This is a genomic window from Streptomonospora sp. PA3 (assembly GCF_009728995.1).
Lineage (GTDB): Bacteria > Actinomycetota > Actinomycetes > Streptosporangiales > Streptosporangiaceae > Streptomonospora.
The window spans coordinates 1-57,243 of the sequence record NZ_VTZW01000015.1; the positions used below are offsets into that span (position 1 = coordinate 1).

General features: G+C 73.6%; 49 protein-coding genes (1 of these 49 only partly in view). 24 read left to right on the plus strand and 25 right to left on the minus strand.

The genetic code is table 11. The features are described 5' to 3' along the window. Positions 1–624 (plus strand): polysaccharide lyase family 1 protein (locus tag FZ103_RS15005; protein WP_186356344.1); only part of this gene is annotated, 624 nt, incomplete at its 5' end. 124 nt (positions 625–748) lie between these two features. On the opposite strand, the gene FZ103_RS15010 is transcribed toward FZ103_RS15005, so the two are convergent. Continuing rightward, positions 749–1,330 carry an Lrp/AsnC family transcriptional regulator gene (locus tag FZ103_RS15010; protein WP_255430032.1) on the minus strand — a complete coding sequence of 194 codons (582 nt, stop codon included), beginning with the start codon at positions 1,328–1,330 and terminating at the stop codon, positions 749–751. A gap of 198 nt (positions 1,331–1,528) precedes the next feature. Here FZ103_RS15010 and FZ103_RS15015 point away from each other — a divergent pair, with 198 nt between their 5' ends. The 11 genes from FZ103_RS15015 to FZ103_RS15065 all read left to right on the plus strand — a co-directional run bounded on the left by FZ103_RS15015 (position 1,529) and on the right by FZ103_RS15065 (position 13,489). Continuing rightward, entirely contained in the window at positions 1,529–1,888 is a 360-nt protein-coding gene (locus FZ103_RS15015) for a hypothetical protein (protein ID WP_156001909.1), read from the plus strand. A 290-nt stretch (positions 1,889–2,178) separates the two neighbouring features. Further along, positions 2,179–3,213 (plus strand): thiamine pyrophosphate-dependent enzyme, encoded by a 1,035-nt coding sequence (locus tag FZ103_RS15020; protein ID WP_156002358.1) that lies wholly within the window; start codon positions 2,179–2,181, stop codon positions 3,211–3,213. 53 nt (positions 3,214–3,266) lie between these two features. Continuing rightward, complete coding sequence (locus FZ103_RS15025) at positions 3,267–4,250, plus strand: alpha-ketoacid dehydrogenase subunit beta (protein WP_394350111.1); 984 nt, start codon at positions 3,267–3,269, stop codon at positions 4,248–4,250. A gap of 21 nt (positions 4,251–4,271) precedes the next feature. Then, on the plus strand, positions 4,272–4,610 hold the full coding sequence (locus FZ103_RS15030) for a biotin/lipoyl-containing protein (protein WP_156001913.1): 339 nt from the start codon (positions 4,272–4,274) through the stop codon (positions 4,608–4,610). Positions 4,611–4,677: 67 nt separating this feature from the next. After that, positions 4,678–5,421, plus strand: a complete 744-nt coding sequence (locus tag FZ103_RS15035) for an alpha/beta fold hydrolase (protein ID WP_156001915.1) — start codon at positions 4,678–4,680, stop codon at positions 5,419–5,421. A 267-nt stretch (positions 5,422–5,688) separates the two neighbouring features. Then, on the plus strand, positions 5,689–6,753 hold the full coding sequence (locus FZ103_RS15040) for a BMP family protein (protein WP_156002359.1): 1,065 nt from the start codon (positions 5,689–5,691) through the stop codon (positions 6,751–6,753). Between the two features lie 192 nt (positions 6,754–6,945). Continuing rightward, positions 6,946–8,517, plus strand: coding sequence for an ABC transporter ATP-binding protein (locus FZ103_RS15045; RefSeq protein WP_156001917.1), 1,572 nt, complete (start codon positions 6,946–6,948; stop codon positions 8,515–8,517). After that, positions 8,514–9,950, plus strand: coding sequence for an ABC transporter permease (locus FZ103_RS15050; protein WP_156001919.1), 1,437 nt, complete (start codon positions 8,514–8,516; stop codon positions 9,948–9,950). Before FZ103_RS15045 ends, FZ103_RS15050 begins: the two co-directional genes overlap by 4 nt. Then, a complete protein-coding gene (locus FZ103_RS15055; RefSeq protein ID WP_156001921.1) occupies positions 9,947–11,422 on the plus strand; it encodes an ABC transporter permease in 1,476 nt (491 codons plus the stop codon). Before FZ103_RS15050 ends, FZ103_RS15055 begins: the two co-directional genes overlap by 4 nt. Beyond that, on the plus strand, positions 11,419–11,844 hold the full coding sequence (locus FZ103_RS15060) for a cytidine deaminase (protein ID WP_186356345.1): 426 nt from the start codon (positions 11,419–11,421) through the stop codon (positions 11,842–11,844). The genes FZ103_RS15055 and FZ103_RS15060 overlap by 4 nt, the downstream gene beginning before the upstream one ends. A gap of 373 nt (positions 11,845–12,217) precedes the next feature. Next, a complete protein-coding gene (locus tag FZ103_RS15065) occupies positions 12,218–13,489 on the plus strand; it encodes a thymidine phosphorylase (protein ID WP_156001923.1) in 1,272 nt (423 codons plus the stop codon). A 112-nt stretch (positions 13,490–13,601) separates the two neighbouring features. On the opposite strand, the gene FZ103_RS15070 is transcribed toward FZ103_RS15065, so the two are convergent. The 8 genes from FZ103_RS15070 to deoC all read right to left on the minus strand — a co-directional run bounded on the left by FZ103_RS15070 (position 13,602) and on the right by deoC (position 21,993). Next, positions 13,602–14,015 (minus strand): spore-associated protein A, encoded by a 414-nt coding sequence (locus tag FZ103_RS15070; RefSeq protein WP_156001925.1) that lies wholly within the window; start codon positions 14,013–14,015, stop codon positions 13,602–13,604. A gap of 152 nt (positions 14,016–14,167) precedes the next feature. Then, a complete protein-coding gene (locus FZ103_RS15075) occupies positions 14,168–14,587 on the minus strand; it encodes a spore-associated protein A (protein ID WP_156001927.1) in 420 nt (139 codons plus the stop codon). A gap of 431 nt (positions 14,588–15,018) precedes the next feature. Continuing rightward, a complete protein-coding gene (locus FZ103_RS15080; protein ID WP_156001929.1) occupies positions 15,019–16,680 on the minus strand; it encodes a phospho-sugar mutase in 1,662 nt (553 codons plus the stop codon). Positions 16,681–16,804: 124 nt separating this feature from the next. After that, complete coding sequence (locus tag FZ103_RS15085; protein ID WP_186356346.1) at positions 16,805–17,629, minus strand: purine-nucleoside phosphorylase; 825 nt, start codon at positions 17,627–17,629, stop codon at positions 16,805–16,807. Between the two features lie 142 nt (positions 17,630–17,771). Next, entirely contained in the window at positions 17,772–18,308 is a 537-nt protein-coding gene (locus tag FZ103_RS15090; RefSeq protein WP_343233543.1) for a GNAT family N-acetyltransferase, read from the minus strand. 217 nt (positions 18,309–18,525) lie between these two features. Next, positions 18,526–19,407, minus strand: a complete 882-nt coding sequence (locus tag FZ103_RS15095; RefSeq protein WP_343233564.1) for an aldehyde dehydrogenase family protein — start codon at positions 19,405–19,407, stop codon at positions 18,526–18,528. 166 nt (positions 19,408–19,573) lie between these two features. After that, positions 19,574–21,031, minus strand: coding sequence for an aldehyde dehydrogenase family protein (locus FZ103_RS15100; RefSeq protein ID WP_343233544.1), 1,458 nt, complete (start codon positions 21,029–21,031; stop codon positions 19,574–19,576). An 11-nt stretch (positions 21,032–21,042) separates the two neighbouring features. Further along, positions 21,043–21,993: a deoxyribose-phosphate aldolase gene (deoC, locus tag FZ103_RS15105; RefSeq protein ID WP_186356347.1), complete on the minus strand. Its 951-nt coding sequence runs from the start codon at positions 21,991–21,993 to the stop codon at positions 21,043–21,045. A 226-nt stretch (positions 21,994–22,219) separates the two neighbouring features. On the opposite strand from deoC, the gene FZ103_RS15110 reads away from it, so the two are divergent. Then, entirely contained in the window at positions 22,220–22,906 is a 687-nt protein-coding gene (locus FZ103_RS15110) for a hypothetical protein (RefSeq protein ID WP_186356348.1), read from the plus strand. A gap of 1,610 nt (positions 22,907–24,516) precedes the next feature. On the opposite strand, the gene FZ103_RS15115 is transcribed toward FZ103_RS15110, so the two are convergent. After that, a complete protein-coding gene (locus tag FZ103_RS15115; RefSeq protein WP_156001937.1) occupies positions 24,517–25,209 on the minus strand; it encodes an HAD family hydrolase in 693 nt (230 codons plus the stop codon). Between the two features lie 203 nt (positions 25,210–25,412). On the opposite strand from FZ103_RS15115, the gene FZ103_RS15120 reads away from it, so the two are divergent. From FZ103_RS15120 to FZ103_RS15130, 3 genes are all read left to right on the plus strand, one after another. Further along, positions 25,413–25,883 carry a PTS sugar transporter subunit IIA gene (locus tag FZ103_RS15120; RefSeq protein ID WP_156001939.1) on the plus strand — a complete coding sequence of 157 codons (471 nt, stop codon included), beginning with the start codon at positions 25,413–25,415 and terminating at the stop codon, positions 25,881–25,883. Continuing rightward, positions 25,880–26,161, plus strand: a complete 282-nt coding sequence (locus FZ103_RS15125) for a PTS sugar transporter subunit IIB (RefSeq protein ID WP_156001941.1) — start codon at positions 25,880–25,882, stop codon at positions 26,159–26,161. The genes FZ103_RS15120 and FZ103_RS15125 overlap by 4 nt, the downstream gene beginning before the upstream one ends. 137 nt (positions 26,162–26,298) lie before the next feature. Next, complete coding sequence (locus tag FZ103_RS15130) at positions 26,299–27,852, plus strand: PTS ascorbate transporter subunit IIC (RefSeq protein ID WP_156001943.1); 1,554 nt, start codon at positions 26,299–26,301, stop codon at positions 27,850–27,852. Positions 27,853–27,923: 71 nt separating this feature from the next. Here the strand turns inward: FZ103_RS15130 and FZ103_RS15135 are convergent, their stop codons facing one another. The 5 genes from FZ103_RS15135 to FZ103_RS15155 form a co-directional block, all read right to left on the minus strand. Then, positions 27,924–28,112, minus strand: a complete 189-nt coding sequence (locus FZ103_RS15135; RefSeq protein ID WP_156001945.1) for a hypothetical protein — start codon at positions 28,110–28,112, stop codon at positions 27,924–27,926. 209 nt (positions 28,113–28,321) lie between these two features. Beyond that, the gene (gene yjfF / locus FZ103_RS15140) at positions 28,322–29,341 is read right to left on the minus strand and encodes a galactofuranose ABC transporter, permease protein YjfF (protein WP_156001947.1); all 1,020 of its coding nucleotides are present in this window, start codon (positions 29,339–29,341) and stop codon (positions 28,322–28,324) included. Next, positions 29,338–30,450 (minus strand): ABC transporter permease, encoded by a 1,113-nt coding sequence (locus FZ103_RS15145; protein WP_156001949.1) that lies wholly within the window; start codon positions 30,448–30,450, stop codon positions 29,338–29,340. The genes yjfF and FZ103_RS15145 overlap by 4 nt, the downstream gene beginning before the upstream one ends. Next, on the minus strand, positions 30,447–31,973 hold the full coding sequence (locus FZ103_RS15150; RefSeq protein WP_343233545.1) for a sugar ABC transporter ATP-binding protein: 1,527 nt from the start codon (positions 31,971–31,973) through the stop codon (positions 30,447–30,449). The genes FZ103_RS15145 and FZ103_RS15150 overlap by 4 nt, the downstream gene beginning before the upstream one ends. A 30-nt stretch (positions 31,974–32,003) precedes the next feature. Next, positions 32,004–32,981: an ABC transporter substrate-binding protein gene (locus FZ103_RS15155; protein ID WP_156001951.1), complete on the minus strand. Its 978-nt coding sequence runs from the start codon at positions 32,979–32,981 to the stop codon at positions 32,004–32,006. Positions 32,982–33,309: 328 nt separating this feature from the next. On the opposite strand from FZ103_RS15155, the gene FZ103_RS15160 reads away from it, so the two are divergent. Continuing rightward, positions 33,310–34,080, plus strand: a complete 771-nt coding sequence (locus FZ103_RS15160; protein ID WP_156001954.1) for an enoyl-CoA hydratase-related protein — start codon at positions 33,310–33,312, stop codon at positions 34,078–34,080. A 32-nt stretch (positions 34,081–34,112) separates the two neighbouring features. Here FZ103_RS15160 and FZ103_RS15165 read toward each other — a convergent pair whose 3' ends face one another. Next, positions 34,113–35,390, minus strand: a complete 1,278-nt coding sequence (locus FZ103_RS15165; protein ID WP_343233546.1) for a heparan-alpha-glucosaminide N-acetyltransferase domain-containing protein — start codon at positions 35,388–35,390, stop codon at positions 34,113–34,115. 134 nt (positions 35,391–35,524) lie between these two features. Continuing rightward, a complete protein-coding gene (locus FZ103_RS15170) occupies positions 35,525–37,495 on the minus strand; it encodes an acetoacetate--CoA ligase (RefSeq protein ID WP_186356349.1) in 1,971 nt (656 codons plus the stop codon). 319 nt (positions 37,496–37,814) lie between these two features. On the opposite strand from FZ103_RS15170, the gene FZ103_RS15175 reads away from it, so the two are divergent. Beyond that, a complete protein-coding gene (locus tag FZ103_RS15175) occupies positions 37,815–38,891 on the plus strand; it encodes an SGNH/GDSL hydrolase family protein (protein WP_156001957.1) in 1,077 nt (358 codons plus the stop codon). Positions 38,892–39,123: 232 nt separating this feature from the next. Here the strand turns inward: FZ103_RS15175 and rocD are convergent, their stop codons facing one another. After that, positions 39,124–40,401 (minus strand): ornithine--oxo-acid transaminase, encoded by a 1,278-nt coding sequence (gene rocD, locus FZ103_RS15180; protein ID WP_156001959.1) that lies wholly within the window; start codon positions 40,399–40,401, stop codon positions 39,124–39,126. A gap of 238 nt (positions 40,402–40,639) precedes the next feature. On the opposite strand from rocD, the gene FZ103_RS15185 reads away from it, so the two are divergent. Together FZ103_RS15185 and thiD are read left to right on the plus strand one after the other, a co-directional pair. Further along, complete coding sequence (locus FZ103_RS15185; RefSeq protein ID WP_255430034.1) at positions 40,640–42,403, plus strand: AMP-binding protein; 1,764 nt, start codon at positions 40,640–40,642, stop codon at positions 42,401–42,403. Positions 42,404–42,615: 212 nt separating this feature from the next. Further along, the gene (thiD, locus tag FZ103_RS15190; RefSeq protein WP_186356351.1) at positions 42,616–43,437 is read left to right on the plus strand and encodes a bifunctional hydroxymethylpyrimidine kinase/phosphomethylpyrimidine kinase; all 822 of its coding nucleotides are present in this window, start codon (positions 42,616–42,618) and stop codon (positions 43,435–43,437) included. Positions 43,438–43,560: 123 nt separating this feature from the next. On the opposite strand, the gene FZ103_RS15195 is transcribed toward thiD, so the two are convergent. Beyond that, complete coding sequence (locus FZ103_RS15195) at positions 43,561–44,979, minus strand: sodium:alanine symporter family protein (protein WP_156001965.1); 1,419 nt, start codon at positions 44,977–44,979, stop codon at positions 43,561–43,563. Positions 44,980–45,193: 214 nt separating this feature from the next. After that, on the minus strand, positions 45,194–45,445 hold the full coding sequence (locus FZ103_RS15200) for a DUF6457 domain-containing protein (RefSeq protein WP_156001968.1): 252 nt from the start codon (positions 45,443–45,445) through the stop codon (positions 45,194–45,196). A 280-nt stretch (positions 45,446–45,725) separates the two neighbouring features. Between FZ103_RS15200 and FZ103_RS15205 the strand changes: the two genes are divergently transcribed. After that, entirely contained in the window at positions 45,726–46,844 is a 1,119-nt protein-coding gene (locus tag FZ103_RS15205; protein ID WP_343233547.1) for a glycosyltransferase family 1 protein, read from the plus strand. A 134-nt stretch (positions 46,845–46,978) separates the two neighbouring features. Here the strand turns inward: FZ103_RS15205 and FZ103_RS15210 are convergent, their stop codons facing one another. Further along, positions 46,979–48,283, minus strand: a complete 1,305-nt coding sequence (locus tag FZ103_RS15210; protein WP_156001974.1) for a pyridoxal phosphate-dependent aminotransferase — start codon at positions 48,281–48,283, stop codon at positions 46,979–46,981. 137 nt (positions 48,284–48,420) lie between these two features. Here FZ103_RS15210 and FZ103_RS15215 point away from each other — a divergent pair, with 137 nt between their 5' ends. After that, positions 48,421–49,368 carry a LysR family transcriptional regulator gene (locus FZ103_RS15215; RefSeq protein WP_156001977.1) on the plus strand — a complete coding sequence of 316 codons (948 nt, stop codon included), beginning with the start codon at positions 48,421–48,423 and terminating at the stop codon, positions 49,366–49,368. 21 nt (positions 49,369–49,389) lie between these two features. Here FZ103_RS15215 and FZ103_RS15220 read toward each other — a convergent pair whose 3' ends face one another. The 3 genes from FZ103_RS15220 to FZ103_RS15230 form a co-directional block, all read right to left on the minus strand. Continuing rightward, the gene (locus tag FZ103_RS15220; protein WP_222936767.1) at positions 49,390–49,665 is read right to left on the minus strand and encodes a hypothetical protein; all 276 of its coding nucleotides are present in this window, start codon (positions 49,663–49,665) and stop codon (positions 49,390–49,392) included. Between the two features lie 285 nt (positions 49,666–49,950). After that, on the minus strand, positions 49,951–51,270 hold the full coding sequence (locus FZ103_RS15225; protein WP_156001980.1) for a glycosyltransferase: 1,320 nt from the start codon (positions 51,268–51,270) through the stop codon (positions 49,951–49,953). Continuing rightward, positions 51,267–52,214, minus strand: a complete 948-nt coding sequence (locus FZ103_RS15230) for a DMT family transporter (protein ID WP_394350112.1) — start codon at positions 52,212–52,214, stop codon at positions 51,267–51,269. Before FZ103_RS15230 ends, FZ103_RS15225 begins: the two co-directional genes overlap by 4 nt. 804 nt (positions 52,215–53,018) lie before the next feature. Between FZ103_RS15230 and FZ103_RS15235 the strand changes: the two genes are divergently transcribed. Further along, positions 53,019–54,872 carry an asparagine synthase-related protein gene (locus FZ103_RS15235; protein ID WP_156001983.1) on the plus strand — a complete coding sequence of 618 codons (1,854 nt, stop codon included), beginning with the start codon at positions 53,019–53,021 and terminating at the stop codon, positions 54,870–54,872. Positions 54,873–54,972: 100 nt separating this feature from the next. Continuing rightward, on the plus strand, positions 54,973–56,595 hold the full coding sequence (locus FZ103_RS15240; protein ID WP_156001986.1) for a beta-N-acetylhexosaminidase: 1,623 nt from the start codon (positions 54,973–54,975) through the stop codon (positions 56,593–56,595). A gap of 72 nt (positions 56,596–56,667) precedes the next feature. Here FZ103_RS15240 and FZ103_RS15245 read toward each other — a convergent pair whose 3' ends face one another. Next, a protein-coding gene (locus tag FZ103_RS15245; RefSeq protein ID WP_156001989.1) for a glycerophosphodiester phosphodiesterase family protein crosses the window boundary here: on the minus strand, positions 56,668–57,243 show its 3' portion. 369 nt of this gene lie beyond the right edge of the window; 576 of the gene's 945 nt are visible here — the last part of the coding sequence; its start codon lies off the right edge, out of view — the gene reads right to left on this strand; the stop codon is at positions 56,668–56,670.

Below are 57,243 nucleotides of genomic sequence, written 5' to 3' on the forward strand. Positions count from 1 at the left end.
GTCGACGTCGACGAGGCCCACAACGTCGTCATCCGCAACCTGGCCTTCGCGAACTGGGACGACGACGCCATCAACGTCCAGGACGGCTCCACCAACGTCTGGATCGACCACAACAGCTTCACCAACGGCTCCGACGGCGCGGTGGACATCAAGCGCGAGTCCGACTTCGTCACCGTCTCCTGGAACCACGTCTTCGACCACGGCAAGTCGATGCTGCTGGGCCACTCCGACGGCCACACCGCCGATGACGGCCACCTGCGGGTGACCTACCACCACAACTACTTCGACGGCTCCCAGAGCCGGCATCCGCGGGTGCGCTTCGGCGAGACCGTCCACGTCTACAACAACTACTACCGCGGCAACAGCGGCTACGGGGTGGCCTCGACCATGGACGCCGGGGTGCTGGTGGAGGACAACTACTTCGAGAACGTCGAGAACCCCACCCACGTGGGCTACGCCGACTCCGATCCGGGCCGGCTGGTGGCCCGCGGCAACGTCTTCGACGACTCCGGGCGGCCCGAGACCGCCGGCAGCGTGGCCGAGGTGCCCTACGCCTACAGCCCCGACGCGGCCCAGGACGTGCCCGCCGTCGTCACCGCCGGCGCCGGACCCGGCAACATCTGACCCCTCCCCCGCCGGTGGGCGCGCGGCCTGACCCAGGTAAGCGCTTACCGTTGTTGCGCGACTCCGCGCCCGCCGGAGCCTCCCGGCGGGCGCGGCCGTGCGTGCGGACGGCGGCGGGGACCGGTCAGTCGGCGGGCCGCACGACGGGCCGGTGCACCACCTCGTCGATGACGGTGAGGGTCTGGGTCGAGGTGACGCCGGGCAGCGCCTGCAGGCGGGTGAGGATGAGGTCGCGCAGCTGGTCGGTGTCGGCGACGCGCACCAGCAGCACGATGTCGGCCGATCCCACCACGTACCAGCAGTACTCGATCTCGGGATAGGAGGAGAGCACCTCGCGGTTGGCCCGCCAGTCCGGCTGGCTGCCCGAGATGAGCACCAGCGCGGTGACCCCCAGCCCCATCCGGGCGTGGTCGGCGACCACGGAGTAGCCGCGGATGACGCCGTCGTCGGTGAGCCGCTTGATGCGGTTGTAGGCGGTGGCCCGGGAGACGTTGGCCATGGCCGCGATCTCGGTGATGCCGGTGCGCGCGTCGTCGGCGAGCGCACCGATGATGATCTCGTCCGTGGCGTCGGGCAGCCGCGCGTCGCGCCGCCGGGGCCGGTCGCCGTCCCCCTCCACCGCGGTGGAGCGGAGGGGCCTTCTGCGTTCGGATTCCGCGTGCGTCCGCGAGTGCCCGCGCTCCTGCCACTGCTGGCCGTCGGCCATTCCCTTACTCCTGGGGTTTCGGTCGAGCGACGGCCGGGCGGGCGACCATCGGCGTGGGGACGTTTCGGTCATTATCAAGAGCAGGGCGGCGGTTTGGCCACCCGCGCTGCGGAATCGGTACTCGGCGGCCGGGGGTGACCGACCTAACATGTTGCCAGGACGCGCGGCGTACGCGTGCGGTGACCGCAAGGAGGCGCCATGCCCATTCCCCCCGACGTCCGCGAGCGAGCGCGGGGCTTCCTGCCGGCCGGAGCCGAGATCCGCTACATCTTCCCCGCATCGTGGAACGAGTCGCAGTTCTTCGTCTTCGCGGTGACCGAGGCCACCGTCACCGTGCTCGTGAACCGCCTGTGGAGCCGTACGCGCCCCAAGGGGGTCTGGCACGTCTTCCCGCGCGGCGTGCGCATCGGCCCCGTCGACACCCACCTCATCCCCACCTTCCACCTCGGCGGCCGCACCTTCGAGGTCGACGACGAGTACGTATCGGTGATCAACGCCTGCGACGCCGAACTTCAGGGCGCGGCCTCGCTGCCCCCGGATCCACTGCCCGACCTCTAGGCGGTCCCGACCGCCCCGAGCCGAGCGGGTGCGCCCGTGTCTCGGCGGGGCCCCACCATGATCGACGCGATTAGACGATTGCGGACCGTTCAACCACTTTCGTTCGCTGTTGTATGCAGTTTTCCTGAATCACTAGCGAAAGTGTCAAACTTCGGCGCACAATCGGGATCATCGGACACCCCAGGGCGGCGCTGCCGCTCCCCCGATCCGCAACCGAGGAGGCGCCGCACATGCTGACCCGCAAGCCGCCGGACGCCCGCAGCGACGACAGCGGCGCGAAGGAGCCTGCGATGAGCGCGGAGGGCGAAGGCGGGCCGGACCCGCGGTCCCGGCCGCGGCTGCCCGCAGACCTGCACCGCCGGCTGTACCGCACGATGCTCACCGCGCGGCTGCTGGACACCGAGGCGGTGGCACTGCAGCGCCAAGGGGTCTTCCCCGCCTACGTCTCGCTGCGCGGCCAGGAGGCCGCCCAGGTCGGCAGCGCCGCCGCCATGGACCCGCAGCGGGACTTCGCCTTCCCCACCTACCGCGAGATGGCCGTGGCGCTGACGCTCGGGGTGGACATGGTCGGCTACATGGCCAGCCACCGGGCCCTGTGGCACGGCGGCCTGTACGACCCGATGGCCTCGCGCTTCGCGCCGATCAACGCCGTGGTCGGCGGCCCCGTCCCGCACGCCGTGGGGTGGGCGCTGGGCGAGAAGCTGGCCGGGCGGACCGGCTGCGCGGTGTCCTACTTCGGTGACGGCGCCAGCTCCGAGGGCGACGTGCACGAGGCGATGAACCTCGCCGGGGTGATGGGCGCGCCCGTGGTGTTCGTGTGCCAGAACAACCGGTGGGCGCTGTCGGTGCCCAACGAGGGACAGATCGCGGGCGGATCGGTCGCCGCGCGCGCCGCCGGGTACGGAATGCCGGGCACCGCCGTCGACGGCAACGACCTCGCCGCCGTCTACACCGCCGTGCGCGAGGCGCTGGAGCGCGCCCGCTCCGGCGGCGGCCCCAGCCTGGTCGAAGCACTGACCTACCGCGCCGCGCCCCACTCCACCTCCGACGACACCTCCCGCTACCGCGACCCGCGCGAGGAGCGGGAGTGGGCCGAGCGCGATCCGCTGCCGCGGGCGCGCGCCGCGCTGGAGGCGGCCGGCCGCGCCGACGCCGCGTTCTTCGACCGGGCCGAGGCCGAGTGCCGCGCGGAGGCCGAGCGCATCCGCGACGGGGTCAGCACCGCTCCCGAGCCGCCCGGCTCGGACCTGTTCACCCACGTCTTCCGCGAACCCACCGCGGAGCTGGCCCGCCAGCGGCGGATCTGGCAGGAGGAGGTCGCATGAGCCCGGCAGCCACCGGACGGACCGGCGCCGAGGCGCCCGCGCCCCCCGCCACCATGCGCGAGGCGTTGAACCGCGCGCTGGACGAGGCGCTGGCCGAGGACCCGGCGACCCTGGTCTTCGGCGAGGACGTGGGCCGGCTGGGCGGAGTGTTCCGGGTGACCGACGGTCTGCAGCAGCGCTACGGCGAGCACCGGGTCTTCGACACCCCGCTGGCCGAGGCCGCGATCGCGGGGATGGCCGTCGGCCTGGCGATGAACGGCTGGCGCCCGGTGCCCGAGCTGCAGTTCGACGGGTTCGCCTACCCCGCCCTCGACCAGATCGTCAACCAGATCGCGCGGATGAACTACCGCTCGCGCGGCCGCGCGCCCATGCCCGTCACGGTGCGGGTGCCCAGCTTCGGCGGCATCCGGGCCCCCGAGCACCACGGTGAGAGCCTGGAGGCCGTCTTCGCCCACGTGCCGGGGTTGAAGGTGGCCGCGCCCTCCGACGCGCCCGACGCCTACCGCATGCTGCTGCAGTCGATCCGCTCCGACGACCCCGTCGTGTTCCTGGAGCCCAAGGCGCGCTACTGGGACCGCGGCCCCGGACCCTCCGGCCCGGAGGCGCCCGGCCCGGAGGCTCCCGGCGAGCTGCCGGTGGGCGCCAGCCGCGTGGTGCGCTCCGGTCGCCACGCCACCCTGGTGGCCTGGGGCGCGATGGTGCACCGCTGCCTGCGGGCGGCCGAACTGGCCGCCGAGGACGGCGTGGACCTGGAGGTTGTCGACCTGCGCTGGCTCAAGCCCATCGACGCCGCCGGGCTGGCGGAGTCGGTGCGGCGCACCCGGCGCGCGGTGGTGGTCCACGAGGCACCGCTGACGGCCGGGCTCGGCGGCGAGGTCAGCGCACTGATCACCGAGGGGGCGTTCTCCCGGCTCGCGGCCCCGGTGCAGCGGGTCGCGGGCTTCGACGTGCCCTATCCGGCGGGCCCGCTGGAACCGCAGTACCTGCCCACGCTCGACCGCATCCTCTCCGCGGTGCAGCGGACCTTCGGCGCCTAGCGGCTGGAAGAGAGCGACGTGATGACACACCCCGAGGAGACCACGTTCCACCTGCCCGACCTGGGCGAAGGACTGGTGGAGGCGACGGTGCTGGAGTGGCTGGTGCGCCCGGGAGACCGCGTCGAGCGCAACGGGCCGCTGGTCGAGGTGGAGACCACCAAGTCCGCCGCGGAGATCCCCTCCCCGCACGCCGGCGTGGTCGCCCGGCTGCACGCCGAGGAGGGCGAGACGGTGGCGGTGGGCGCGCCCCTGGTCACCTTCGAGGTCGCCGCGCAGGACGCGGCGGGCATCGTGGGCACCGTCCCGACCGAGGAGGCGCCGCGCCGCCGGGTGCGGCTCCGGCCGCCCGAGGACGAGTAGGCGCCCCCGGCGCATCTCCGTACACCTCCCGGGCGGCGCCGCCCGGCTTCGACCCGATGGGACACCGATGACCACGGACACGCTGCAGGCCGCGGTGCCGCTGCGCTACACCGCCCCCGATCCCGGCGCCGAGGGCGTGCCGGTGCTGCTGGTGCACGGGTTCGGCTCCGACTTCGAGCTGAACTGGGTGCGCACGGGATGGACGCGGGCGCTCGCGGACCTGCCGGTGGCGGGCTGCGACCTGCGGGGCCACGGCGGCAGCGGCAAGCCGCACGACGCCGCGTCCTACACCCCCGGGGCCCTCGTCGGCGACCTGGTGGCCCTGCTGGATGCGCTGGGGACCGAGCAGTGCGACGTCGTGGGCTATTCGCTGGGCGCACGGCTGGCCTGGGAACTGGCGCTGGCCCACCCGGCCCGGGTGCGCCGCGCGGTGCTGGCCGGGTTCGGGCCCCGCGACGCGTTCGCGGGCGCGGACCTGGACGACCTGGAGTCCGACGACTCCGCGTTCGGGCAGGTGTACCGGGCCGCCTCCCGGTTGCCCGGCGCGGATCCCGCCGCCCTGGCGGCCTGCGCGCGCGGCCAGGCCGCCCACCCCTTCCGGTCCGCTCCCGCACCGGAGTCGGTCCCGATGCTGCTGATGGCCGGAGAGCGCGACGACCTGGCCACCGGCATGGAGGACCTCGCGCGTGAGACCGGCGCGGCGGCGCTGCGGGCGCCGGGCCGCGACCACCGCACGGCCGTCGCGGCCCAGGGCCTCAAGAAGGCCGCCGCGGAGTTCCTCACCGCGCAGGCGGCGGTTCCGAGGGGTTGACCGGTCACGCTCCGCTACCGGTCGGCGGCTGCGGAACCCGGCGGCGGCCGGTGCCCGGCACCGGCCGCCGATCCGGTGCGGCGCACACGTGTGAACAGCGGTACAGCGAACAGGTAACGTCCGTTTCGCTCCGCTCTCGCCTTCATAACAACCACCTCGCGGTGATTGGTGACATTTCACGGAACGTATATCGTCCGGCAGCAGAACCCGGCGAGCCCACCCACAAGCGTGGGCCGCTTCAGGGCTGAAGGGGAGTGAAGAGTGAACATGCGTGCCGCCAAGCTCGCCGCCGCCACCGCGGCCGGCGTGCTGACCCTGGCCTTGACGGCCTGTGACAACCCTCAGAGCGGGGGCGCCGAGGGCGACGGCGGAGGCGGAGGCGACGACGAGATCCGCGTCGGCCTCGCCTATGACGTCGGCGGCCGGGGGGACAAGTCGTTCAACGACTCGGCCTACCGCGGGCTCCAGCGCGTCCAGGAGGAACTGGGGATCCCCGCGGAGAACATCCAGGACTTCGAGCCCAGCGAGGGCGAGTCGGATGTGGACAAGGAAGAGCGGCTGAAGAACATGGCCGACCAGGGCTTCGACGTGGTCATCGGGGTGGGCTTCGCCTACACCCAGCCGATGGTCAACGTCGCGAGCCAGGAGGAGTACTCCGACGTCCACTTCGCCATCGTCGACTCCGAGATCACCGACCAGGACAACGTCACCAGCCTGGTCTTCACCGAGGAGCAGGCCTCCTACCTGGTCGGCGCGGCCGCCGCGCTGAAGACCGAGGAGGACCACATCGGCTTCATCGGGGGCGTCGAGACGCCGCTGATCCACAAGTTCGAGGCGGGCTATGTGGCCGGGGCCAAGAAGATCAACCCCGACATCGAGATCGAGACCGCCTATCTCACCCAGCCGCCGGACATGAGCGGCTTCTCCGACCCGGCGACGGGCCGCTCGACCGCCCAGGGCCAGCTCGACAAGGGTGCCGACGTGATCTACCACGCGGCCGGCGCGTCGGGCAACGGCGTGCTGGAGGCCGTGGCCGACGCCGAGAAGATGTTCATCGGCGTCGACAGCGACCAGTACAAGAGCGCGCCCGAGGACCAGAAGCAGTACGTCATCACCTCGGCGATGAAGCGCGTGGACACCGCGGTCTTCGAGTTCGTGCAGTCGGTGCAGGAGGGCGAGGTGCAGACGGGCATCCAGCGCTTCGACCTCGCCAGCGGAGGCGTGGGCTACGCCAAGTCCAACGAAGAGGCGATCTCGGGGATCCAGGACCGGCTCGACGAGCTCAAGCAGCAGATCATCGACGGCGAGATCGAGGTCCCGACGAAGCCTTAGCGGCCTTCAGGCCCTAGGCTGGGCCGGGCCCGCGCGCGGGCCCGCCCGGACTCACGCCCCGGCACCGGGGCCGGGGAGCGTGCCCCGGCCCCGGTGCCGCGGTCAGTCCTCCCCCAGCTTCGCCGCCGGCGGCACCCCGCGCCTTCGCGCACCGGCCGCCGGCGGCCCCGAGTCGTTTCCTGAAGGAGTCGGATGAGCAGCGCACCATCCGGCGGCGGGGAGGCACCTCCCGCCGTCGAGCTGCGCGGGATCACCAAGAGGTTCCCGGGGGTCGTGGCCAACCACGACATCGACATCGCCGTGGAGGCCGGCACGGTCCACGCCATCGTGGGCGAGAACGGGGCCGGCAAGTCCACTCTGATGAAAACCCTCTACGGCATGCACCGGCCGGACGAGGGCACCATCGCCGTCAAGGGCGAGACGGTGCGGCTCGGCTCCCCCTCCGACGCCATCAAGCACGGGATCGGCATGGTGCACCAGCACTTCATGCTCGCCGACAACCTCACCGTGCTGGAGAACATCGTCCTGGGCGCCGAGCGCCGCGGCGGCATCGGCCGGGGCGCGCGGGCGCGCATCACCTCCCTTTCCGAGCAGTACGGCCTGGGCATCGAGCCCGACCGGCTGATGGAGGAGCTGGGCGTGGGCCAGCGCCAGCGTGTGGAGATCCTCAAGGTCCTCTACCGCGGCGCCGACATCGTGATCCTCGACGAGCCCACCGCGGTGCTGGTGCCCCAGGAGGTCGACGAGCTGTTCGAGAACCTGCGCGAGCTCAAGCGGGAGGGCCTGACGGTCATCTTCATCTCGCACAAGCTCGACGAGGTGCTCTCGGTGGCCGACACCATCACCGTCATCCGCCGCGGCACCACCGTGGCCACCGTCGACCCGGGCCGCACCAGCGCCCGCGAACTGGCCACGCTGATGGTCGGGGGCGAGCTGCCGGTTCCCGAACTGCGCGAGTCGACGGTCACCGAGCGCCCCATGCTGGAGGTCGGCAACCTGGAGGTCGGCGAGCCCGGCGGCCGGCGGGTGGTCGACGACGTTTCGCTGACCATCCGCGAGGGCGAGATCGTGGGCATCGCCGGCGTGGAGGGCAACGGCCAGTCGGAGCTGATCGAGGCCATCATGGGGATGCGCCCGGTCGAGCGCGGCACCGTGCGGCTGGACGGGCGCGACATCACCGGCTGGGGCACCCTGGGCATCCGCGAGGCCGGGGTCGGCTACATCCCCGAGGACCGGCACCGCCACGGCGTGCTGCTGGAGTCGCCGCTGTGGGAGAACCGCATCCTCGGCCACCAGGGTGAGGCGCCCAACGCCCGCGGCATCTGGATCGACCGGGCCGGCGCCCGCGCCGACACCGAGCGGATCGTCGCCGACTACGACGTGCGCACGCCCGGCATCGACGTCATCGCCGAGGCGCTCAGCGGCGGCAACCAGCAGAAGCTGATCGTGGGGCGGGAGATGAGCGGGCGCCCCAAGGTACTGGTGGCCGCCCACCCCACCCGCGGCGTGGACGTCGGCGCCCAGGCCGCGATCTGGGACCATCTGCGCCGGGCGCGCAGCGAAGGGCTCGCGGTGCTGCTGGTCTCGGCGGACCTGGACGAGCTGATCGGCATGTCCGACACGCTGCACGTCATCCTGCGCGGTCGGCTGGTGGCGCAGGCCGACCCGATGACGGTGACCCCCGAGGAGCTCGGCGCCGCCATGACCGGCGCCGGCCTGAAGGATGCGGCCGGCAGCGGCGGCGAAGGCGAGGACGGCGCATGAGAGTCTCCATTCCCAACCCGGCAGCGGCCGGCCTGGCGGTCGTCGTCGGCGCCGGAACGACCGCAGGCGCCGACATGGGCCTGCTCGCCCCCGCCGCGGCGGCGCTGGGGGTCGCGCTGGCCTTCGCGGTGGTCCTCCTGCTCACCCGCCCCACCACCGACGACGCCGACACCCGCGTGCACCGGATGGTGGTGGCGCCGGTCGCGCTCGTGCTGGCGGTGGCCGCGGGGGTGCTGGGCGGCGCGGTCGTCGACTGGTGGCTCATCGAGCCCGTGGCCTACCCGCTGGGCGCCCTGATCGGATCGGTCGCCGCGTTCCTGCTGTACCGGCGCCTGGCCACCACGCTGGCGCTGTCCGTCGCCGCTGTGGTGGCGGCGGGGGTGCTCGCGCTCGCGGTGACGGCGCTGGTGCTGTGGATCAGCGGGGTGGCGCCCTTCCACGCCTTCGGGCGGATGCTGGAGTTCGGGCTGCAGCCCGACAGCCTGGTCATCATGGTCAACTCCGGGACCACCTTCTACCTCTCGGCGGTGGCGGTGGCGATCGGCTTCAAGATGAAGCTGTTCAACATCGGTGTGGACGGCCAGTACCGGCTGGCGGCGCTGATGGCCGCGGCCGTGGGCGGCGCCTGGGTGCTGCCGCCGGTCGTCCACCAGGTCGTCGTGATCACGGTGGCGGTGGCCGTCGGCGGTTTCTGGGCGGGGATCGCGGGCTATCTGAAGGTGACCCGCGGGGTCTCCGAGGTGATCTCCACGATCATGCTCAACTCCGTGGCCACCGGGATCACCGCCTACCTGCTCAACACCGACCGGCTGGCCGTGCAGATCAGCACCAACAACATCGGCACCCGCGAGATCGCCGAGACCGGGTGGGTGCCCGGCATCCCCGCCGGCTTCATGGGCGCCGACCGGGAGATCTTCGGGCTGGTGGTGCTGGCGGTCGCGGTGGGCGTGGGCTACTGGCTGATGCTCAACCGCACCCGGTTCGGGTTCGACCTGCGCGCCACCGGCCAGTCGCCCACGGCGGCGCGGGCCAGCGGCATCGACATCAAGCGCATGGTGCTGCTGTCGATGGTCATCTCCGGGATGGTCGCCGGCCTGGTCGGGATGCCGCAGCTGCTCGGCCAGTCGCACTATTACGCGCTGGACTTCCCCACCGGCCTCGGGTTCACCGGCATCGCGATCGCGCTGCTGGGGCGCAACCACCCCGTGGGCATCGGCTTCGCCGCCCTGTTCTGGGCGTTTTTGGATCAGTCGAGCCAGATCCTGGACTTCGAAGGCATTCCCAAGGAGATCGCCGTGGTCACCCAGGCCACCATCGTGCTGACCGTGGTCGTGGTGTACGAGGTCGTGCACCGCTGGGGTCTGCGCTACCAGCAGCAGCAGGTCGGCCGGGAGCTCGCCCGCGGAGACCGTGAGGAGGCGGCGGCGTCATGAGCCAGGATCTGACGGTCACCGAGACGCCGGCGCCTTCGGCCGGGGCGCGGCGCGGCTCCCGCTCGCGGTGGCGGTTCGCCAGCATCGCGATCGCGGCGTTCGTGGCGCTGGCCGGCGTGCGCGCCATCACCGGCGAGCCGATGCTGACGAGCGCGGGCACGATCCAGGCGACGCTGGCGTTCGCGGTGCCCATCGGGCTCGCGGGCCTGGGCGGCGTGTGGGCCGAGCGCGCCGGGATCATCAACATCGGCCTCGAAGGCATGATGGTGCTGGGCACCTGGTTCGGCGCCTATTTCGCCTGGAGCACGGACAACCCGTGGGCGGGCCTGGTCGCCGGAGTGCTGGGCGGCATGGCCGGCGGGCTCATCCACGCGGTGGCGACGGTGACCTTCGCCGTCGACCACATCGTCTCCGGCGTGGCGATCAACATCCTGGCGCTGGGCGCGATGCGCTACCTGTCGCTGCTGTTCTTCGCCGACGCGCCCGGAGGCGGCGCCGCCCAGTCGCCGCAGCTTCCGGAGTTCCCGCGGGTGGGGCTGCCGTTCGTGGCCGAGGCGCTCGCGCCCGTGCGCGAATCGGGGGTGTTCCTGGTCTCCGACGTCGCGGCGCTGGTCACAGGGCTGGCCACGGGTATGTCGGTGGTAACGCTGCTGGCGGTCCTGCTGGCGCCGCTGACCTACCTGGTGCTGTGGCACACGCCCTTCGGGCTGCGGCTGCGCTCGTGCGGGGAGAACCCCGATGCGGCCGAGTCGCTGGGCGTGCCGGTCTACGCCTACAAGTTCACCGCCGTGGTGTTCTCCGGCGGGTTCGCCGGGATGGGCGGGGTGTTCCTGGCGATGGTGGCCTCCTCGGTGTACCAGGAGGGCCAGACCGGCGGGCGCGGCTACATCGGTCTGGCCGCGATGATCTTCGGCAACTGGCGGCCCGGCGGGCTGGCCATGGGCGCCGGGCTGTTCGGCTACACCGACGCGCTGCAGGTGCGCGGCGGCGGGAGTGCGGTGCACTCGCTGCTGCTGCTGATCGCGGTGGCGCTGCTGGTCGCGGCGGCGGGCATGCTGACCGCCGCTGTGTTGCGGGCCCGGACCACGGCGGAGCCGGGTGCCGTGACCGCTGTCTGCGGCGTCTTCGCCGCGGGCGCGGCGGTCGCGGCGGTCGCCGCCCCGCTGGCGGTCGCGGGCGGGCCCGCCTGGTGGTGGGCGGTGGCCGCGGTGGGAGCGGGCGTCGCCGCGGTCGCGGCCCTACGCGCGGTGCGCTCGTGGCCGGCGGCGGCCGGCGGGCCGCCGATTCCGGCGCTCGTCGCGGCGCCTGCGGGTGTGCTCGTGCTGGTGTGGTTCTTCGGCACGGACTCCCTGCCGGGCCAGCTGGTCACCTACAGCCCGCACATCGCCACACTGCTGGTGCTGGCGTTGGCCTCCCAGCGGCTGCGCCCGCCGGCGAACGTGGGCCGGCAGTGGCGGCGGGGGAACACGTGAGCGCCGGGCGGCCGGCGGCTCCGGAAGGGCGCGCCGGCGTCGACTGGCCGGCACTGCGCCAGGCGGCCGCGCGCGCCCGGGACCGCGCCTACGCGCCCTACTCGGGTTTTCCCGTGGGGGCGGCGGCGCTGGCGGACGACGGGCGCACGGTGTCGGGGTGCAACGTCGAGAACGCCTCCTACGGGCTGGGCCTGTGCGCGGAGTGCGGGCTGGTGTCGGCCCTGCACGCCACCGGCGGCGGCCGGCTGCGCGCGTTCGCCTGCGTCGACCGCGCCGGTGCGCCGCTGATGCCCTGCGGCCGCTGCCGCCAACTCCTCTACGAGCACGGAGGGCCGGATCTGCTGGTGGACACGCCGGAGGGGGTGCTCCCCCTCGGCGAGTTGCTGCCGCAGGCCTTCGGCCCGGACGACCTGGCGCGCTGAGCGGCCGCGGTCCGCTGGGGGCCGCGGTCCGTGGGGGCCGCGACCGCGCCGAACGCCGGGCGGGCGGGCGGCGTGGCTGACCGACCGCGGCAGTCTGAATGGGCGCGTGCGGCCCGCCGGGGGCGGCGTGGCTGTGATCGACCGCGGCACCCGTGCAGGCCCGCAGCGCGGGCGGCGCGCCGCTGCGCTCTGGAGTGCCGACCGGCCGCAGTCTGGACCAGGGATTCGCCGGGCGGCGATGATGGGGCCCGCTACTGTCGGGGATCCCCCGATCTCCATCATCGCCGCAGCAGGCCCGGCTCCGCCAGCGGAGTTCGGCGGGTTGTGGACGAAGGACACGCGCACACACGATCACCGCCCATGGAGGTTCCTGTTGGAGGCCATCGACGTCATCACCGCCAAGCGGGACGGCAAGGAGCTCACCGGTGAGCAGATCAGGTGGGTGATCGACGCATATACCCGCGGCGCGGTGGCCGAGGAGCAGATGGCGGCGCTGAACATGGCCGTCGTGTGGCGCGGCATGACGCGCGCCGAGACCGGCGCCTGGACCCGGGCGATGCTGGACTCCGGCGAGCGGCTGGACTTCACCGGCCTGGCCCGGCCCACCACCGACAAGCACTCCACCGGCGGTGTCGGCGACAAGATCACGCTGCCGCTGACACCGGCCGTCGCCGCCTGCGGCGCGGCCGTGCCGCAGCTGTCGGGGCGGGGCCTGGGCCACACCGGCGGCACGCTGGACAAGCTGGAGTCGGTTCCGGGCTGGCGCGCCGACCTCACCCCCGAGCAGATGCTGCGCCAGCTCGTCGAGGTCGGCTGCGCGGTGTGCGCCGCGGGCTCCGGGCTGGCGCCGGCCGACCGCAAGCTCTATGCGCTGCGCGACGTCACGGGCACCGTGGAGTCGATCCCGCTCATCGCGGCCTCGATCATGTCCAAGAAGCTCGCGGAGGGCACGGCCTCGCTGGTGCTGGACGTCAAGGTCGGCTCGGGCGCGTTCATGAAGGACACCGCTTCGGCGCGGGAGCTCGCCGAGACCATGGTGGCGATCGGCACCGACCACGGGGTACGCACCCGCGCGCTGCTCACCGCGATGGACACTCCGCTGGGCCGCCGGGTGGGCAACGCGCTGGAGGTCGCCGAGGCGGTCGAGGTGCTCTCCGGCGGCGGGCCGCGCGACGTGGTGGACCTGACGGTGGAGCTGGCGCGGGAGATGCTGCTGGCCGCGGGGCTGGAGGGCGCGCCCGACCCGGCGGAGGCGCTGCGCGACGGGTCGGCCATGGACGCCTGGCGGCGGATGATCGCGGCGCAGGGCGGCGACCCCGCCGCGCCGCTGCCGGTCGCCGCGGAGCAGCGCGACATCCTCGCCCCCTCCACCGGGACGCTGACCCGGCTGGATGCCTACGGGGTCGGGGTGGCGGCCTGGCGGTTGGGCGCGGGCCGGGCCCGCAAGGAGGATGCGGTGTCGGCCGGCGCCGGGGTCGAGCTGCACGCCAAGCCGGGCGAGCAGGTCCGCGCCGGCCGCCCGCTGTTCACCCTGCACACCGACGACCCCGCCCGCTTCGACCGCGCCGCCGAAGCGCTCGCCGACTCCTTCACGATCGACGGCCCGAGTGGGGGCCTGCCGCTGGTGATCGACAGGGTCGGGTGAGGCGGCCGCGGCAGCAGGCGCCGGGCGGCGCGGCGCTGGGCCCGCGGTCAGGTGCGTGGGCGTCCCCCGCCCGGCGCGGCCGGGGGACGCTTCGTTCGGCCCTGCGCCGGTGTCAGCCGCAGTTGGTACCGCGCTTGCCGCCTTCGACGCCGGAGATGCGGCCCATCCAGTCCACGCAGCGGTCCGCGGCGTGCAGGTAGATCGGCCCGGCGTAGGTGGTGTAGCGGCCGCCGTCGTAGACGTCCCAGTGGTTGCCGGCCGGGCTGACCGACAGGCCCGCCTCGATGATCACCCGGGAGCCGGGGTTGTTCCGCTTGGCGACGACGCAGTTGTAGCCGTTGCCGGAGTTGTAGGTCAGGAACACGGTTCCGCGGCTGCCGATGTTGTCGCTGTTCACGACTTGGTAGCCGGAGCCGCATTCGCCCCCGTAGGTGGCGGCGGCGGCCGGGGAGGCCGCGGCCACTGCACCGGCGGCCATCGCGAGTGTGGCGCCGATCACGGCCGCCGTCTTCTGCAGCGGAGTCATGGATCTGCCTTTCGTTTCGTTCGAATGCTCAGATCGTCGATGCGGGGAGCAGGTGGCCGGGGTTTCGGACCTGCTTCAGGCCGATTCCGGGTCGCGGTGGACGGCCTGCCAGGGCACCGCCTCCTCGGGAAGCCGGGGCGGCGGAGGGGCGGTCAGCCGCAGTTGGTGTTGTTTCCCCCGTTGTAGTCGCCCTCGATGGCGCCGCCCCAGGTGACGCACTCGCCGGGGGCGTGGCGGTAGACCGGACCGGCGTAGGTGGTGTATTCACCCTGGTCGACGTCGTACCAGGCCGAGTCGGACTGGCGGGAGATGCCGGCGAACATCGTCAGCCGCGTGCCCGGGTTGTCGCGGACCGTCACGACGCAGTTGTAGCCGTTGCCGGAGTTGTAGGTCAGATAGACGGTGCCCCGGTCGAGGTCGCGCTGGTTGACGACGACGTAGCCGTCGCCGCAGGCGCCGTTGTAGGAGGCGGCCGCGGCCGGCGCGGCTCCGGCGACGAGCCCTGCGGCGGAAACCGCGGTGGCAGCGCCGACAAGCGCGATTTTCCGAACCCAGGACGCACCCGAATGCATTTTCACTCTTCTCCAAAGAAATAAATTTTCATATGCGGTCCGGACCGCGAAGAATATTTACAGAAAACGCATCGCGAGTCAACGGAGAATCCGTGGTTGGCCGGATACGGACTTCGGTCCGAGGGTGCGCGCGATCGACGATTATCGGTCCGCCCGATTCCTGGAAGCCGGTTCGGAATCGGCGAATCGGATGGGGCCGAATTTCCTCACCAGGGAGAACAGGACGCCGTTCAGATCCAGGCGCTGTTGCGGGCGACCGCCATGGCGCGGGCCGGGGGTGGGCGCCGGCAGGCATCGACCCGTGCACCCGACCGCCGCCCGCAGCGCCGACGGGCTCGGCCTCGGGGCGCCACCGGCGCGGGGAGTGCTCCGCGCCGACCTGCCCGCGCCGGGCCCGGCGCCGCGGAGCCCGCGGACCGCCGCGGCCTCCCCTACTCCTCCTCGTGGGGGAAGAGCCGGCGCACCGCGTCGGCGAGGCCGGTGAGGTGGGCCTCGGCCTCGCTCCGGGTTGCGGCGACGTCGCCGTCGACCGGGAGCACGACCTCCAGGTAAGCCTTGAGCTTGGGTTCGGTCCCCGACGGGCGCAGGACGACGCGGCCGCGTACGGGGCCGCCGAGGCGGTAGCGCAGGGCGTCGGTGGCGGGCAGACCGCCCAGGCCGGCGGAGAAGTCCTCCACCGCCTCCACCTCCAGCTTCCCGAACGCCCGGGGCGGCTCGGCGCGCAGCCGGCGCATGGCCTCCTGGATCCGGGACAGGTCGGTGACCCGCACCGACACCTGCCGGGTGGCGTGCAGTCCGTAGCGGCGCGCCTGGTCGTCGAGGAGGTCGAGCAGGGTGCGGCCCGCGCGCTTGGCCTCGGCCGCCAGCGCGGCCAGGGCCAGGGCCGCGCCGATGCCGTCCTTGTCGGCCACGGGGCGGCCCCGGTCGCCGGCCAGGCAGTAGCCCAGCGCCTCTTCGTAGGCGAAGACGCACCGCTCCACGGGGCCGGCGGCGCGCGCCAGCCACTTGAACCCGGTGAGCGTCTCGGCGCAGCGCACCCCGTGCGCGGCGGCGATCTTGGGCAGCAGCCCGGCGGAGACGATGGTGGTCGCCACCATCCGGTCGCCGCCGCGGGTGCGGCCCAGCACGTACTCGGCCAGCAGCCCGCCCACCTCGTCTCCGGTGAGCAGCCCGTACCCGGGTAGGGCCACCGCCAGCCGGTCGGCGTCGGGGTCGTTGGCAAGGACCAGATCGGTGCCCTCGTCGCGGCCCGCGGCCAGGGCCAGGTCCATGGCGCCGGGCTCCTCGGGGTTGGGGAAGCGCACCGTGGGGAAGTCGGGGTCGGGCCGCTGCTGCTCGGTCACCGTGCGCGGCTGCGGGAAGCCCGCCCGGGAGAAGGCGGTGGCAAGGGTTTCGGCGCCGACCCCGTGCAGCGGGGTGTAGACGGTGCTGATCCGCCTGTCGGTGCCCAGCGGAAGCGCGCAGACGGCGGCGACGTAGCGCTCCACGGCCTCCTCGCCCAGCACCCGCCAGTCCTGCGAGACGGGAAGCCTGTCGACAGGTCCGGCCGCGTCGATGGCCGCCGAGATCTCGGTGTCGGCCGGAGGGATGATCTGGCTGCCGGCGTCCTCGCCCGCGCCGCCCGCATAGACCTTGTAGCCGTTGTCCTCGGGCGGGTTGTGGCTGGCGGTGACCATGATCCCGGCGTCGGCGCGCAGGTCGCGAACTGTGAAGGCGAGCACCGGCGTGGGCAGCGGGCGCGGCAGCAGCAGTGCGGTGCAGCCGGCGCCGGCCAGCACGGCGGCGGAGTCGCGGGCGAAGTCGGCCGAGCGGTGGCGGGCGTCGTAGCCGATCACCACGGTGCTGCCGCTGCCCGCCCAGTGCGCCACGCCCGCGGCCGCGCGCATGACCGTCACCCGGTTCATCCGGTTGGGTCCGGCGCCGAGCCTGCCGCGCAGGCCCGCGGTGCCGAACTCCAGCCGGGCCCCGAAGCGGTCGGCCAAACCGGCCTCGTCGTCGGCGTCGAGGAGCCCGGCGAGCTCCTCGCGGGTCACCGGGTCGGGGTCCTGGTCCAGCCAGGACCGCGCCAGCGAACGGTAGGAGTCCTCGCCCATGGTCCGCGCGTGCCTTTCGTGTCGTCTCGTCCCCGCGGGCGGCCGCGGGTCGGGTGGCTCGGGTCCGCCCGCGCCGCGGGCGCGGACGCCCGCGGGCGCCGGTGCCGCTCCCGGGCGGCCCCGGTCAGGCGCCCGGCTCCCGCTCCGCGCCGTCCAGCCGCTCGACGACCGAGGCCAGCAGCGCGCCCACGTCGGGCGCGGACTCCCGGCCGGTGGCCAGCACCTCCTCGTGGTCCAGCGGCTGCCCCGTCAGGCCGGCCGCGACGTTGGTGACCAGCGACACCGCCAGCACCGACGCGCCGGCCTCGCGCGCGGCGATGGCCTCCAGGGCGGTGGACATGCCCACCAGGTCGGCGCCCATGGCCCGCAGCATACGGATCTCGGCGGGCGTCTCGAAGTGGGGGCCGGGCATGGCGGCGTAGACGCCCTCGGCCAGGGAGGGGTCGACCTCCTTGGCGAGGGTGCGCAGCTTCGCCGAGTAGGTGTCGGTGAGGTCGACGAAGGTCGCGCCGCGCAGCGGCGAGCGGCCGGTGAGGTTGATGTGGTCGGTGATGAGGACGGGCGCACCCACGCGCAGGTCGGAATTGAGCGACCCGGCGGCGTTGGTGAGGATGACCGTGGACGCGCCGGCGGCGATGGCCGTGCGCACGCCGTGGGCGACGGCCTGGGCGCCGTGGCCTTCGTAGAGGTGGGTGCGGCCGAGGAAGACCAGCAGGTCGCGGTCGCCGCAGCGCATGCTGCGGACGGTGCCCCGGTGGCCCTCGACGGCCGGGGGCACGAACCCGGTGAGCTCGCTGGTGGGCAGTTCGGTCCCGGAGGTGCCGAGCGTGGCCGCGGCCGGCGCCCAGCCCGAGCCCATCACGAGGGCGACGTCGTAGGAGTCGACGCCGGTGCGGGAGCGCAGCTCCTCGGCTGCCTTCGCGGCTGCGGTATGCGAATCGGTCGTCACGGGGACTTACCTCCAGGGTCGGAACTGTCGCGGTCGGGCCCGCGCTGTGATCTTGGCGCGCTGGGCACCGCGCTGGCAACGGCGAACCGCCATGAGGGGGCGAACGGACGGCCGCGCCGCAGGCCGCAGGCGTGCCGGGCGGTCATGCCACTGCCTTGCGCAGCACCGTCTGGACCCCGGCGGGGTCGGTGAGGCGCAGGCCCGCGGGAGCGAACCCCGCGGCGGCGTAGGCGCGCTCCGCGGCGCGGTTGCCCTCGTTGACGAAGACGTAGACCTCGGTGGCGCCGGGGTGGATGTCGCGCACCAGCGGGTCGAGCCCGGCGCAGACGCGCCGCCCGATGCCGCGGCCCTGCCACTCGGGGGCGAGGTAGAAGGCGCGCAGCAGTACCGCGGAGGCGGGGTCGGCGACGCCGGAGAGCCGGGCGAGGCCGCCACCGCGGTCGATGATGCCGAACCCCGCGGGTTCGCGTTCGCACAGCACGGCGAAGGGGGTGCGGGCGGGGTCGGCGTCGGCGCGCGGGAGGGTTTCGACCGCCTCGGTGACCAGGCTGCGCTGGCCGGGTGCCACGCGCAGGCGCAGGACGGCTTCGCGCAGCCGCTGGATCCCGGGACCGGGTCCGTCCAGGCGCACCAGGTCGAGGGCGACCCGTGTGCCCGGGGCGCCGGTGTCCTCGGCCACATCGATCACCTCCTGCATGCGCCTGGCGGCGTCGGCCCGCCGACCGCGCGGGGCGGGGCCGGCTCCCCTCACTGTGGCACGGCGGGTCGCGCCGGGCCGCGGGCGGGCATGCGCCGGGATCCGCCGCGCCGCGCGGGCCCGGTGTGCGGTGCATCCGGCAGGCGGACCGCGCGGCACCCCGCCCCGGCACGGCCAGGGCGGCCGTGCCGGGGCGCCCTCAGGCGCCGATGGGGTGCCAGACGGTCTTGGTCTCCAGGAACGGGGTCATGCGGGAGGTTCCCGGGTCGGCGAGCCAGTCCTCGCCTCCGCCGGGGCGCAGCACGCGCTTGAGGGTCTGGGCGGCGCTGCGTTCGAGTTCGGCGGCGGTGCCGGGGTCGGCACCGGTGAGGTCGAGGCCGTCGACGTCGGCGTGCGAGGCGAGGTGCGGTGCGAGCTCGCCGGCGCGGCCGGTGAGGATGTTGACGACGCCGCCGGGGAGGTCGGAGGTGGCCAGCACCTCGGCCAGGGTGACGGCGGGCAGCGGCGCGCGTTCGCTCGCCACGACCACGGCGGTGTTGCCGGTGGCGATCACGGGGGCCACGACCGATACCAGGCCCAGCAGCGGCGCCATGGGCGGCGCGAGGATCGCCACCACGCCGGTGGGCTCGGGTCGGGACAGGTTGAAGTAGGGCCCCGAGACCGGGTTGGCGGCGCCGAGGACCTGGGCGATCTTGTCGGGCCATCCGGCGTAGTACACCCACCGGTCGATGGCCGCGGAGACCAGCGCATCGGCGCGCCGGGCGTCGACGCCGTCGGCGTCGGTGACCTCGGCGGCGAACTGGGCGCGGCGGCCCTCCATCATCTCGGCCGCGCGGTAGAGGATCTGGCCGCGGTTGTAGGCGGTGCGGCCGGCCCAGCCCGAGAAGGCGGAGCGCGCCGCCACCACGGCGTCGCGGGCGTCCTTGCGTGATGCGAGCGCGGCGTTGGCGAGGTGGGCGCCGCCGGATCCGGTCACGGGGTAGCACCTGCCTGACTCGGAGCGGGGGAAGGCCCCGCCGACGTAGAGCTTGTAGGTCTTGCGCACCGGAATGCGCTCTGCGGCGGGCGCATCGGCGGGCACGGCGGAGGTGTCGGGGCGACCGGGGCGGTCCGGCCGGGCGGCCCCGCCTGCGCCGAGCGGTTCGGCGAGTTCGGCCGCTTCGGCGTGCAGCTCGGGTGCGGAGTGCTGCCGGTCGTCGGTGGCCGCCGAGTCGCCGCCGGCGGCGGCGCGGGCGGGCTCGGGGTGCTCAGGCGGCGTGGACAAGGTATGCCTCCAGTCCGTGGCGCCCGCCCTCGCGGCCGTAGCCGGATTCCTTGTATCCGCCGAAAGGGCTGGCCGGGTCGAACTTGTTGAACGTGTTGGACCAGATCACGCCCGCGCGCAGCCGTTCGGCGGTCCAGAGCATGCGCGAGCCCTTCTCGGTCCACACCCCCGCCGAGAGGCCGTAGGGGGTGTTGTTGGCCTTGGCCACGGCTTCCTCGGGGGTGCGGAAGGTCAGCACCGACAGCACCGGGCCGAAGATCTCCTCTCGGGCGATGCGGTGGGCCTGGGTGACGCCGGTGAACACGGTCGGGGGGAACCAGTGGCCGCGCTCGGGCAGCGGGCAGTCCGGCGACCAGCTCTCGGCGCCCTCCTCGGCCCCGGCCCGGGCGAGTTCGCGGATGCGTTCGAGCTGCTCGGCGGAGTTGATGGCGCCGATGTCGGTGTTCTTGTCCAGCGGGTCGCCCAGGCGGAGCCGCTCGATGCGGGCACGCAGCCGCGCAAGCAGTTCCTCGGCCGCCGACTCCTGGACCAGCAGCCGCGACCCGGCGCAGCAGACGTGCCCCTGGTTGAAGAAGATGCCCGAGACGATGCCTTCGACGGCCTGGTCGAGGGCGGCGTCGTCGTAGACGATGTTGGCGCCCTTGCCGCCGAGTTCCAGGGTGAGGCGCTTTCCGGTGCCGGCGACCGTGCGCGCGATCTCGCGGCCGACCGCGGTGGAGCCGGTGAAGGCGACCTTGTCGGCGCCGGGGTGGCCGACCAGGGCCCGCCCGGTCTCGCCGGCTCCCGTGACGATGTTGACGACGCCGGGCGGGAGTTCGGCCTCCTGGCAGATCTCGGCGAAGACCAGCGCCGAGAGGGGTGTGGTCTCGGCGGGTTTGAGCACGACCGTGTTGCCCGCGGCCAGGGCGGGCGCGATCTTCCACGCCAGCATGAGCAGCGGGAAGTTCCACGGAATGACCTGGGCGGCCACGCCGACGGGGCGCGGCGCGGGGCCCATGCCAGCGTGGTCGAGCTTGTCGGCCCAGCCGGCGTGGTAGAAGAAGTGCGCGGCGACCAGGGGGAGGTCGACGTCGCGGGTCTCCTTGATGGGTTTGCCGTTGTCGAGGGTCTCCAGTACGGCGAGCTCGCGGGCGCGCTCCTGGAGGATCCGGGCGATCCGGAACAGGTACTTGCCGCGCTCCGCGCCCGACATGGCCCCCCACACGCCCTCGAATGCGCGCCGGGCGGCGGTGACGGCGCGGTCGACGTCGGTCTCGCCGGCGACCGAGACCTGGGCCAGGGGCTCCTCGTCGGCGGGGTTGGCCGTGGTCATGTGCTCGCCCGACTTGGCGGGCACGAACTCGCCGTCGATGAACAGCTCGTAGGCGGGGCGCAGCCGCACCACGGCGCGCGACTCGGGCGCGGGCGCGTACTCGAAGATCCCGTCTGCCTGTCGTTCCACTGGTCGGCCTCTCAGTCCAGGGTGTAGTAGTCGGGGCCGGGGTAGGTGCCGGTGGACAGCCGGGTGCGCTGCATCAGCAGGTCGTTGAGCAGGCTGGAGGCGCCCAGGCGGAAGTGGTCGGGATCCAGCCAGCCGTCGCCGGCGACCTCGTTCACCAGGACCAGGTACTTCAGGGCGTCCTTGGCGGTGCGGATGCCGCCGGCGGGTTTGACGCCGACCCGGCGGCCGGTGGCGGCGTAGTGGTCGCGCACCGCTTCGAGCATGATGAGGGTGACGGGCAGCGTGGCGGCGGGGGCGACCTTGCCGGTGGAGGTCTTGATGAAGTCGGCGCCGGCGAGGATGGCCAGCCAGGAGGCGCGGCGGACGTTGTCGTAGGTGGCGAGCTCGCCCGTCTCCAGGATGACCTTGAGGTGGGCGTCGCCGCAGGCCTCCTTGACCGCGGTGATCTCGTCGCGGACGGCAAGGTAGTCGCCGGCGAGGAACGCGCCGCGGTCGATGACCATGTCGATCTCGGCGGCGCCGTCGGCGACCGCGCGGCGGGTGTCGGCGAGCTTGGCCTCCAGCGGGGCGCGCCCCGAGGGGAAGGCGGTGGCCACCGAGGCGACCTTGACCCCGGAGCCGGCCAGCGCCTCGGCGGCCGTGGCCACGAGGTCGGAGTAGACGCACACGGCGGCGGCGGAGGGCACCGCGGGGTCGGCGGGGTCGGGCCGCACCGCCTTGGCCGAGAGCGCGCGCACTTTGCCTCGGGTGTCGGCGCCCTCGAGGGTGGTGAGGTCGATCATGCTGATCGCGAGGTCGATGGCCCGCGCCTTGGCGGAGGTCTTGATGGAGCGGGTGGACAGGTCGGCGGCGCGCGCCCGCGCGCCGACCTCGTCCACTCCGGGCAGGCCGTGCAGCAGTGCCCGCAGTGACGTGTTCGACGCCGCCGGGTCGGGTGGAAGGACGGTTTCGGGCACGGGCACCTCACGGGGTCGCGGGTCACGGACGTCCCGCAGGCTGCTTGTGGCACCGGCGGGCAACGCCCCCATAGTGCCACGTCACCACCGCCGGGCGGCGACGGGCAAGGGGACCTGTGGACAACCGGGAGGCGGTGGCCGCATGCGCCGGTCGTGCATCATGGGGAGGAAGGGTCCACCGGGCGCGGGCGGCCGCGCGCGGTGGACGGCGGCCTTGGGAAAGGCGGCGAGTGTGGCCGAGTTTCGCATCACCTCCGACAGCGGTGCGCTGGATCTGCGGCGGCTGGCGGCCGACCTGGTGGAGTCCCAGGGGTGGCCGCGCGACCAGGTGAGCATCTGGCAGAACCGGGGTGGCGGCGACGTGGTCGTGACCGTCGACCCGGCGCTGCTGGAGGAGCGGTCGCCCGACCCGCTGGCGGTCTCCGTGCACACCCGCAGCGAGGTCCACCGGGCCTGCGAGACGCTGCGCCGCAGCGACCCTTCGCTGCGCGGGGTCGACTTCGCCGAGCTGCGCGACGAGGCCGCCCGCTTCTTCGCGGCGGGCTGGACGCTGGGCGACCTCCTGCACGCCCTGGGCCACCGCCACGACGGGGCGCCGTGGCCGCAGGGGCCGGGCTATGAGGGCATCGAGTGGCTGCAGCACCGGTTGCGCAACTGGAAGTCGGAGACCGGCGACATCCGCCCCTCGGTGTCGCAGGAGGGCGCCCAGATGCGCATCGTCGGCCGGATCGGGCTTCCCAGCGGGCTCGGTGCACCCGATGAAGGCGCCGACGCGCCGCGGCGTGCCGCCTCGCCGGAGACGGCGCGCGCGGCGGCCGACGACGCGCGCCGCCTGATGCGCGCCCAGTCGCGCACCACCAGCGACTCCCTGGAGCACCGCGAGCGCACGGCCTCCCACATCACCCGCCGGCGCCGCTGAACCCGCCGGCACCGGCCCGCGGGCGGAGGGGCGGTGAGCGGCGGGGCGGTAACTGGGAGGCGGTGGGGGCCGGTGGGGGTTGGGGGGCGGCGACCACCGGCTGAGGTCGGCGGATGGTTGGTCGCCCGGCGGGGCGGCGAGGACGGCGGTGGGCTGGGCCCGCACGAATCGGTCCGGGTGCCCGCCGGTGGCGGTGGGCGACGGGGGCGGCGAGGACGCCGGAATTTCGAGGCAGCGGCCACCGGCTGATGTGCACGGATGGCCGATCACCCGACGAAGCGGCGACGGCGGCGCAGGGCTCAGCCCGCGCGAATCGGTCCGGGTGCCCGCCGGTGACGGTGAACAACGGGGGCGGCGAGGACGCCGGAATTTCGAGGCAGCGGCCACCGGCTGATGTGCACGGATGGCCGATCACCCGACGAAGCGGCGACGGCGGCGCAGGGCTCAGCCCGCGCGAATCGGTCCGGGTGCCCGCCGGTGACGGTGAACAACGGGGGCGGCGCGCCGGGGCGTGTTCCGGCGGGCCTCGCCGCCTGCGCATCCTCACCCGAAACCCCGAAGGCCCGATTTAATTTAACTCGCTCTGCCCCCGGTCGCGCCGAGAGTGGCCCCACGGACACCCGCGACGCGGGAACCGGACGCAGAAAGCCGGACATTCGGCGCCTTCGGGGCGGCGGCGGGGCGACGAAACGCGCCCCGCGACCACCCTGGCGGGCTCCGGCCACGCGGAGGATCGTTCGTGGCGCCGAATTGTCCTGCAATGTCCGGTATGCGGGGGCGCCGGAGCGGCCCGCACGACCCGGATCGGCGATGATCATGGCGTTTGGACCGGGGATCCGCGCCCAAAGCGATCCAAACGCGCACCTCGTGGCACCCCGGCCGCCTTCACCGCCGCCACAGGCGGGCATTCCGGTCAAACCACCCTGGTTTCCTTTCGCATCCCAGAAGATTCGGGGCTCCGGTGGACCGCTCCGCCCCGCCGCGCGCCATCGGCGGGCATCGTCGACCCAACGCGAGGCGAAATGCCCGAAACGCCCCCGACCAGACCGTCTGCAAGAACGGGAGGGGCCGCTTCCAGGAACCCACCGGGCACCACCCGGGGCGGCCACCACCGAGGCTGCGGCAATGGGTGCGCCTCGCGAAGCGCGGTCACAGCTTGCCGCCGAGCGCACGCAGTCCTTCTCAGATGGAGCCGCACCACCGGTGGCGGGCCTCCGGCGCAAAGGTACGCCGTGCGCTCGGCGGCAAGCTGGCGCACCGCGCTTCGCGCATCACAGCCCCATTGCCGCAACCTCCTGTGGTGACCGACTCCTTGAACACGACGTAGGCGGCCCACACCACCGCCCTCGCCGGGCGGCCCGCCACCCACCTTCGGCAACCGGCGACCGCCCGGCCCAACCCCCCCCCACCGGCCGTCGCCGCCTCGTCGCGTGCGCAACCACCGCGCTCCCGAACCGGTGATCGCCGAGCCGAACCCCCGGCGGCCTCGCCGCCCCCGTCACCTGCCGCACCGGCGGGCACCCGAACCGATCCGAGCAGGCCCGAGCCCACCGCCGACCTCGCCGCCCCGGCGCGGGCGGCCGCGCCGCCGCGCCGTCCCGCAACCGCGTTCAGAAGATGTCGACGAGCCGGCCGATTGGGGTGACCTCGCGGAACCGGTCGTGGGGCTCGGGGGGTTCGGCGTGTTCGAGAACCCAGGTGGCGGGGTGGGGCACGAGGACGGCGCCCATGCCCGCCTCCAGCGCCGGGAGCACGTCGGAGCGCACCGAGTTGCCGATCATCCAGGTGTCCTGGGGGTCGAGGGCGTGCGTACGGCTGAAGGCGCGGTAGGCGTCGGGGTCCTTCTCGCGGACGATCCCGACGCCGGCGAACAGCGGGGCCAGGCCCGACCCGTCGATCTTGTACTGCTGGTCCTCGCGGTGTCCCTTGGTGAGCAGGTAGAGGGTGTGGCGCCGCCGCAGCGCGTGCAGCGTCTCCAGCACGCCTTCGAGCAGGACGGTCTCGCCGCGGACGATCCGGGCGCACAGCCGGTTGAGGTAGGCGCGGTCGGCGTCGCTCACCGGGCCGTCGGGGCGCAGCCGGGCCAGGCAGTCGCCCAGGCTGCGTTCGAAGACCCGGGCGCCGTAGCCGTAGGCGGCGCTGTTCTCGCGTTCGATCTCGGTCAGCACCGCGCGGACCTCGGCGCGGGAGAGCTCGGGATGGCCGACGTAGTCGATGAACTCCTCGATCGCCTGCTCGAAGAGGATGTTGCACTCCCAGAGCGTGTCGTCGGCGTCGAAGATCAGGTTCATCCCGCGCGCCATCTCGCCTCCCTTCGCCCGGCCGGAGCGGATCGCGGCAACAGTCCTTCGCCCCCGGGAGGCTACCGGGACCCGCCGAGGCGGGACACAGCCGCCCGCTGTGGGTTAGATTCGTGCGACCAGGGCCGGTGTGCATGGGCGGCCCCCGGTGCGGGCATATCCCGACAGCGCACACGGCCGACCGGGTCCGCCTCCGGGAGGAAGCCATGCAGGAACCGGCACTTTCGCGGCTGCTGCCGCTGGACGCGATCGCCACCGGCGCCGAGGCCGAGGACTGGCGCGCGGCGATCCGGGCGGCCGGCGAGCTCCTGGTCGCCACGGGCGCCACCACCGACGACTACATCGGCGAGATGCAGCAGGCGGTGGAGGAGTACGGGCCCTACATCGTGATCGCTCCGGGACTCGCGCTCGCCCACTCCCGGCCCTCCCCCGCCGTGCTCCGCACCGGGTTGTCCTGGGCGGGGCTGAAGACGCCCGTCGAGTTCGGGCACGCCGCCAACGACCCGGTCCGGCTGGTGATCGGGCTCGCCGCCGTCGACCACGACGGCCACTCCTCGGCGCTGTCGCGGCTGGCGCGGATGCTGGCCGACCCCGACCGGCTCAAGCGGCTGACCGAGGCCACCGGCGCCGCGGAGATCCACGGCACCATCAGCGACTACGAATCGAGCGCAGAATGAAGATCCTCGCGGTTTGCGGAATGGGCATCGGCACCAGCGTCCTACTCAAGACCAACGCCGAGAAGGCCGCCCAGGACCTGGGGCTGGACGCCGACGTGGAGATAGCCGACATCGGCACGGCGCGCGGCGCCGCGGTCACCGCCGACGTGGTGCTGACCTCCGGCGAGCTCGCGGCCGAACTCGGCGACGTCGGCATCCCCGTGGTCGTGGTGGACAACTTCGTCGACGGCACCGAGATCCGCGAGAAGCTGGGCGCCGCGGTCGGCCGCCAGGCGTGAACGCGGGTCCGGGCGGCCCGCGCGCCCCACTCCGCCCGGGCTTTCGAGGCCGCGCGAGGCGCGGCACCGCGGCCGGCTCCCCCGAAGCGCCGGCCGCCGCATTGGTCCAATGATTCCATGATGCCAGGAGCGGCCCTATGGATTGGCTCGTCGCCGTCGCGCAGTTCATCGTCAACGAGATCCTGAGCATCCCGGCCTACATGGTCGGCCTGATCACCGCCGTGGGCCTGATCGCCCTGCGCCGGTCCACCGGCCAAGTGGTCGGCGGCGGGCTCAAGGCGGTACTCGGCTTCCTGCTCATCGGGGCGGGCGCCGAGATCGTGGTGGCCGCGCTGGACCCGCTGGGCCGGATGATCCAGGGGGCCGCCGGCGCCCAGGGGGTCGTGCCGACCAACGAGGCGATCGTGGCCATCGCCCAGGACCGCTTCGGCGCCCAGGTCGCCTGGATCATGATCGCGGGTTTCGCGCTGAGCCTGGTGCTGGCCCGTTTCACGCCGCTGCGGTACGTCTTCCTCACCGGCCACCACATCCTGTTCATGGCGACGCTGCTGACCATGGTGCTGGCCACCACGGCGCTGCCCACCGCGCTGTCGGTGGCCCTCGGCGCGGTGCTGCTGGCGGTGGTGATGGTGTCGCTGCCGGCGCTGGCCCAGCCCTGGACGCGCCGGGTGGGCGGCGACGGCAAGATCGCCATCGGGCACTTCGGCACGCTCGGCTATGTGGCCGCGGGTGCCACGGGCCAGCTGGTCGGGCGCACCAGCCGCAGCACCGAGGATCTGAAGCTGCCAGAGGGGCTGCGGTTCCTGCGCGACTCGATGGTGGCCACGGCCCTGTCGATGGTGCTCATCTACGTGGCGGTGGCGCTGGTGTTCTGGGCGCGGCAGGGCACGGCCGCGGCCCTGGAGATGTTCCCGCCCGCCGAAGGCATCGACCCGACGATCGGGCATTTCATCATGCAGTCGGTGATGCAGGGCCTGCAGTTCGGGATCGGCGTCGCGGTGATCCTCTTCGGTGTGCGCACCATTCTGGGCGAGCTGGTGCCCGCCTTCCAGGGCATCGCCGAGCGCGTGGTGCCGGGTGCGGTGCCGGCGCTGGACGCGCCGATCGTGTTCCCCTTCGCGCAGAACGCGGTGCTGGTGGGCTTCCTCTCCAGCTTCGTCGGCGGGCTGGTGACCCTGGCGGTGATGGCGTCGGTGTTCAACCCGGTCTTCGGGCTGGCACTGATCCTGCCGGGCTTGGTACCGCACTTCTTCACCGGCGGCGCCGCGGGGGTGTTCGGCAACGCGACCGGCGGCCGGCGCGGCGCGGTCGCCGGCGCCTTCGTCAACGGCGTGCTGATCACGCTGCTGCCCGCGTTCCTGCTGGGCGTCCTGGGCGACTTCGGCGACGCGAACACCACCTTCGGCGACGCCGACTTCGGCTGGTTCGGCATCGCGATCGGCTACGCCTTCCGCGCGGGCGAGGTCGGCGGCGTACTGCTGGCCCTGCTGGTGGCGGCGGTCCTGCTGGCGGGCGCGATCGCGGTGCAAAAGCGCGCAGTCGATCGCGGCTGGGACCCCGGCGCCCGCCGCGAAGCCGCCCTGGCCCGACGCGCCGAGCAGCCCGAGCAGCCCCGGGGCGAGCAGACCGGCGGCACCGGCGACGGCGGCGGATCGGCCTCCGCCGACGGCTCCGAGCCGCCGCGGCGATAAGCCGTGAGACGCCACGCGGCGCGGGCTTCGGTGTCTGCCCGAAACCCGCGCCGCGGTCCGGCGGGCGGGCCTCAGGAGTCGACGACGCTCCAGCGTCCGACGTCGTTGTAGGCCGAGTCGTAGACGTCGGCGGCGTCCCCCGGCTTGAGGTCGTAGTAGCCGAGGTTGCCGCCCCAGTACCGCAGGATGCGGCCCAGTTCCTTGGCGGCGTTGCCGCCGAAGGCGTCCTCGCCCATGTCGACTTCCAGAACGAACTTCATCGTGCCTCCCCGAGAAGGTGTCGAACAACGACACCTTCAATCTTTTCATTGAAGTTCCTTTGGGGACTTTTCTCGAAGATCTCCCTGGTGATCGCCTTTGGGCTAGGAGAAAGCCTCAAAAGCAAGCGGAACGAAGGGGCGCGCCGTCTGGACCGACGAGCGAGGAAGCGAGGACCTGGGCGGGTGCCGGGAAACACAGCTGATCCGCGTCATCTCGCGGCGCGCGGGGCCAGCGCGCGCTGCAGGAGGATGAACGCGAACAGCAGGGTGCCGGCGACGATCCTGGTCCACCAGGAGCTGAGGGTGCCCTCGAACACCAGGATCGCCTGGATGGCGCCCAGGGTCAGCACGCCGATCACGCTGCCCAAGACGTATCCGAACCCGCCGGTGAGCAGGGTTCCGCCGATCACCACGGCGGCGATCGCGTCGAGCTCCATGCCCAGGCCGTGCAGGCCGTTGCCGGAGGCGATGTAGAGGGTGTACAGCACGCCGCCCAGCGCCGCGCAGAACCCGCTGAGCGTGTAGACCCCGACCTTCACGCGGCCCACGGCCAGCCCCATGAGAAGCGCCGAGGACTCGCTCCCGCCGACCGCGTACACGCTGCGGCCGAACCGGGTGCGGTGCAGCACGTAGGCCGCCGCGCCCGCGACCGCCAGGGCGATCACGGCTCCCAAGGACAGGGAGGCGCCGCCCGGCAGCACGGGGACGCGGGTCTGGGCGAGCGCGCTGAACAGCGGGTCGCTGATGGGGATGGACTCGGTGCTGATGACGAAGCACAGGCCGCGGGCGAAGAACATGCCGCCCAGCGTGGCGATGAACGGCTGCACTCCGTAGAAGTGGATGATGCAGCCCTGGGCCAGCCCGATGGCGGTGCCCGCCAGCAGCGCGGCCGGGATCACCAGCAGCGGCGGCCAGCCCTCGCGCAGCAGCCAGGCGCAGATCATCGTCGACAGCGCCAGGACCGCTCCGGTGGACAGGTCGATGCCGCCGGCGAGGATCACGAAGGTCACCCCCACCGCCAGCACGATCAGGAACGAGTTGTTCACCGCCAGGTTCAGCACCACCTGCGGATCGAGGAACCCGCTGTAGCGCAGGGAGCCGACCACGAACACCAGCACGAGCACGAGCCCGGCCATGCTGACGGGGATGAACCGGCGCCGCCCTTCCAGCAGGTCCCGGCTGCGGGAGACCGCCGCGGACAGGGCCGGCAGCGTGGAGGGCGGGGTCATGGCCGCACCTCCCGCGGCTCCTGGTCGGCGATGCTGGCTGCCTCGGGTTTCACGTCGTCCTCCTCGGGTGGCGCGGGGGTGGCCGTGTTCGACGGCGGGCGCGGCGGGCCGCTGCGCCGGAACGGCGCCGCGACCTGGGCGCGGAACCGCGGCGACTGCAGCAGGCACACTCCGAACACCACGAGCGCCTTGAACACCAGGGTGCTCTCGGGCGGGACGCCCATCGTGTAGACGGTCGTGGACAGGGTCTGCACGATGATCGCGCCCAGCACGGTGCCCGCGATCGAGAACCGGCCGCCGGTGAGCAGGGTGCCGCCGATGACCACGGCGAGGATGGCGTCCAGCTCGATCCACAGCCCCGCGTTGTTGCCGTCGGCGCTGCCGGTGTTGGCGCTGATGATGATCCCGGCCAGACCGGCGCACAGCCCGCAGAAGGTGTAGGCGGCCATGGTCAGGCCGGTGGCGCGGATGCCGGCCAGGCGGCCGGCCTCGGCGTTGCCGCCGATCGCCTCGATGAGCAGCCCCAGCGCGGTGCGGCGCACCAGGAGCCACATCAGCAGCAGGGTCGCCGCCGCCACGATCACGGTGACCGGGACCGTGGCGACGCTTCCGCCGGCGATCTCGCGGTAGGGGGCGCTGCGTACGGTGGTGATCTGGCCGCCCGTGATCAGCTGGGCGGCGCCGCGGCCGGCGACCATCAGGATCAGGGTCGCCACGATCGGCTGGATGCGCAGCACCGCGACGAGGAAACCGTTCCACAGGCCCAGCAGTGCGCACACGGCCAGCGCCGCGGCGACCGCGCCCGCCACCGCCGATGGGGAGTCCGGCTCGGCGGCGGACTCGATGAGCGTGCAGGCGACCGCCCCGGCCACGGCGACCACTGCGCCCACCGAGAGGTCGATGCCGCGCAGCGCGATCACCGCGGTCATGCCCAGGGAGATCAGCAGCAGGGGCGTGCCGAAGTGCAGGATGTCGACGAGGCTGCCGTAGAGCCGCCCGCCCCGCACGGTGATCTCCAAAAACCTCGGTGTGGCGACCGCGTTGGCGGCCACCAGCAGTGCGAGCACGAGCAGCGGCCACACCAGCCGCCGCGTCTGCGCGGATCTCATCGGCCGCCCCCTTCGGCGATCTCGGCGAGCACCCGGTCGGTGTCGAGGCCGCCGTCGTTGTCGAGTTCGCTGATCACCCGCCGGTCCCGCAGCACGACCACCCGGTGGCTGAGCCGCAGCACCTCCTCCAGCTCGGAGGAGACGAACAGCACCGCGGTGCCTTGGCGGGACTGGGCCGCCACCAGGCGCTGCACCTCGGCTTTGGCGCCGATGTCGATGCCGCGGGTGGGCTCGTCGAGGATCAGCAGCCGCGGCTGCATGATCAGCCAGCGGCCCAGCAGCACCTTCTGCTGGTTGCCGCCGCTGAGTGCGCCCACGGGTGTCTCCGGTGCGGCCGGGCGGATGCGCAGCGCCGCGATGTAGCGTTCGACCAGTTCCGCGCGGGTCTTGGCGGGAACAGGCCGCAGCCAGCCGCGGGCGGCCTGCATGGCCAGCATCAGGTTGTCGGCGATGGACAGCTCCGCCACGAGTCCTTCGGACTTGCGGTCCTCGGAGCAGTAGGCCAGGCCCGCGGCGATGGGGGCGCGGGGAGTGCGCAGCGGCACCGGCCGCCCGTCCACCTCCACTCCCCCGGTGTCGGGGCGGTCGGCGCCGAACAGCAGCCGCACCGCCTCGGTGCGTCCCGAGCCGAGCAGCCCGGCCAGGCCCGTGATCCGGCCCGGCGCCACGTCCAGGTCGTAGGGGGCGATGCCGCCCGACCGCCCCAGCCCGCGCGCCCGCAGGAACGGGGCGGCGCCGGCATCCGGGGGGTCGTCGCCTGCGCTCGCCTCCAGGCGGTCCAGTTCACCGGCCTGTTCGCCGAGCATGTGGCCGATCAGCTCGCGCTGCCCCACCTCCGCCGTGGCGAACTCCCCGACCAGGCCCCCGTTGCGCAGCACGGTCATGCGCTGGCACAGCTCGTAGACCTGATCGAGGAAGTGGGTGACGAACAGGATCGCCACACCGCGCGAGCGCAGCCGTTCGACCAGGTCGAACAGGATGCGGACCTCGTCGCGGTCGAGGCTGGAGGTGGGCTCGTCCAGCACCAGCACCCGGGCCTGCAGGTCGACCGCCCGCAGGATGGAGACGAGCTGCTGGACCGCGATGGAGTGGTCGCCCAGCGCCCGGGTGACGTCGAGGTCCAGGTCCATCCCCGCGGCCAGCTCGGCCGCCCGGCGGTTCATGCGCCGCTGCGAGATGCCGAAGCGTCCGCGGGGTTCGCGGCCCAGCAGGATGTTCTCCGCCACCGACAGGTTCGGGCACAGGTTCACCTCCTGGTAGACGGTGGCGATTCCGCGGCGTTCGGCGTCGAGCGGGCCGCTGATCTCGACCCGCTCCCCCGCGACGCGGATCTCCCCGCTCTCGGGCCGGTGCACCCCGGTCAGCACCTTGATCAGCGTCGACTTGCCGGCACCGTTCTCCCCAAGCAGAGCGTGGACCTCGCCGGGGCGCAGACGCAGGCCGGCGCCGTCCAGGGCGCGGACGCCGGGGAAGTCCTTCACGATCCCGCTCATGTGGACGGCGGGCTCGGCCGTGGTTTCCACGACCCCTCCTTCGCGTCGGTGGCGGGCGGGTCAGTACTTGCGGTCGGGCAGCGCCTCCGCGGCCTCGTCCTGGGTGAAGACGCCCTCCTCGACCGTGATGCGGGGCTTGACCTCCTCGCCCGCGTGGACCTTCTCGACGAGGTCCATCAGCTGGGGGCCGATCAGCGGGTTGCACTCGACGACCAGGTTGATCTTGCCGTCGGCCATCGCCCGGAAGGCGTCCTTGATGCCGTCGATGGAGATGATCGTGATGTCCTCGCCGGGTTCGAGGCCGGCCGCTTCGATGGACTCGATGGCCCCCAGCGCCATGTCGTCGTTGTGGGCGTAGAGGACGTCGATGTCGTCGTGGGAGCTGAGGAAGGCCTGCATGACCTCCTGGCCGCCGGACCGGGTGAAGTCGCCGCTCTGGGAGGCGACGACCTCGAACTTGTCGTGCTCGCCGATGATCTCGGCGAAGCCCTCCTTGCGGTCGTTGGCGGGCGCGGACCCGGTGGTGCCCTGCAGTTCGACGATGTTGACCTGGTCGTCGGTGTCGGCGTACTCCTCGACCAGCCACCGGCCGGCCTTGCGGCCCTCTTCGACGAAGTCGGAGCCGAGGAAGGTCTCGTAGACGTCCTTCTGGTCGGTCTCGACGGCGCGGTCGGTCAGCACGACGGGGATGCCCGCGGCCTTGGCCTCCAGCAGCACGGTGTCCCAGCCGGACTCCACGACCGGCGAGAACGCGATCACGTCGACGTTCTGCTGGATGAAGCTGCGGATGGCCTGGATCTGGTTCTGCTGCTGCTGTTGGGCATCGGAGAACTTCAGCTCGATGCCCGCCTCCTTGGCCGCCTGCTTGATGGACTCGGTGTTGGCGGTGCGCCAGCCGCTTTCGGCGCCGACCTGCGAGAAGCCGAGGACGATGGGGTCATCGCCGCCGGACTGGGCGCCTTCGCCGCCGCCTCCGCAGGCGGTCGCCGCCACCGCGAGCGCGAGAGCGGCCGCAGCCGCCGAGAGTGCCTTCTTCATGGGGGTCTCCTTGATGGAACGTGGACGAAGCACCGGTGTTAGCGCTAACAATCCGCGCTGGAACCGGCGGATCGGCCACAACCAGGGGGTGAACGAGTCGTCAGCGAACAGGGGGATAGGGGAGCCGCCAGACCGGCGGCGTGATGTACCCCACAACTGTTAGCGCTAACATAGGCTATGTCAATACCGGTTATCGCTCTGAGACATGCGTGTCCGGCTCCGGCCGTCCCCGCGGCGGAGGACCGGCCTTGAGGCACGGGGCCCGAGCGAGCGGATCATCCGGCGCGCTCCCCTGCCGGGCGGCGCCGCCGCGGCGTAGCGTCGTGCCATGAGCGAAGAACCCGTCCTCGTCGAACGCGACGGCGCCGTGGCCACCATCACGATGAACCGGCCCGGCCGCCGCAACGCGCTGTCCCTGGACCAGATGCGCCGACTGACCGCGGCCTTCGAGGAGGTCGCCGCCTCCGATGCCACCGGTGTCATCCTGGCCGGCAACGGCCCGGTCTTCAGCGCCGGCCACGACTTCGCCGACGTGGCCGAGGCCGATCTCGACGGCGCCCGGGAGCTGCTGCGCACCTGCGTAGGCCTGATGGAGACGATCCAGTCGGTGCCGCAGGTGGTGCTGGCGCGGGTGCACGGGCTGGCCACCGCGGCCGGATGCCAGCTCGTCGCCGACTGCGACCTGGCCGTGGCCGCCAACAGCGCCGGCTTCGCCGCGCCCGGCGGCAAGGGCGGCTGGTTCTGCCACACGCCGATGGTGGCGATCTCCCGCTGCATCGGGCGCAAGCGCGCCCTGGAGATGGCTCTGACCGGAGACGCCGTCGACGCCGCCACCGCCGCGGAGTGGGGCCTGGTCAACCGGGCGGTCCCCGACGCCGAGCTCGACGCCGCTGCGCACGACCTGCTGGAGCGCGCCACCCGCGGCGCGCCGCGCAGCACCGCTCTGGGCAAGCAGGCCCTCTACGCCCAGTTCGACCGGCCCGAGCGCGACGCCTACACCCACGCCGTGGAGGTCATGGCGGCCAGCAGCCAGACGCCCGAGGCGCGCGAGGGCATCGCCGCCTTCCTGGAGAAGCGCCCGCCCCGCTGGGCGGAGTGACGCGTCGGTCCCCGCAGCGGTGGCGGCCCGCCTCAGCGCCTCGACTGGGGCGGGCCCGCCCCGCCGCTGTCCACCGGCGGGGAGGAGGCGGTGACGAGTTCGGCGACGGCGTCGCCGGCCGATCCCAGGGCCCGCTCCAGCGGACCGCGGCCCAGGATGAGGCGCCACAGGGCGGCGAAGAGCAGCGCACCGATCACGAACGCCTCCAGCCGGAAGGGCGCGGTGTCCTGGAAGGAGAACCCCAGGGCGGCGATCACCAGGATGTGGCCGGTGTAGATGGTCAGCGCCATGGATCCTGCGGCGGCCAGCGGGTACAGCGGCGCCGCCGCGGCGTCGGCGGCCACCATGCAGGCCACCAGCACCAGCAGTGCCGTGCCGACGGCGCCGGCGATCTCGAAACCGGTGCCGCTGTGGGGCGTGGCCACCGCCAGGTACCACCAGGAGTCGGTGGGCACCTGGCCGTGCAGGTCGTTCAGTTCGGCGGCGATGTCGCTGCGCATCGGCGCGCGCAGCACGGGGTCGGTGGCGGAGAGGTCGACGGCGCCCAGGCGGGCCTGCAGCAGCCGGTCGATGCCGCCCAGTGGGTAGAGCAGCAGCCAGGAGCCGCCGTAGCCCAGCAGCGCGAGTCCGGCTCCGCTCGCCGCCAGCACCGCGCGCACCCGCAGCGCCGCCAGATCGAGTCGCCCCACCGCCATGCCGGCGGTCACGAACGCCATGAAGGTGGCGGCGGGGTAGTAGCCGGTCAGCAGGAAGTCGGTGATGCCGCCGATGGAGGAGTAGCGCGGCCCGGGGGCGCCCATGGCGTCGCGGACCAGGTAGGACAGCACCGGTCCCAGCACCGCGATCGCCGCGGCGATCGCGCCCAGGGCGGGGGCGCGCAGCCGCAGCAGGGGCAGCGCCAGCAGGAAGAACCCGCCGTAGTAGGTGAGGATGACGGCGATCGGCGCGCCGGTGAGGTCCAGCATCAGCCCCAGCAGGGCCAGCACGAGGGCGCGCACCAGGATGCGGGCGCGCGCCCGCTGCAGCGCGGTGCCCTCCAGCGGGCGGGTGCGCCCGGTCATCAGTGCGAGCGAGACCCCGGCCAGGAACGCGAAGAGCGCCGAGGAGCGGCCCCGGGCGAGCTGGTGGACGGCCTCGGCCGCGGACTCGCCGAACGCGTCTGCGCCGAAGACGCCGATGGATCCGACGCCGAGGTGGACGGTGAACATGCCGAACACCGCGAGCGCGCGGGCGACGTCGATGCCCGCGATCCGCCCGCCGCGGGCGTCGCGGGCGGCTTGGCTCCCCTGCTGGGGAATCTGCTGCGACACGCGGACCAGACTAGGCGGTCCGCGAGGTTTGTCCCATCGCACCCGCAGGCGCCGAGGGCGCAGCGGGGCCAGGGGCGCCGGGCGGCGGGGCGGGTGCGGGGGCGGCCCCGGCTCCGGGACCGCCCCCGCGAGGCTCACGCGCCGCCGGAGCGTTCGGCGGCCAGCCGGGTGAAGTAGTCCAGCGCCTGCGGGTTGGCCAGCGAGTCGCGGCTGGCGACCCTCTCGGGGCTCTCTCCCATGAGGATGCGCTTGACCGGGACCTCCAGCACCTTTCCGGACAGCGTGCGCGGCACCTCGCTGATGGCGCGCACCGCGTCGGGCACGTGGCGGGGCGAGCAGTCCTCGCGGACGCGCCGGGCCAGGCGCGCGGCCAGGTCGTCGTCCAGGGCCGTACCCTCGCGCACCACCACGAACAGCTCGATGCGCGAGCCGCCGTCGGGCTGGGGCACGTCGACCACGAGCGCGTCGGTGACCTCGTCCAGCGCCAGCACGGCGCGGTAGATCTCGCTGGTGCCCATGCGCACGCCGCCGCGGTTGATGGTGGAGTCCGAGCGGCCGTAGATGACCGCCGTGCCGCGCTCGGTGATCTCGATCCAGTCGCCGTGGCGCCACACCCCCGGGTACATGGAGAAGTAGCTGTCGCGCAGCCGCTCGCCGCCGGGGTCGTTCCAGAAGTAGAGCGGCATCGACGGCGCCGGCCGGGTGACGACCAGCTCCCCCACCTCGCCGATCAGCTCGTTGCCGTCGGGGTCCCAGGCGGCGACGGCCATGCCAAGCGAGCGCGCCTGGATCTCGCCCTGGTAGACCGGCAGAGTGGGCACCCCGCCGACGAGACAGCTGCAGATGTCGGTGCCGCCGCTGGTGGAGAACAGCCACAGGTTCCGGCCGAGTTCGCGATAGCACCACTCGAAGCCCTCGGGGCTGAGCGGGGAGCCGGTGGAGCCGACCGCGTGCAGCCGGGACAGGTCGCGGCCGCGGGCCGGGTGGACGCCCTCCTTCATGCAGGAGGCCAGAAAGCCCGCGCTCGTACCGAAGATCGTGATCTGGGCGCGCTCGGCCAGGTCCCACAGCGCCCCCAGGTCGGGGTGGCCGGGGCTGCCGTCGTAGAGGACGATGGAGGCGTCGGTCAGCAGCACGCTGACCAGGAAGTTCCACATCATCCAGCCGGTCGTGGTGTACCAGAACACGCGGTCGCCGGCCTGGGCGTCCAGGTGCAGGTGGAGGTTCTTCAGCTGCTCCAGCAGGATGCCGCCGTGGCCGTGCACGATGGCCTTGGGCAGGCCGGTGGTGCCCGAGGAGTACAGCACCCACAGCGGGTGGTCGAAGGGCACCTCGGCGAAGGCCGGCTCGGCGCCCGCACCGGCCGATTCCAGCTCGTCCCAGCTCAGCGCGCCCTCGACGGGCTCGTCGCGCAGGTAGTTCAGCACGACGGTGTGCTCGACGGTGGGCAGTTCGGCGCGGAGTTGGGCGATCACGCCGGTGCGGTCGAAGTCCTTGCCGCCGTAGCGGTAGCCGTCGACGGCCAGCAGCACCTTCGGCTCGATCTGGGCGAAGCGGTCCACGACGCTGCGCACCCCGAAGTCGGGCGAGCAGGAGGACCAGACGGCGCCGATGGAGGCGCAGGCGTAGAACGCGGCCACCGTCTCGGCGATGTTGGGCAGGTAGGCCACGACGCGGTCGCCCGGCCGCACGCCGAGGTGGCGCAGCCCCTGGGCGATGGCGGCGGTGCGGGCGCGCAGTTCGCCCCAGGTCCACTCCCCCAGCATCCGCAGCTCGGAGGCGTGCCTGATGGCCACCGCGTCGTCGTCGCGGCCGGCGAAGACGTGCCGGGCGTAGTTGAGCCGCGCTCCGGGGAACCAAGCGGCGCCGGGCATGGAGTCGTCGCCGAGGACCTGTTCGTAGGGGGTTTCGGCGCTGACGCCGTAGTACTGCCAGATCGCCGACCAGAAGCCGTCGAGGTCGGTGACCGACCACCGCCACAGCGCGTCGTAGTCCTCGGCCTCGACTCCGCGGTGCTCGCGCACCCACCGGGTGAAGGGGGTGATGTTGGCGCGCTCGCGCCGGTCCTGGTCCGGCTTCCACAGCAGCGGCGGCGCTGTCGGCATATCCGGCTTCCTCCTTCGTCGGTGCTGCACGCCGGAGCGCGGGTCCGGCCGGCCGGTGTGACGCCCATCATCTAACAACAGGCCCCGCAGGTCACACGCGGCCGGGGTGGTGGGGGCCGGCCACACATTCCGCGCGGCCGGGGTGTGGCCGAACGGATCGGCGCCGCGGACGGCGCCGCGGGCGCGGGTAGCCTTCCTAGCAGTGGACGCCGGTCCGCCGCGCCGGAAGCCGGATGGGCCGGGCGGGCGTGGACGCACTGGGAAACGGAAGGCAGATCGAGCGGTGCGCATCCCCTCTCTCAGCCGGCGGACATGGACCATGAGCGCGGTGGCGGCGGCCGCCGCGCTGGTGTGCGTGGCCGTCATGCTGGTTCCGGTCACCCGCGAAGGGGTGCTGGACGCGTGGTGCGAGGTCACCGGCCGGGGCTGCACGCGGCTGGAGGACCCGCGCCGCGACGACGACGGCGCCTCGGGCTGGCGCGAGCGCCTCACCCCTGAGGAGGCGGCGGCCTGGGGCAACTACGTCGCCCTCGGCGACTCCTACTCCTCGGGCCAGGGCGCGGGCGACTACATCGAGGGCACGTTGGGCGAGGACGGCTGCAGGCGCTCGGAGAACGCCTACCCCAAGCGCGTTGCCCGCTCCTTCGACTTCGCCGGGCAGCTCGGGTTCTACGCCTGCAGCCGCCAGCGCGGCGCCTCGATGCTGGAGTCGCTGGAGGAGGCCGACTCCCAGATCGGACGGGTGGACGCGCACACCTCCCTGGTCACCATCGGTATCGGCGGCAACGACCTGGGCTTCACCAAGGTGCTGCGGGAGTGCATGGTGCGGGTGCCGCTGATGGACGCGACGGCCTGCAGCGACCAGGAGGAGGACATCGAGCGCCGGATGCGGCACTTCGACGACACCCTGGAGGACATCGTCGAGGAGATCCGCGACCGCGCGCCCGATGCGCGCATCCTGGTCGTGGGCTACCCGCGGATCTTCCCCGCCGACCCCTCGGGCATGTACTACACGCTGGCCCCCGACGACCAGGAATGGCTCAACGAGCTCCTCAAGCGGTTCAGCTCCCGCGTGCGGGACAAGGTCGCCGGGCTCGACTCCCGCATCGTCGAGGACCGCCAGACCGGCAGCGTCGAGTTCGTGCGGATGTACACGGCGATCAAGGGCCACGAGGTCGGCACCGAGGAGCCCTGGCTCAACGGGGTGGTGCTGGGGGGCTTCGCCCAGGGGGTGGAGGTCGGCCACGGCACGTTCCACCCCAACGCGGGCGGGCACAAGGCGTTCAGCGAGCGGATCCTGCGGCAGCTGGAGGAGGGCCCGGAGCGGCCGCTCTACGTCGCCCAGGAGACACTGGAGGGCGCCGAGCCGGATGTGCTGGCGGGCGAGCTGGACTAGCGGGCGCGCTCGGGTTTTCCCGCGGGTGTGCAGGGCGCTTCGCCGCGCCCCGCACACCCGCGCGCGCTTTCCTGCGGGTGTGCAGGGCGCTTTGAGGCGCCGCCTTCCCTCCTCGCTCAGTCGCTCGTTCCTCGCTCGTCAGTCCAGACGGCGCCGCGCCCCGCACACCCGCTCGGGCTTTCCCGCGCCCGTCCCCGCCGGCCGGCGGGGACGGGGCTCGCCGCGGTCCGCCTCAGGCGCGGCCGGCGCCCAGGTCGGTCAGCACCGCCGCGATCTGGTCGAGAGCCCAGTCGAGGTCGTCGTCGGAGACCACCAGCGGCGGCGAGAGCCGGATCGTGGAGCCGTGGGTGTCCTTGACCAGGACGCCGCGCTCGGCCAGCAGTTCGCACATCCGCCGCCCGGTGGCCAGCTCCGGTGCCACGTCGATGCCCGCCCACAGGCCGATGCAGCGGGCGGCGACCACACCGCGGCCCTCGAACTCCTTGAGCCGGGTGCGCAGCAGCTCGCCCAGGCGCCGCGCGTCGCCGAGGTAGGGGCCCTCGCGCAGCATCCGCACCACGGTCGCGCCGATGGCGCAGGCCATCGGGTTTCCGCCGAAGGTGCTGCCGTGCTGGCCGGGTTTGATCACCCCGAGCACGTCCTCGTCGGCGACCATCGCCGAGACCGGCATGATGCCGCCGCCCAGCGCCTTGCCGAACAGGTAGGCGTCGGGGACGACGCCGGTGTGCTCGCAGGCCCGCACGGTCCCGGTGCGGCCCAGGCCCGACTGGACCTCGTCGGCGATCAGCAGCACCTGCCGCCGGTCGCACAGCTCGCGCAGGCGCGGCAGGTAGTCGGGCGGCGGGACGATCACGCCCGCCTCGCCCTGGACCGGCTCGACCAGCACCGCCGCCGTGGTGGAGTCGACGGCGGCGGCGACCGCCTCGGCGTCGCCGTAGGGGACGGTGCGGAATCCGGGGGTGTAGGGCCCGTAGCCGCCGTAGGCGTCGGGGTCGTCGGAGAAGGAGACGATGGTGGTGGTGCGTCCGTGGAAGTTGCCGCCGGCGACGACGATGGACGCCTCGTCGCGGGGGACGCCCTTGACGTCGTAGGCCCATCGGCGGGCGACCTTGATCGCGGTCTCGACGGCTTCGGCGCCGGAGTTCATCGGCAGCACCTGGCCCTTGCCGGCGAGGTCGGCCAGTGCCGTGACGAAGGGGGCGAAGCCGTCGTGGTAGAAGGCGCGGCTGGTCAGCGTGACGCGGTCCAGCTGCCGGCGCGCCGCCGCGACGAGGTCGGGGTTGCGGTGACCGAAGTTGACGGCGGAGTAGCCGGCCAGGCAGTCGAGGTAGCGGCGTCCCTCGACGTCGGTCACCCATGCGCCATCGCCCTCGGCGATGACGACGGGCAGGGGGGCGTAGTTGTGGGCGGAGTGGGTCTCGGCCAGCCTGATGTGCTCGCCTGTCGATTCGATGGGGCCGGCGGGGTCGCCACCGGGCTCCTGCGGTACCTGAGCGCGGGTCTCGCTCATTCAGGTTCCTCCGATCACCCTTGATCGATTGCCGCTCAGTGGATACCCGTTGTCTCACCGTGTGAAGCGCCCGGCACCCGCGGGCCGCGAGGGACGCGCGGGACGCCTGATGCGGTTCCGGCGGCGCCCCCGGCCCGCCGAATACGGCCTAAGGACCCCCCGGCCTGCTGTGATGCGTCCCATAGGGGCATCATCGGTCGCCATGGCATTTCTCGGGTACGCCGCGTCAAGGGGACCCATGATGGAGACAGCCAAGCGCACGGCAGGGGCCCGCCGCCCCTGGGCCGCTCCGGGCGGGCACGGGCGCGCCGCCGCCGACCGGTACGGCGACCGGCGCCTCTCGCTCGCGGGTCTGCTGCGCGCGGTCGCCGCGGCCGTTCCGGAGCGCACCGCCCTCGTCGGCGGCGGGCTGCGCCGCACCTATGCCGACCTCGACGCCCGCGCCGACCGCCTGGGCTCGCACCTGGCCGCCTCGGGGACGGCGCCGGGCGCGCACGTGGCCGTCCTCAGCCGCAACCGGGTCGAGTGGCTGGAGGCGTTCTTCGGCGTGCTGCGCGCCGGCGCGGTCCCGGTCAACCTCAACCAGCGCTACATCCGGGCGGAGCTCGAGCAGGTGCTCGCCGACTCCGGGGCCTCGGCCCTGATCGCCGAACGGGCGCACGCCGCCCGGCTGCTGGAGGACGGGCCGCGCCTGCCGGGCCTGCGCCACGTAGTCCTGCTCGACGACGGCACCGCCCCCGCCGCCTGGGAGGCCGATTCCCGCGCGCCCGGCGCCGCCGACTACACCGGGGCGCTCGCCGCGGCCGCATCCGCTCCAGCGGGGGCGGCCGACTCCGACGCCGCGGGCGACGCCCGCTACCTGCTCTACACCGGCGGCACCACCGGGCTGCCCAAGGGCGTGGTCTGGCGCCAGGCCGATCTGTTCCGCGCCGCCCTGGAGCGGCGCGGGCGGGGCCGGGCGCGCGCCCGGAGCCCCGAGGAGGTCGCCCGGCGGGCGCGGGACCGCTCCCCGCGGCGGCTGCTGGTCCTGGGGCCGCTGATGCACGCCGCCGGCCAGTGGAACGCGCTTGCGGCGCTGTTCGCGGGCGGCACCGTGGTGCTCTACACCGAGCGCGCCTTCGACGCCGAGCGCGTCCTGGAGGTGGCCGAGGCCGAGCGGGTGCACGCCGTCCAGGTCGTCGGCGACGCGATGGCCCGCCCGCTGGCCGGCCGCCTCGCCCAGACCCCCGACCGCTGCCCCGACCTCGCCGCCCTCACCTCCGGCGGCACCCCGCTGACACCGGCGGTGCGGCGGATGTGGCGGACGTGGCGGCCGGGGATCGCGATCAACGACAGCTACGGCGGTTCGGAGACGGGGGTGTGCGGGGCGGCGCCCGGCCCGGGCGCGGACGCGGGCCGCTTCGCGATGGGCCAGAGCGTGGCGGTGCTCGACGAGAACCTGCGGCCGCTGCCGCCGGGTTCGGACCGCATCGGGCGCATCGCCCGGACCGGCCGCATCCCGCTGGGCTACTACAACGACCCCGAGGCGACGGCGCGGACCTTCCCCGTCGACTCCGACGGCCGCCGCTGGGTGCTGTCGGGCGACTACGGCACGATCGCCGCGGACGGCACCGTCACCCTGCTGGGCCGCGGCTCGGCCGTCATCAACACCGGCGGCGAGAAGGTTTTCGCCGAGGAGGTGGAGGCGGTGGTCAAGGCCCACCCCGGCGTGGCCGACGCCATCGTGGTGGGTGCGCCCGACGAGGTCCTGGGCCGGCGCGTGGCCGCGATCGTGGCCCCCGCCGAGGAGGGCGCCCCCGACGCCGAGGAACTGCGGCGGCACTGCCGGCGCCACCTGGCGGGGTTCAAGGTGCCGCGCAGCGTCCACGTCGTCGAGCGGGTGCACCGCACGGCCGTCGGCAAGCAGGACTACCGCTGGGCCGCCGGGCTGGTCAGCACCGGTCGCGCCGGGCCCGCGGCCGGACCCGGCCGGACGGAGGTGCCGCCGGCGCAGGAGGGCTGAGCCGCACCGGTGCCCCGCCGTGACCGGTTCGGGGCCGTTTCGCCGCATAGACGGCATGTGGGGGGCCGCGCGGGCGGGTACGACTGCATACAGGGGCGCGGCCCGCCGGCGGCGTCCCCGGCCGGCGCCCACCGGCTCCCGCGCTGCGCGCGGACCGGCGGCCAGCGGCGGCCCGCCACCCCGACCGGCCCCGGACCAGCGAAGGAACGCACGTGAGGACCTGCAACATCCTGTCGATCGCCGGCAGCGACCCCAGCGGCGGCGCCGGCGTACAGGCGGATCTGAAGACCTTCTCGGCCCTCGGGGGCTACGGCATGGCCGTCGTCACCGCGCTCACCGCCCAGTCGACGGTGGGGGTGACCGGGGTGCACGAGGTCCCGCCGGAGTTCGTCGGGCACCAGCTCGACACGCTGCTGACCGATGCCCGCGTCGACGCCGTCAAGATCGGCATGCTGGCCAACACCGGGGTGATCCGGGCGGTGGTCAAGGCGCTGGACGCCTATGAGCCCCCGCATGTGGTGCTGGACCCGGTGATGGTGGCCAAGAGCGGCGACCGGCTGCTGTCGGCCGACGCGATCGAGGCCGTGCGCACCGAACTGGTGCCCCGCGCCGACCTGGTCACCCCCAATCTGCCCGAGGCCGCGGAGCTGCTGGGCGAGAACGAGCGCCGGGACCTGTCCTCCATGCGCGAGCAGGCCGAGCGGCTGCTGGACCTGGGCGCCAAGCGGGTGCTGCTCAAGGGCGGCCACCTCAGCGGGCAGAGCAGCACCGACCTGTTGGTGGCACCCGACGGCATCACCGAGACGTTCTCGGCCGAGCGCATCGCCACCCGCAACACCCACGGCACCGGCTGCACCCTGTCCTCGGCGATCGCGGCGCTGCGCCCGCAGCGGCGCAGCTTCTCCGAGGCGGTGCGCGACGCCAAGGACTACCTCACCGAGGCGCTGCGCCGCGCCGACGAGCTCGACGCGGGCCGCGGCAAGGGCCCGGTGCACCACTTCCACCGCTGGTGGGGCGAGGGCACCGGCGCCTGACCCCGGCGGCGGGCGGCACCCCTCCGCCGCCCGCGGACGGAAAGAAGGAGGGGCGCCCCGCCGCGGCGGGGCGCCCCTCTCGTATCACCGGGTGCGGGGCCGCGCGGCCCCGCACCGGTGTTGTCAGTCGTAGACCTTGGGCATCGGCGCCTCGGGGTCCTTCCAGTTCGGGTTCTCGAAGTACCGCTTGGTCTCGGCGGCCACCACGCCCGACAGCAGCAGCAGCCCGACGAGGTTGGGCAGCGCCATGAGGCCGTTGGCGATGCCGCTGAAGCTCCAGACGATGTCCAGCGGCACCGTCGCGCCCACGAAGATGACCGCGACGAAGACGATCCGGAACGGCAGCACGCCCTTGCGCCCGACCAGGAAGTCCATGCAGCGCTCGCCGTAGTAGGACCAGCCCACCAGCGTGGTGAACGCGAAGACGGCCACGGCGAGGGCGACGCTGTAGGTGCCCAGGGGCGCGAGCGCCGGGGACAGCGTCGACAGGCCGTCCGCCATGGCCTGGGAGGTCAGCAGCGAGCCGTCCTCGGCGCCCTCGGCCCTCCAGGCCCCCGTGACGATGATGACCATGCAGGTCATGGTGACCACGATGATCGTGTCGATGAAGGTCTGGGTCATCGAGACCATGGCCTGGCGCACGGGCTGGTCGGTCTTGGCCGAGGCGGCGGCGATACCGCCGGTGCCCAGGCCGGACTCGTTGGAGAAGATGCCGCGCTCCACGCCCTGCTGGATGGCCAGCAGGAGCGCCGAGCCCAGCAGGCCCCCGGCCGCCGACTCGCCGGTGAAGGCCTCGGTGAAGACGAGGGCGAGGGCTCCGGGCAGCGCGCCGACGTTGACGATGAGCACCAGCAGGGACAGGGCCACGTAGAGCACGATCATGATCGGCACCACCGCCGCGGCGAAGCGGCCGATGCTCTTGATGCCGCCGATGATGACGGCGCCGGCGAGGACGACCAGCACCAGGCCGGTGACCCAGTCGGGCACGTCCCACACCGAGCCGAGCTGCTGGGCGACGGTGTTGGCCTGGGTGCCGTTGCCGATGCCGAAGGAGGCGATGGCGCCGAAGACGGCAAACGCGCCGCCCAGCACGAGGCCGAACCCGCCGGGCAGGCCGCGGCGCAGGTAGAACATCGGGCCGCCGCTCTGCTCACCGTGAGCGTCGGTGCGGCGGTACTTCACGCCCAGCAGGGCCTCGCTGTACTTGGTGGCCATGCCGACGAGGCCGACGATCCACATCCAGAACAGCGCGCCCGGCCCGCCTACCCCGATCGCCAGGGCGGCACCGGCGATGTTGCCCACACCCACGGTCGCGGCCAGCGCCGTGCTGAGTGCCTGGTAGTGGGAGATGTCGCCCTCGACCGAGTGGTGCTCCTTGCGGCGGCCGAACGCCAGCCACAGCGCGTGGAACAGCACCCGGAACTGCAGCAGCCGCAGCCGGACGGTCAGGAACACTCCGGTCAGCAGCAGGAGCGGGATGAGGGTGAACGGCCCCCATACCACTGAGGAGATTTGATCCAGGATGTCCTGGAAGGTGGACATGGACGACTCCCTATCGATCGGATCCGGGGGCGCTGCCCACCGGGACGTACCTGCATCGTGTGCGGCGCGGGCGATCGGCAGCGCGTGCGCGGCGGGTGGTGCGAGCGTGCGCCTGCGCAAGGACAGGGTCACACCGTCTCGTCACGTGCGAATCACGGTTTATCCACACAGTGATTGCGCCTCATTCGCGTTAAAACGGTGTGACCTGCGGATTTCAGGTGTTTTCCGCGGATCCGGCGGCCTGCTCGCGGGCGAGCGACGCGACCGCCGCGGCCGCCTGGGCGGGGTCGGCGCCGCGGCCCACGGCGATACCGAGCAGGTAGGTGGTCAGCGGCGCCGCGGGGCGGGCCACCGAGTGCGCCGCGTCCTTGGCGAGGTCGAGGATGCGGTCGACGTCGGACTTGCCGATCTCGTCGGAGAGCTCCAGTTCGGCGCAGACCCGCTGCGCCCATTCGACCAGGGTCATCGCGGCTCCTCTTCCTGCGGGGATTGGGGCGACAGTCGCCGATCATACGGCTGCGGGCGGCTGCGCGCAGGAGGCGTGCGGGCCGCGGGCCCGCGCGCCCGTCCGATGTCGCATTCCCGGCGGCGGGGCGTCGACGGAGTGTTCGCCTGCGGTCCGCACGGGTTCACGCGGCGTGTCTAGCGTGTCGCACAGGAGCAGGCCCGACAACCGGGAGAGCCTCATGCGTCCGCCGTATCCGCCCCCCGATCCCCCTCCGGCGCGATCGCTGCGGGTGGCGATCGTGACCGAGTCGTTCCTTCCGCAGGTCAACGGTGTCACCAACTCGGTGTGCCGCGTGGCGGAGCACCTGCGCGCACGCGGCCACCAGGCCCTCATCATCGCACCGGGAGCCGGCCCCGCGTCCTACGCGGGCTTTCCGGTCGTGCGCGTGCCCAGCGTGCCGCTGCCCGGCTACCGCACGTTCGCGCTCGGGCTGCCGGCGCGCCGGCTGGTGGCGGCCGCGCTGCGCGCGTTCGCACCCGACGTCGTGCACCTGGCCTCTCCGGTACTGCTGGGCGGCGCGGCCGTGGACGCGGCCCGCCCGCTGGCGCTGCCCACGGTGGCGGTCTACCAGACCGACCTGGCGGGGTTCGCCGCCCGGCACGGCGTATGGGGGGCGGATGCCTTCTGGCCGCTCCTGCGCCGCATCCACGCGGCCGTCGACCGCACGCTGGTGCCCTCCTCGGCGACGCAGCAGGCCCTGGCCGAGCGCGGCTTCCCCCGGCTCAGCCTGTGGCGGCGCGGGGTGGACACCGAGCGCTTCCATCCCCGGCACCGCGACGAAGGGCTGCGCCGGCGGCTGGCCCCCGGCGGCGAGGTCCTCGTCGGCTACGTCGGCCGGCTGTCCAAGGACAAGCGGGTGGACCTGCTCGCCCAGGTTGCGCGGCTGCGGGGCGCCCGCCTGGTGGTCGTCGGCGACGGCCCCGACAGGGCGCGGCTGCGGCGCCGGATCCCCTCGGCGGTGTTCACCGGCGAGCGCACCGGCGCGGACCTGTCGCGCCTGTACGCGGCGCTGGACGTGTTTGTGCACACCGGCGCCGACGAGACCTTCTGCCAGGCGGTGCAGGAGGCGCTGGCCTCGGGGGTGCCGGTGGTCGCCCCCGCCGCGGGGGGTCCGCTCGACCTCGTCGAGCCGGAGGCCAACGGGTTGCTCTACGACCCGGCGTCGGTGCGCGAGCTGCGGGTGGCGGTGGGGCGGCTGATCCACAACGGCGCCTTGCGCCGGCGGACGGCCGCCGCCGCGCGCCCGTCGGTGGAGTCGCGGACCTGGGAGGTCGTCGGCGACCAGCTGCTGGACCACTACCGCGCTGTGATCGCCCCCGGTGCCGCGGCGCCGCCCCGCATTGCGCTGCACACCTGAGGCGGCGCTACGCTGTCCCGCGGCGGGGAGCGGTTCCGGCCCTTCCGCAACGACCGGGTTCCTGCTCCCCGCCGACCTCGCCGACCGCGCCACGCGGCGGCTCCGGGCGCGTCCGCGGCGCGGGGAGCCGCCGGTCAGTCGCGCGCTCGGGCGGCCGGCTCACCGGGGCCGTCGAGCGCTTGTGCCGGGCCCACGCGATCCAGGACCTCGCTGAGCCGGTCCAGGTGCTCGGCGATCCAGGGCAGGGCGAGGGGGTCGTCGGCCGCCAGCGCGGCCCGGCGCTGCTCGTCGGTGTCGCCGTAGAGGAGGCTGGTGGCCACCCGCATCCGCAGCGCCGCGGTGCTGTCGCCGAACTCCGAGCCCGGCAGCACGCCCATCCCGTACTCCTCCAGCAGCAGCGCGGTGAGCCCGGCGCCGGTGGTGATGCCGTGCTCGCGGGCCAGGTGGCCGCGCCAGGCCTCCAGGTCGGGGTAGGAGTAGAACGCCGCCTGCGGCGCGGCGACCATGGCTCCGGCCGCGGCGAAGCGGTCGGCGGCGGCCCGCGCGACGATTCCGTGCAGCCGCGCGCTGCCGCGGACCCGCTCGGTGAGCTCGGCGGGTTCGGTGAAGGCGTAGGCGGCGGCCTGCTGGATGGGCCCGGCCGGGCTGGACCAGATCTCGCTGGCGACCCCGAGCAGGGCGGCCCGCAGGGAGCGCCCCAGTGCGCTGTCGGGCAGCCGGGTGACTCCCAGCCGCCAGCCGCCCAGCGCCAGGTTCTTGCTCAGGCCGGTGGAGACCACGGTGCGCTCGGGCGCATACTCGGCGGGGCTGTGCACCTCGGCGCCCTGCTCGTGGACCAGGTCGCGGTAGATCTCATCGGAGATGACGACCAGGTCCAGGTCGCGGGCCGTCTCGGCGAGGCGGCGCACCGTCGCGGCGGAGGCCAGGGTGCCGGTGGGGTTGTCGGGAGCGGTCACGATGACCGACCGGACGTCGCGGCCCTGTGCGCGGGCCTGGCCCACCGCCGCGGCCAGCAGGTCGGGCTGGGGCACGCCGCCCTGGGCGGGCGCGGTGGGGATCTGCATGCAGCGGTATCCGGCCAGCTGGGCCTGCGCGGCGTAGCTGACCCAGCTGGGCGCGGCGGCTGCGGTGTCGCCGCCGATGGCCAGCAGCAAGCTGTAGAGCAGCGGCTTGCTGCCGGGACCGGCGACCACCAGGTCGGGGTCGGTCGGCAGACCGCGGCGCTGCCAGTACCCGGCCGCGGCATCGCGCAGTTCGGCGGCGCCGGCCACCGGCCCGTAGGCGTTCCTGTCACCTCCCGAAACCAGGGCCTCGCGCATGGCGGGGTGGACGGGCAGGCCCGCTTCGCCGAATCCCAGCGGCAGGACGGGCAGTCCCCGGCGCCGCTTCTCGGCGAGTGCCTCGTTCACGGCGAGGGTCGCGGACACGGTGACAGACATGGACAGATCAACTCCGAAGAGGTCCGGTTGGCGGATGTTCCGGCCCGGGCGTGCACCCCGGGTCCCTACGATCACACTGCCCACGTCCCGCCATCAGTACAAGCGACTCTTTGCGATGCAGAGAGTAAGTTGTTCTTATGCTTGATTTGTGGCGACTGCAGGTCCTCAAGGAGTTCGCGCAGCGCGGGACCATCGCGGGCACGGCCAAGGCGCTGGGATACACCCCCTCCGCGGTCTCCCAGCAGCTGTCGGCGCTGGAGCGCGAGGCGGGCACCCAACTGCTGGACCGCACCGCGCGCAGCGCCGAGCTGACCGACAGCGGCCGGTTGCTGGCCGTGCACGCCGAGCAGATCCTGGCCATGGTGGAGGCCGCCGAGTCGGTCTTGGCGGCGCAGTCCGGTGTGGCACAGGGCCTGGTCACCGTCACCGCCTTCCCCACCGCCGCGCTCGCCCTGGCACCGCTGCTGGCCCAGAGCCTGCGCCGCCACGAGGGCCTGCAACTGGTGCTGCGGCAGAGCATCGGCGCGGCCAGCGTCCGAGAGGTCGCGTCGGCCGAGGTGGACATCGCGGTGATCGACGACTGGTCGGGGCGGCGGCCCGACAGCAGGGCGGGCAAGCTGCGGCACGTGCACCTGCTGCGCGATCCCCTGGTGCTGGCGCTTCCGTCCGGGCATCCACTGGCCGAGCCCGGGCAGCCCGTCGAGCTGCCCCGGCTGCTGGAGGAACCCTGGATCGCCGCACCGCGCGGCGAGCCCTCGCGCGCGGGCACCGACCGCCTCTTCGCCGCCGTGGGCGGCCCGCCCGCCACCGCCTGGGAGTTCCAGGGCCAGGGGACGATTCTGAACCTGGTGGCGCGGGGGATCGGCATCGCCGCGGTCCCCGCGCTGGCGCTGGCGGCCGACACGACCTCCGACCTCACCTTCCGGCTGCTGCCGCAGGCGCCGACCCGCGACGCCTATGCGGTCGTGCGCGCCACGAGCCTGCGCCGCCCGGCGATCGAGGCGACGCTGCGGGCCCTGCGCGAGGCGGCCGCGGAGGTGCAGCAGACCTTGGACGAGTCCCTGACCGGCGCCGAATCGAAGTGAGGCGGCCGCGCGGACACCCGGTCAGTCGCCGACGCAGCCCTCGAACGGCCGCAGCCGGCGGTGCATGCGCTCCAGCCGCCTGCGCAGCCGCCGAGAGACGTGGCGGGCGCGGTCGCGCTGCTCGCGAACGACCCAGAAGCGCTCGTAGGCCTCGATCCGCTGCCGCCGCAGCGCCTCCACTTCGGCTTCGGCGGCCTCGACCTTGCGCTGGATCTCGGCGTGGGCGCGCTCCAGGCCGACGAGTGCCGCGTCGCACTCGTCCGCCTCACGCTGGACCTGCCGCAACCGGACGGCCACACCGTGGATATGCGCCGCCGCCCCGTTGAGGCGGCCCGCCCCAACGAACCACACACCTGAGATCTATCCGGCGCCCGATCAGCTATCACCGGTATGTGACGCAAAGAATGCGGAAAGTCACCGACAGCGCCAAACCGGACGAGAGGTGCGCATCGCTACGAACTCCCCCATAAGCGACGGGGCACAGCGGCCGGGGAGCAGGCCCGCGCGGTCGGGGACGCGCCGGGTGCACCGGGCGCGACGGCGGGCGCCGCCTCCTCGCGGACGGCCGGCGCGCGGGCGGGATCAGGCGGCGATCACCGGGCGGCGGCGCGGCCGGGAGCCGGCGCCGCTCAGCGGCATACGGGACCGGCGCAGCCCGGCCGAGCGCCGCGGGCGGACCTCGCCGTAGATCTCCACGAACCGGTCCAGGGAGCGCCGGTGGTCGTGCTTGCGAGCCATCTCGCGGCTGGCGGCGCCCATCTCGGCGCGCGCCCGCTCGGGCTCCAGCACCGCCAGCATGTGCTCGGCCAGCGCCCCGGCGTCGCCGGGCGTGTAGAGGTAGCCGTTGCGCCCGGGCGAGACCAGGTGCGGCAGCGCCAGCGCGTCGGCGGCCACGACGGGCAGGCCGGTGGACATGGCCTCCAACGTGGCGATGCTCTGCAGCTCGGCGACGCTGCCGATGGCGAACAGGTCGGCGGCGACGTAGACCTGCGGCAGGTCGGCGTCGGGCACGAAGCCCAGGAAGTGCACCCTCTCGGCAACCCCCAGTTCGGCGGCCAGCCGCCGCAGCTCCTGCTCGCGCTGCCCCACGCCGGCCAGCGCCAGCTGCGCGTCGCGGCGCTCCGCCACCAGCGCCAGCGCCCGGATGAGGTCGTCGATGCGCTTCTCCTCGTCGAGCCGGCCGACGAAGGCGAGGGTGTCGCGGTCGGGCAGTCCGAACCGCTCGCGCGCGGCACCGCGCTCGGCCGGGCGCGGGTGGAAGCGCTCCAGATCGATACCGCAGGAGACGGCCTCCACCGGGCGGTCGAACCCCTTCTCGGTGAGCAGGGCGGCCGCGCGTTCGGTGGGTGTGGTGACGTGGTCGGCCGCGTGGGCCACCCGCACCATGTCGCGCCAGGCCAGCGTTCCCACCATGCTGTGCAGCCGCTCGGGGATGTGGGCGTGGGCGAACAGGTTGTCGGGCATGAAGTGGTTGGTCAGCACGACCGGCACACCCGCCAGGCGGGCGCGGGCGATCGCCGTGCGGCTGGCGGTGAAGTGGCTCTGGGCGTGCACGACGTGGGGGCGCAGCCGCTCGATCAGCCGGCTCAGGTGGCCGTTGATCCCCGCCGGCAGCGTGGTGCGCATCGTCTCGTGCACCAGCACCGACACCGACCGCAGGTAGTGCATGGTCACTCCGGAGCGGACCCGGACGCCGGGCTCGCCGGTGGGCGACGCGCAGACGACGTGCACGTCGTGGCCGCGGGCGGCCAGACCGGTGGCGAGGCGGTAGGTGAAGTAGGCCGCGCCGTTGACGTCGGGCGGGTAGGTGTCGGCCGCGATGAGGATGCGGAGCCGGTCGTGCCCGCCGGCGTCCTCCCGGGGGCCGGGGCGGAGCGGTACTCGCTGGCTCAAGGGGGTCATCGGGACTCTCCTGAAGTCGTGGTGGTGGATCGGGAGCCCGCCGAAGCGGGATCGGGCTTGGTCGCGGGCGGCTCGGGGCCGGCCGGAGCCGGCCGCGCCGCCTCGGGATTGCGGTTGCGCGCCAGGGCCAGCGCGACGGTGCCGCCGATGGCCAGCAGCGCCGCCGCCGTGGCCAGCGCCTGGCTGGCGGGGGTGGCCGGCAGGCCCTCGCCCAGCAGCAGCGCGCCGATACCCGCCCCCGTGATGGGATCGACGACCAGCAGCGTCGCGTAAGCGGCGGCGAAGTGCCCGGTGCGGTAGGCGTTCTGCTGGAACAGCCCGCCGAAGACGGCCGCCCCCAGGCACAGGGGCGTCAGCCAGGTGAATACCGCGCTCGCGTCGGTCGCCGCGTTGGCGGCCACCACGCGGGCCAGGGCCGATGTGGTGCCCAGGGCCGCGCCCCCCACCGCCGCGAGCAGCAGGACCCGGGGGGCGGGCCGCACCCAGTGGGCCGCCACGTAGACGGCCAGGCCAAGTCCCACGACGGATCCGGTCAGCGCCAGCCCGACGCCCGCCGACATCTGCGGGGTCCGGGCCGTGTGCGGGAACAGCAACAGGAGTCCGGCCAGGCCGATCATCACGGCCGCACCGGCGACGATCTGGCCGGCTCGCACCCGGCGGCGGTTGAACAGCGCCGAGAGGATGATCGCGAACAGCAGCCCGGTGACGCCGATGGGCTGGATGATGGTCAAGGGAGCGCCGCTGAGCGCGACCAGGTGCAGCGCGACGCCGGCACCCGCGCCAACGGTTCCCAGCACCCAGCGCGGACGCCGCGCCAGGTGCACCAGGAAACCCACGGGCGCCACGCTGCGGCCCGGGGCCCGCACCGCGTCGCGCTCCTGCAGCGCCGAGCCCAGAGCCATGCAGAACGCGCCTGCCAGGGCGATGAGTACGGACCAGACGATCACGCTCGGTGCGCCTCCCCCCGTGGTCGGCGGTCGTCGCGGCGCCGCTCGGGCGCCCCTCCTGCCTGGCAACCAGCCAAGTACAACGCCTGCGGCGAAGCGAGGAAGTCACCACCCCGATCCGGGTAGTGCCACCCCTACTGCCCCGCCCGGGTGCGCGGTCCCCGCGCCGGCTCACCGCCGCCGGCCGACTGTTCTCCCTGCATATCGCATCGAGCTGTCCTGGCTCCCGCCTGCCGGGGAATCAGGGGAAACATCCGGTCAAGAGTCGGTGACCTCCGCCGGGGCCGCCGTGTGGCCCCCTACCCGCACCGACCGCGGCCAAGTCCTCCGCCGTGCGCCGGCGGGACACGCTCTTCGTGCCGGTGGCCACAGTCGGCCGCGCCGACCCTCCGTGTTTTCCGGCCGCGGGTGTTCACCGCTTATCCGGTTTACCGCTCTCCGCGGCGGCGGCCGAGCACGGCTTGCGCCGCCGTGAAGTCCGGAAGCGGCTCGTCGAGGCCGCGGAAATCCGGTACCACGCACGATCACCGCCTATCCCAGAAACATCCCAGGAATGCCCTGTTCCGGGGATCGCCCAGGTCAGCAGTGGTTCGTCCGGGGCGCGGGCGGCCGTTTCCACCCCTCGGCATGTCATTGCGCGGATATCGGTGAACGCCGGCGGACAATTCGCTTAACGGCCGCGCGCGCGTGCACTTCCGGGGAAGGTACCGCGTCCACTGAGGAGACGGGCCCGATCCGCCGCCGAGGATCCCGCCGCCCGCCCCGCCGACACCCCGCCCAACGATCTCGAAGGAGATCCGCATGCGTTTCTACCTGGCGCTCAACTCCGCCGCGCCCGACGGCGCGGCCCCCATCCCCGAATTCGTCGTCGCCGCGGCGCGCACCCTGGCCGACCGGGTGCTCCCGGTACCCGCCGAGACGCTGCGGCACTCCTCCTGGATGTCGCCGCGGCACGACGTCGCGCTGCTGGCCTGGACCAACGAGCCCGAGCACGAATGGCTCCCCGAACCGCTCCTGGCCTACGGCGACAGCGGCGAGGGCGTACTGGGCTACAGCGGCTACCTGGCCGACCCCGCCGACCGCAAGCGGCTGCTCGCACTCGGCCCGGACCGGGATCCCGGCCCCCTCGTCGACGCGACGGGCGGGGCCTTCGGCGTCTTCCGCGCCACACCCGCCGGCGTGGACGCCGTCACGACCATCACCCGCAACGACCCGGTCTACTTCACCGAGCGGGCGCGGCTGCACGTCGCCGGCAACCGCGCGGCGCTGGTGCACCTGGTCGCCCGCGCCGCCGAGGAGGGCCCCGGCGCGCCGCTGCCGCCGTCCCCGGAGTACGACGTCCCCCCGATGCAGGCGCTGGTGCGCCACGGCTTCTACCTGACCGACCACACGCCCTTCCGCGGCACCACCACGCTGACCGAGTGCAGCACGCTGCGCATCCGCGACGGGGTCGCGCGCACCCTCGAGCGCGGCCTGCCCGAGCCCGAGCCCGCCCCCGGAGGCAGACGGGCGCGGCGCGCGCGGGTTCGGGCGCTGGCCGATGCGCTGGCGGCCTCGGTCGAGCCGGTGCGCAAGCACCAGGAGGCCGTCTCCCTCTCGCTCACCGGCGGCCGCGACAGCCGCCTGGTCGCCGCCGCGCTGCACGCCGCGGGCATCCCGTTCCGAGCGACCACCCGCGGCTTCGAGGACCATCCCGACGTCGTCCTGGCCCGCCGGATCTGCGAGCGGCTGGGCGTGGCCGACCACCGGGTGACCGAGCCCGAGCGCGACGGCGACGACGCCGTGCTCGTCGAGCACCCGCTGCCGCGCACCCTGCGGCTGGTGCGCATGACCGAGGGGATGAACTCGGCGTTCGAGAACGTCATCGCGCCCAAGGAGTTCCTGCTGGAGGCGCGCCTGTCCGGGTCGGGGGGCGAGGCGCTGCGCGGCGGCTGGCTCAACGACCAGAAGAGCCTGGAGCGCGAGGGACTGCTCAAGAAGTTCCACACGATCACGCGCGCCCAGACCGCGCTGATGACCCCGCAGGCCAACGCCGAGGCCCAGCGCCTCTACACGGCCTACACCGAGGAGTTCCCCGACCTGACCGTGGGCCTGGACCGGATGTTCCTGCGTTTCCGCAGCGGACGGTGGCTGCCCGGCTCGCGCACGGCCACACTCATCGGGTACTGCATGTATCACCCCTTCCTGGACCACCGGGTGCGCCGGGAGGCCATGCGCCTGTCCCCGAGCTGGCGCTGGTCGGAGGAGGTCGTGTTCCGGCTGCTGGAGCACCTGGCGCCGGACCTGGCCCGGCTGCCGGTGGCCGACCGCCCCTGGCGCTTCGACCAGCGGCGCATCCTCCACCCGCTGCGGCGCAGGGCGCGCCGCCGCCGCCACGCGCTCAAGGCCCGCACGACCGTGGGCGGGTTCGACTGGCGGCGCAAGCTCGGGCCCGAGTACATCGCGCCGATGCGGGAGCGGATCCTGGACACCCCCGAGCTGTTCGACCTGGTCGACAAGGACCGGATCGAGGCGGTCATGCGCGAGGACCCGGTCCCGCGGCCGCAGCAGGTCTGGCACCTGTACTCGATGGCCGTCCTGCTCTCCGACGAGTGGCTCTCCGGAGACGCGCCCGCGGACCAGTCGGCGGAGCGCATCCGCATCCCCATCCGCTGACGGATCGGCGCGCGGCGGCGGTCGCCTCACGCAGGCTCCACGGCCGGCCGGCGCCGGAGGGCCGGACCGGGCGTGGCCGCGCCCTTCGGGGCATGGCACCATGGTGCGAAACTGGTCTAGACCGGATGGGAGCCCTTCCGTGCCCGCTGACTCGCTGGTGCCGCGCCCCGCCGAACTGTCGACGGGCGCCTATGACGGCCTCGCCCTCACCCCCTCGACGAGGATCGACGCCGACTCCGCCGCCCGCGGCGCCGAGGTGTGGCTGCGTGCCGAACTGGGAGCGGCCACCGGCCTGCCGCTGCCCCGCGGCGACGGCCAGAGCGCGCAGCTCAGGCTGAGCGTGGACCCGGCTGCGGGCCTGGGCGCCGAGGGCTACCGGCTCATCGTCGACGCCGAGGGCGCGCTGATCGTCGGCCACGACCCGGCAGGGGTCTTCTACGGCGCCCAGACCCTGCGCCAGCTGCTGCCGCCGACCGCCTACCGCCGCGCGCCGGCGGCCGGCCCCGGGCAGTGGAGGCTGCCCAGCGTGCGCATCACCGACCGGCCGCGCTTCGGCTGGCGCGGATGCATGCTCGACGTGGCACGGCACTTCATGCCCAAGCACGACGTGCTGCGCTTCATCGACCTGCTGGCGCTGCACAAGCTCAACGTGCTGCACCTGCATCTGAGTGATGACCAGGGCTGGCGGGTGGAGATCGAGCGCTACCCGCGCCTGACCGAGGTCGGCGCCTGGCGCGAGGAGAGCCAGGTCGGCGCCGGCCTGCCTCCGGCCTTCGACGGGCGCCCCCACGGCGGCTACTACACCCGCGACGACATCCGCGAGATCGTCGCCTACGCCGCGCAGCGGCACATCACCGTGGTGCCCGAGATCGACATCCCCGGACACTCGCAGGCCGCCATCGCCGCCTACCCCGAACTCGGCGAGGGCGAGCCGGTGGGCGTGGGCAGGCAATGGGGGATCATCGACAACGTCCTCAACGTCACCGACGCCACGCTGGAGTTCTACCGCAACGTCTTCGACGAGATCCTGGAGCTGTTCCCCAGCCGCTATGTGTGCGTGGGCGGCGACGAGTGCCCTAAGAAGCAGTGGCGCGTCAGCGACACCGCCCAGCGGCGCATCCGCGAGGAGGGCCTGGCCGACGAGGACGAGCTGCAGAGCTGGTTCGTCCGGCACTTCGACGCCTACCTCACCGAGCGCGGGCGGCGGCTGCTGGGCTGGGACGAGATCCTCGAAGGCGGCCTGGCGCCCGGCGCCACCGTGATGTCCTGGCGCGGCACCGAAGGCGGCGTCGCCGCCGCCCGCGCGGGCCACGACGTGGTGATGTGCCCGACCGACACCTCCTACCTGGACTACCGCCAGTCCGACGGTGCCGACGAGCCGATCCCCGTCGGAACGGTGCTGACGACGGCCGACGTCTACGCCGCCGAGCCGGTGCCGGCGGAACTGTCGGAGCAGGAGGCGCGGCACGTGCTGGGCGCGCAGGTCAACGTCTGGACCGAGCACATGGACAGCCCCCGCGCCGTCGACTACATGGTCTTCCCCCGGCTGTCGGCCTTCGCCGAGGCGGTGTGGTCGGCGGGCCCGCGGGACTACGCGGAGTTCCTGCCCCGGCTCGAAGGCCACCTGCTGCGGCTGGAGGCGCTGGGCGTGGAGTACCGCCCGCTGTCGGGGCCCCGGCCCTGGCAGCGGCGCCCGGGCGTGGCCGGGCGTCCGCGGTCCTGACTCGCGCCGGCGGTGCGCGGTTGTGCCCGCCCGGCAGGCCGGGCGGGCACAACCGCGGAAGGTCGCCGCCGGTCAGGCGGCGGGAGCCGCGCCGGCCGTCTCCTCGGCGATGACCTGCCGGGCGACGTCGGGGCGGTCGGAGATGAGCCCGTCGACGCCCTTGGCGATGGCCGCGCGCATGTCGCCGGGCTCGTTGACGGTGTAGGTGTGCACCTCCATGCCGGCGCCGTGCACGCGCTCGACGTAGTCGGCGTCGATCGCGGTGTGGTTGGGGTTGATCTGGTCGGCCCAGGCCGCGTAGTCGCCGATCTCGGCGGCGGGGACCTTGCCCAGGAGTCCGTGCGGCACCCGCGGCAGCAGGTCGTGGGAGCGCCGCATCGACTCCCAGTCGAAGCTCTGGATCACCAGCCGCGGCCAGCGCCACGAGGGCCGCGGTGCCAGCCAGGACGGGTTGGCGCGCAGGGCCGCGGCGATGTCGTCCTCGATCCCGGGGTACAGCTCCGGCGACTTGACCTCCAGCAGGAAGTTCAACCGGTGGCGGCGCATCCGGTCCAGCGCCTCGTCCAGTGTCGGCACGGGCTCGCCCGCGAACTCGGGGCCGAACCAGGATCCGGCGTCGAGGCGGCGCAGCTGGGCGAGCGTGAAGTC

Excerpts from the sequence above, each read along its gene's own strand:
- FZ103_RS15010 (WP_255430032.1), bottom strand. The coding sequence starts at position 1,330 with ATGGCCGACGGCCAGCAGTGGCAGGAGCGCGGGCACTCGCGGACGCAC.
- FZ103_RS15015 (WP_156001909.1), top strand. The coding sequence starts at position 1,529 with ATGCCCATTCCCCCCGACGTCCGCGAGCGAGCGCGGGGCTTCCTGCCG.
- FZ103_RS15020 (WP_156002358.1), top strand. The coding sequence starts at position 2,179 with ATGAGCGCGGAGGGCGAAGGCGGGCCGGACCCGCGGTCCCGGCCGCGG.
- FZ103_RS15025 (WP_394350111.1), top strand. The coding sequence starts at position 3,267 with ATGCGCGAGGCGTTGAACCGCGCGCTGGACGAGGCGCTGGCCGAGGAC.
- FZ103_RS15030 (WP_156001913.1), top strand. The coding sequence starts at position 4,272 with ATGACACACCCCGAGGAGACCACGTTCCACCTGCCCGACCTGGGCGAA.
- FZ103_RS15035 (WP_156001915.1), top strand. The coding sequence starts at position 4,678 with ATGACCACGGACACGCTGCAGGCCGCGGTGCCGCTGCGCTACACCGCC.
- FZ103_RS15040 (WP_156002359.1), top strand. The coding sequence starts at position 5,689 with ATGCGTGCCGCCAAGCTCGCCGCCGCCACCGCGGCCGGCGTGCTGACC.
- FZ103_RS15045 (WP_156001917.1), top strand. The coding sequence starts at position 6,946 with ATGAGCAGCGCACCATCCGGCGGCGGGGAGGCACCTCCCGCCGTCGAG.
- FZ103_RS15050 (WP_156001919.1), top strand. The coding sequence starts at position 8,514 with ATGAGAGTCTCCATTCCCAACCCGGCAGCGGCCGGCCTGGCGGTCGTC.
- FZ103_RS15055 (WP_156001921.1), top strand. The coding sequence starts at position 9,947 with ATGAGCCAGGATCTGACGGTCACCGAGACGCCGGCGCCTTCGGCCGGG.
- FZ103_RS15070 (WP_156001925.1), bottom strand. The coding sequence starts at position 14,015 with ATGACTCCGCTGCAGAAGACGGCGGCCGTGATCGGCGCCACACTCGCG.
- FZ103_RS15075 (WP_156001927.1), bottom strand. The coding sequence starts at position 14,587 with ATGCATTCGGGTGCGTCCTGGGTTCGGAAAATCGCGCTTGTCGGCGCT.
- FZ103_RS15080 (WP_156001929.1), bottom strand. The coding sequence starts at position 16,680 with ATGGGCGAGGACTCCTACCGTTCGCTGGCGCGGTCCTGGCTGGACCAG.
- FZ103_RS15115 (WP_156001937.1), bottom strand. The coding sequence starts at position 25,209 with ATGGCGCGCGGGATGAACCTGATCTTCGACGCCGACGACACGCTCTGG.
- FZ103_RS15120 (WP_156001939.1), top strand. The coding sequence starts at position 25,413 with ATGCAGGAACCGGCACTTTCGCGGCTGCTGCCGCTGGACGCGATCGCC.
- FZ103_RS15125 (WP_156001941.1), top strand. The coding sequence starts at position 25,880 with ATGAAGATCCTCGCGGTTTGCGGAATGGGCATCGGCACCAGCGTCCTA.
- FZ103_RS15130 (WP_156001943.1), top strand. The coding sequence starts at position 26,299 with ATGGATTGGCTCGTCGCCGTCGCGCAGTTCATCGTCAACGAGATCCTG.
- FZ103_RS15135 (WP_156001945.1), bottom strand. The coding sequence starts at position 28,112 with ATGAAGTTCGTTCTGGAAGTCGACATGGGCGAGGACGCCTTCGGCGGC.
- yjfF (WP_156001947.1), bottom strand. The coding sequence starts at position 29,341 with ATGACCCCGCCCTCCACGCTGCCGGCCCTGTCCGCGGCGGTCTCCCGC.
- FZ103_RS15145 (WP_156001949.1), bottom strand. The coding sequence starts at position 30,450 with ATGAGATCCGCGCAGACGCGGCGGCTGGTGTGGCCGCTGCTCGTGCTC.
- FZ103_RS15155 (WP_156001951.1), bottom strand. The coding sequence starts at position 32,981 with ATGAAGAAGGCACTCTCGGCGGCTGCGGCCGCTCTCGCGCTCGCGGTG.
- FZ103_RS15160 (WP_156001954.1), top strand. The coding sequence starts at position 33,310 with ATGAGCGAAGAACCCGTCCTCGTCGAACGCGACGGCGCCGTGGCCACC.
- FZ103_RS15170 (WP_186356349.1), bottom strand. The coding sequence starts at position 37,495 with ATGCCGACAGCGCCGCCGCTGCTGTGGAAGCCGGACCAGGACCGGCGC.
- FZ103_RS15175 (WP_156001957.1), top strand. The coding sequence starts at position 37,815 with ATGAGCGCGGTGGCGGCGGCCGCCGCGCTGGTGTGCGTGGCCGTCATG.
- rocD (WP_156001959.1), bottom strand. The coding sequence starts at position 40,401 with ATGAGCGAGACCCGCGCTCAGGTACCGCAGGAGCCCGGTGGCGACCCC.
- FZ103_RS15185 (WP_255430034.1), top strand. The coding sequence starts at position 40,640 with ATGATGGAGACAGCCAAGCGCACGGCAGGGGCCCGCCGCCCCTGGGCC.
- FZ103_RS15195 (WP_156001965.1), bottom strand. The coding sequence starts at position 44,979 with ATGTCCACCTTCCAGGACATCCTGGATCAAATCTCCTCAGTGGTATGG.
- FZ103_RS15200 (WP_156001968.1), bottom strand. The coding sequence starts at position 45,445 with ATGACCCTGGTCGAATGGGCGCAGCGGGTCTGCGCCGAACTGGAGCTC.
- FZ103_RS15210 (WP_156001974.1), bottom strand. The coding sequence starts at position 48,283 with ATGTCTGTCACCGTGTCCGCGACCCTCGCCGTGAACGAGGCACTCGCC.
- FZ103_RS15215 (WP_156001977.1), top strand. The coding sequence starts at position 48,421 with ATGCTTGATTTGTGGCGACTGCAGGTCCTCAAGGAGTTCGCGCAGCGC.
- FZ103_RS15225 (WP_156001980.1), bottom strand. The coding sequence starts at position 51,270 with ATGACCCCCTTGAGCCAGCGAGTACCGCTCCGCCCCGGCCCCCGGGAG.
- FZ103_RS15235 (WP_156001983.1), top strand. The coding sequence starts at position 53,019 with ATGCGTTTCTACCTGGCGCTCAACTCCGCCGCGCCCGACGGCGCGGCC.
- FZ103_RS15240 (WP_156001986.1), top strand. The coding sequence starts at position 54,973 with ATGGTGCGAAACTGGTCTAGACCGGATGGGAGCCCTTCCGTGCCCGCT.